At 33.4% G+C, this 57,671-nt stretch carries 43 protein-coding genes, 2 tRNA genes and 3 rRNA genes (1 of these 48 running past the window's edge); 15 read left to right on the plus strand and 33 right to left on the minus strand.

The annotated features are described in order from the left end of the window. Positions 1–146 precede the first annotated feature (146 nt). The gene (locus PMI10_RS19815) at positions 147–1,595 is read left to right on the plus strand and encodes a glyceraldehyde-3-phosphate dehydrogenase (protein ID WP_007811086.1); all 1,449 of its coding nucleotides are present in this window, start codon (positions 147–149) and stop codon (positions 1,593–1,595) included. A gap of 63 nt (positions 1,596–1,658) precedes the next feature. Here PMI10_RS19815 and PMI10_RS19820 read toward each other — a convergent pair whose 3' ends face one another. Next, the gene (locus tag PMI10_RS19820; protein ID WP_007811088.1) at positions 1,659–2,117 is read right to left on the minus strand and encodes an Lrp/AsnC family transcriptional regulator; all 459 of its coding nucleotides are present in this window, start codon (positions 2,115–2,117) and stop codon (positions 1,659–1,661) included. Positions 2,118–2,317: 200 nt separating this feature from the next. Here PMI10_RS19820 and ald point away from each other — a divergent pair, with 200 nt between their 5' ends. Further along, positions 2,318–3,436, plus strand: a complete 1,119-nt coding sequence (ald, locus tag PMI10_RS19825) for an alanine dehydrogenase (protein WP_007811091.1) — start codon at positions 2,318–2,320, stop codon at positions 3,434–3,436. Positions 3,437–3,572: 136 nt separating this feature from the next. On the opposite strand, the gene pafA is transcribed toward ald, so the two are convergent. From pafA to PMI10_RS19865, 8 genes are all read right to left on the minus strand, one after another. Beyond that, positions 3,573–5,189: an alkaline phosphatase PafA gene (pafA, locus tag PMI10_RS19830; RefSeq protein WP_007811093.1), complete on the minus strand. Its 1,617-nt coding sequence runs from the start codon at positions 5,187–5,189 to the stop codon at positions 3,573–3,575. Positions 5,190–5,634: 445 nt separating this feature from the next. Further along, positions 5,635–5,744 (minus strand): 5S ribosomal RNA (gene rrf, locus PMI10_RS19835). Positions 5,745–5,898: 154 nt separating this feature from the next. Beyond that, positions 5,899–8,782 (minus strand): 23S ribosomal RNA (locus PMI10_RS19840). Positions 8,783–8,985: 203 nt separating this feature from the next. Next, positions 8,986–9,059, minus strand: a tRNA-Ala gene (locus tag PMI10_RS19845). A gap of 158 nt (positions 9,060–9,217) precedes the next feature. Further along, positions 9,218–9,291 (minus strand) — tRNA-Ile (locus PMI10_RS19850). Between the two features lie 121 nt (positions 9,292–9,412). After that, positions 9,413–10,926 (minus strand): 16S ribosomal RNA (locus PMI10_RS19855). The 16S, 23S and 5S rRNA genes sit together here with 2 tRNA genes alongside, the layout of an rRNA operon. Positions 10,927–11,996: 1,070 nt before the next feature. Beyond that, the gene (locus tag PMI10_RS19860; protein WP_007811097.1) at positions 11,997–13,232 is read right to left on the minus strand and encodes an ABC transporter permease; all 1,236 of its coding nucleotides are present in this window, start codon (positions 13,230–13,232) and stop codon (positions 11,997–11,999) included. Positions 13,233–13,351: 119 nt separating this feature from the next. Then, positions 13,352–13,846, minus strand: coding sequence for a YkgJ family cysteine cluster protein (locus PMI10_RS19865; RefSeq protein WP_007811099.1), 495 nt, complete (start codon positions 13,844–13,846; stop codon positions 13,352–13,354). Between the two features lie 74 nt (positions 13,847–13,920). Here PMI10_RS19865 and PMI10_RS19870 point away from each other — a divergent pair, with 74 nt between their 5' ends. Next, positions 13,921–14,628, plus strand: coding sequence for a class I SAM-dependent methyltransferase (locus tag PMI10_RS19870; protein ID WP_007811100.1), 708 nt, complete (start codon positions 13,921–13,923; stop codon positions 14,626–14,628). 17 nt (positions 14,629–14,645) lie between these two features. Beyond that, positions 14,646–15,191, plus strand: coding sequence for a YfiT family bacillithiol transferase (locus PMI10_RS19875; protein ID WP_007811103.1), 546 nt, complete (start codon positions 14,646–14,648; stop codon positions 15,189–15,191). 86 nt (positions 15,192–15,277) lie between these two features. On the opposite strand, the gene PMI10_RS19880 is transcribed toward PMI10_RS19875, so the two are convergent. The 8 genes from PMI10_RS19880 to PMI10_RS19915 all read right to left on the minus strand — a co-directional run bounded on the left by PMI10_RS19880 (position 15,278) and on the right by PMI10_RS19915 (position 21,791). Further along, positions 15,278–15,910, minus strand: a complete 633-nt coding sequence (locus PMI10_RS19880; RefSeq protein ID WP_007811106.1) for a 7-carboxy-7-deazaguanine synthase QueE — start codon at positions 15,908–15,910, stop codon at positions 15,278–15,280. 104 nt (positions 15,911–16,014) lie between these two features. Then, positions 16,015–17,682 carry a tetratricopeptide repeat protein gene (locus tag PMI10_RS19885; RefSeq protein ID WP_007811107.1) on the minus strand — a complete coding sequence of 556 codons (1,668 nt, stop codon included), beginning with the start codon at positions 17,680–17,682 and terminating at the stop codon, positions 16,015–16,017. 16 nt (positions 17,683–17,698) lie between these two features. Then, positions 17,699–18,622 (minus strand): PstS family phosphate ABC transporter substrate-binding protein, encoded by a 924-nt coding sequence (locus PMI10_RS19890; RefSeq protein WP_007811110.1) that lies wholly within the window; start codon positions 18,620–18,622, stop codon positions 17,699–17,701. 3 nt (positions 18,623–18,625) lie between these two features. Continuing rightward, positions 18,626–18,856: a hypothetical protein gene (locus PMI10_RS19895; protein ID WP_007811111.1), complete on the minus strand. Its 231-nt coding sequence runs from the start codon at positions 18,854–18,856 to the stop codon at positions 18,626–18,628. Then, positions 18,856–19,659 carry an energy transducer TonB gene (locus tag PMI10_RS19900; protein ID WP_007811113.1) on the minus strand — a complete coding sequence of 268 codons (804 nt, stop codon included), beginning with the start codon at positions 19,657–19,659 and terminating at the stop codon, positions 18,856–18,858. The genes PMI10_RS19895 and PMI10_RS19900 overlap by 1 nt, the downstream gene beginning before the upstream one ends. A 31-nt stretch (positions 19,660–19,690) precedes the next feature. After that, on the minus strand, positions 19,691–20,260 hold the full coding sequence (locus PMI10_RS19905; protein WP_007811115.1) for an ExbD/TolR family protein: 570 nt from the start codon (positions 20,258–20,260) through the stop codon (positions 19,691–19,693). Positions 20,261–20,279: 19 nt separating this feature from the next. Then, positions 20,280–20,912 carry an ExbD/TolR family protein gene (locus PMI10_RS19910; RefSeq protein WP_007811117.1) on the minus strand — a complete coding sequence of 211 codons (633 nt, stop codon included), beginning with the start codon at positions 20,910–20,912 and terminating at the stop codon, positions 20,280–20,282. Between the two features lie 54 nt (positions 20,913–20,966). Beyond that, complete coding sequence (locus PMI10_RS19915; RefSeq protein WP_007811119.1) at positions 20,967–21,791, minus strand: MotA/TolQ/ExbB proton channel family protein; 825 nt, start codon at positions 21,789–21,791, stop codon at positions 20,967–20,969. A 378-nt stretch (positions 21,792–22,169) separates the two neighbouring features. On the opposite strand from PMI10_RS19915, the gene PMI10_RS19920 reads away from it, so the two are divergent. Beyond that, positions 22,170–23,690 (plus strand): helicase HerA-like domain-containing protein, encoded by a 1,521-nt coding sequence (locus tag PMI10_RS19920; RefSeq protein ID WP_007811121.1) that lies wholly within the window; start codon positions 22,170–22,172, stop codon positions 23,688–23,690. A 93-nt stretch (positions 23,691–23,783) separates the two neighbouring features. Here the strand turns inward: PMI10_RS19920 and PMI10_RS19925 are convergent, their stop codons facing one another. Then, positions 23,784–25,124 (minus strand): FAD-dependent oxidoreductase, encoded by a 1,341-nt coding sequence (locus PMI10_RS19925; protein ID WP_007811122.1) that lies wholly within the window; start codon positions 25,122–25,124, stop codon positions 23,784–23,786. A 304-nt stretch (positions 25,125–25,428) separates the two neighbouring features. On the opposite strand from PMI10_RS19925, the gene PMI10_RS19930 reads away from it, so the two are divergent. From PMI10_RS19930 to PMI10_RS19965, 8 genes are all read left to right on the plus strand, one after another. Continuing rightward, on the plus strand, positions 25,429–26,022 hold the full coding sequence (locus tag PMI10_RS19930; protein WP_007811124.1) for a GNAT family N-acetyltransferase: 594 nt from the start codon (positions 25,429–25,431) through the stop codon (positions 26,020–26,022). 98 nt (positions 26,023–26,120) lie between these two features. Then, positions 26,121–29,234, plus strand: a complete 3,114-nt coding sequence (locus tag PMI10_RS19935) for an NACHT domain-containing protein (protein WP_007811126.1) — start codon at positions 26,121–26,123, stop codon at positions 29,232–29,234. A gap of 106 nt (positions 29,235–29,340) precedes the next feature. After that, positions 29,341–30,147: a helix-turn-helix transcriptional regulator gene (locus tag PMI10_RS19940; protein ID WP_007811129.1), complete on the plus strand. Its 807-nt coding sequence runs from the start codon at positions 29,341–29,343 to the stop codon at positions 30,145–30,147. A gap of 77 nt (positions 30,148–30,224) precedes the next feature. Further along, positions 30,225–30,773: a nuclear transport factor 2 family protein gene (locus PMI10_RS19945; RefSeq protein ID WP_007811130.1), complete on the plus strand. Its 549-nt coding sequence runs from the start codon at positions 30,225–30,227 to the stop codon at positions 30,771–30,773. Continuing rightward, entirely contained in the window at positions 30,770–31,270 is a 501-nt protein-coding gene (locus tag PMI10_RS19950; protein ID WP_007811132.1) for a nuclear transport factor 2 family protein, read from the plus strand. The genes PMI10_RS19945 and PMI10_RS19950 overlap by 4 nt, the downstream gene beginning before the upstream one ends. Before the next feature lie 197 nt (positions 31,271–31,467). Further along, positions 31,468–32,919: a serine hydrolase gene (locus PMI10_RS19955; protein ID WP_007811134.1), complete on the plus strand. Its 1,452-nt coding sequence runs from the start codon at positions 31,468–31,470 to the stop codon at positions 32,917–32,919. A 304-nt stretch (positions 32,920–33,223) separates the two neighbouring features. Then, positions 33,224–33,640: a DUF6157 family protein gene (locus PMI10_RS19960; protein ID WP_007811136.1), complete on the plus strand. Its 417-nt coding sequence runs from the start codon at positions 33,224–33,226 to the stop codon at positions 33,638–33,640. Between the two features lie 225 nt (positions 33,641–33,865). Then, on the plus strand, positions 33,866–34,318 hold the full coding sequence (locus PMI10_RS19965) for a hypothetical protein (protein WP_007811138.1): 453 nt from the start codon (positions 33,866–33,868) through the stop codon (positions 34,316–34,318). A 93-nt stretch (positions 34,319–34,411) separates the two neighbouring features. On the opposite strand, the gene PMI10_RS19970 is transcribed toward PMI10_RS19965, so the two are convergent. Beyond that, positions 34,412–36,799, minus strand: a complete 2,388-nt coding sequence (locus PMI10_RS19970) for a penicillin acylase family protein (protein WP_035632448.1) — start codon at positions 36,797–36,799, stop codon at positions 34,412–34,414. Between the two features lie 117 nt (positions 36,800–36,916). Between PMI10_RS19970 and PMI10_RS19975 the strand changes: the two genes are divergently transcribed. Further along, the gene (locus PMI10_RS19975; protein ID WP_007811142.1) at positions 36,917–38,473 is read left to right on the plus strand and encodes a hypothetical protein; all 1,557 of its coding nucleotides are present in this window, start codon (positions 36,917–36,919) and stop codon (positions 38,471–38,473) included. A gap of 189 nt (positions 38,474–38,662) precedes the next feature. Then, on the plus strand, positions 38,663–40,468 hold the full coding sequence (locus PMI10_RS19980; protein WP_007811144.1) for a hypothetical protein: 1,806 nt from the start codon (positions 38,663–38,665) through the stop codon (positions 40,466–40,468). Between the two features lie 55 nt (positions 40,469–40,523). Here the strand turns inward: PMI10_RS19980 and PMI10_RS19985 are convergent, their stop codons facing one another. The 14 genes from PMI10_RS19985 to rsgA all read right to left on the minus strand — a co-directional run. Further along, positions 40,524–40,955, minus strand: coding sequence for a glycine zipper family protein (locus tag PMI10_RS19985; protein WP_007811146.1), 432 nt, complete (start codon positions 40,953–40,955; stop codon positions 40,524–40,526). 103 nt (positions 40,956–41,058) lie between these two features. Then, a complete protein-coding gene (kynU, locus tag PMI10_RS19990; protein ID WP_007811148.1) occupies positions 41,059–42,336 on the minus strand; it encodes a kynureninase in 1,278 nt (425 codons plus the stop codon). 383 nt (positions 42,337–42,719) lie between these two features. Beyond that, positions 42,720–43,769 carry a tRNA preQ1(34) S-adenosylmethionine ribosyltransferase-isomerase QueA gene (gene queA / locus PMI10_RS20000; protein ID WP_007811150.1) on the minus strand — a complete coding sequence of 350 codons (1,050 nt, stop codon included), beginning with the start codon at positions 43,767–43,769 and terminating at the stop codon, positions 42,720–42,722. A gap of 364 nt (positions 43,770–44,133) precedes the next feature. Further along, positions 44,134–45,363 (minus strand): 3-phosphoshikimate 1-carboxyvinyltransferase, encoded by a 1,230-nt coding sequence (locus tag PMI10_RS20010; protein WP_007811152.1) that lies wholly within the window; start codon positions 45,361–45,363, stop codon positions 44,134–44,136. Positions 45,364–45,461: 98 nt separating this feature from the next. Beyond that, positions 45,462–45,788, minus strand: coding sequence for a nucleotide pyrophosphohydrolase (locus tag PMI10_RS20015; protein ID WP_007811153.1), 327 nt, complete (start codon positions 45,786–45,788; stop codon positions 45,462–45,464). A 38-nt stretch (positions 45,789–45,826) separates the two neighbouring features. Continuing rightward, positions 45,827–47,329, minus strand: coding sequence for an ATP-binding protein (locus PMI10_RS20020; protein WP_007811156.1), 1,503 nt, complete (start codon positions 47,327–47,329; stop codon positions 45,827–45,829). A gap of 159 nt (positions 47,330–47,488) precedes the next feature. Beyond that, positions 47,489–47,878, minus strand: a complete 390-nt coding sequence (locus tag PMI10_RS20025) for a DUF7793 family protein (protein ID WP_007811157.1) — start codon at positions 47,876–47,878, stop codon at positions 47,489–47,491. 36 nt (positions 47,879–47,914) lie between these two features. Next, the gene (locus PMI10_RS20030; RefSeq protein ID WP_007811159.1) at positions 47,915–50,329 is read right to left on the minus strand and encodes an aminotransferase class I/II-fold pyridoxal phosphate-dependent enzyme; all 2,415 of its coding nucleotides are present in this window, start codon (positions 50,327–50,329) and stop codon (positions 47,915–47,917) included. Positions 50,330–50,520: 191 nt separating this feature from the next. Then, positions 50,521–52,512 (minus strand): DUF3857 domain-containing protein, encoded by a 1,992-nt coding sequence (locus PMI10_RS20035; protein ID WP_007811161.1) that lies wholly within the window; start codon positions 52,510–52,512, stop codon positions 50,521–50,523. Between the two features lies 1 nt (position 52,513). Then, positions 52,514–54,541 (minus strand): DUF3857 domain-containing protein, encoded by a 2,028-nt coding sequence (locus tag PMI10_RS20040; RefSeq protein ID WP_007811163.1) that lies wholly within the window; start codon positions 54,539–54,541, stop codon positions 52,514–52,516. Between the two features lie 4 nt (positions 54,542–54,545). After that, positions 54,546–56,453 carry a DUF3857 domain-containing protein gene (locus tag PMI10_RS20045; RefSeq protein WP_007811165.1) on the minus strand — a complete coding sequence of 636 codons (1,908 nt, stop codon included), beginning with the start codon at positions 56,451–56,453 and terminating at the stop codon, positions 54,546–54,548. 63 nt (positions 56,454–56,516) lie between these two features. Beyond that, positions 56,517–56,969, minus strand: coding sequence for a D-aminoacyl-tRNA deacylase (gene dtd, locus PMI10_RS20050; protein WP_007811168.1), 453 nt, complete (start codon positions 56,967–56,969; stop codon positions 56,517–56,519). Between the two features lie 34 nt (positions 56,970–57,003). Next, positions 57,004–57,366 carry a four helix bundle protein gene (locus tag PMI10_RS20055; RefSeq protein WP_007811170.1) on the minus strand — a complete coding sequence of 121 codons (363 nt, stop codon included), beginning with the start codon at positions 57,364–57,366 and terminating at the stop codon, positions 57,004–57,006. 30 nt (positions 57,367–57,396) lie between these two features. After that, positions 57,397–57,671, minus strand: partial view of a ribosome small subunit-dependent GTPase A gene (gene rsgA / locus PMI10_RS20060; protein ID WP_007811171.1) — the end only. 709 nt of this gene lie beyond the right edge of the window; the window shows 275 of its 984 coding nt (coding positions 710–984); the start codon falls outside the window, past its right edge — the gene reads right to left on this strand; its stop codon occupies positions 57,397–57,399.

The raw sequence follows: 57,671 nt of genomic DNA on the forward strand, positions 1-57,671 counted from the left end.
TAAACTTTTGGGTGCAGTCTATTCTAAGATGGCTTTTTTATTTTAAAAAATAAATTACAAAATAGCCTACGAAATCGATTGAAATATATACTTTTGCCAAAAATTTTAAAATAAGTGAGCGTTTTATTATTTCAATTTAATCAATTATGAGCAAAAAAACTTTGTACCAAAAAGAAGTATCAATTCAAGTCGACCGAAGAAGAGCCGGTGTCGAATTAATTAAAATTATAAGCGATTTATGGTATGACAAATCGATCGAAATGGTTTTATTTAGAAATCAATTGTTAGATAAAAATGTCAGCGATATTATCAATTTACATCAATATGCAGGTGAGTTTGTTGGTAAGCCTATCTCCATTTTTGATTCGGTCGAAATTGCAAAAGTCATTTTGTCTTTAGATCTTCCACCCGCAAAATTAGATCTCGGCAAACTAACGTATGAGTATGGTTTAGATGATGAAAAATATCCTGACGCCAGATATTTTGTAATCGAAAAGTTAAAAAAGGCTAAAGCCTCAGAAGAAATTCAGCCAAAAGATGTTGTTTTATATGGCTTTGGAAGAATTGGACGTTTATTAGCCAGAGAATTAATGTCTAAAACCGGAAAAGGAAACCAATTGCGTCTTAGAGCCATCGTTCTTCGGGATAAAAATGATATTTCCAGTTTAGAGAAAAGAGCTTCTTTATTACGTTATGATTCTATTCATGGAGATTTTCAAGGTTCTGTATCTGCAGATCCAAAAAATAGTGCCTTAATTATAAATGGAACTACAGTTCATATTATCACTGCAAATTCTCCCGAAGAAATAGACTATACAGAATTTGGAATCAGTGATTCACTCGTAATTGACAATACGGGGGCTTTTACAACTGAAGAAGCTTTAAAACGACATTTGAAGTCAAAAGGTGTGAGTAAAGTTTTATTGACAGCACCAGGAAAAGGTGTTCCTAATATTGTACATGGTGTAAATCATACTGAATTTAATCCTGACGAAATAAATATTTTTTCAGCTGCCTCTTGTACTACGAATGCGATAACACCAATTTTAAAAGTCATAGAAGACACTCTGGGAATTACAAAAGGTCATCTGGAAACTATTCATGCCTATACCAACGACCAGAATTTAGTTGACAATATGCACAAAAAATACCGTCGTGGCAGAGCAGCAGCGCTAAATATGGTTATTACAGAAACCGGTGCCGGAAATGCAGCAGCAAAAGCATTACCATCGTTAGAAGGAAAACTAACCTCGAATGCAATTCGGGTCCCTGTTCCAAATGGCTCGTTGGTTATTTTGAATCTGGAAATAAAAAAGACAACTTCTATTGCTGCCATCAATAAAATTATAAAAAAATATGCTCTTGAAGGCGAATTGGTAGAGCAAATAAAATATTCTTTGAATAATGAATTGGTTTCTTCAGATATTGTAGGGACTTCAGCTCCATCAATTTATGACAGTAATGCAACAATTGTTTCAAAAGACGGGAAAAATATTGTGCTTTATATTTGGTATGACAACGAATATGGCTATAGTCATCAAGTGATTCGTTTGGCCAAATACATTGCCAAAGTAAGACGTTTTACTTATTATTAATTTACAACCAAAAAACCAATTTTCTTTAAACCATCAAGTTCTCTTGGTGGTTTTTTGTTTTAATTAAATAGGTAAAACCGTTGTGCTTTTTACTTCAGAAATTACAAAAACAGTATTGATTAAAGAAACTTCAGGTAAGACCGATAATTTCTTTTGATGGAAATGATGATAGCTCTCCATGTCCGGAATGATGATTTTGAGCATGTAATCAAAATTACCAGATACGTAATTACATTCGACCACTTCAGGCAAATCCAAAATTGATTGATTAAATCCTTCAGAAGTATCATAAGTTTGTTTTGTCAAGGTTACCTGGCAATAGACAGTGAGATTATTTCCTAATTTTTTCTTGTTTAAAATCGAAACATATTTTTCAATAACACCCTCTTTTTCAAGTCGTTTAACGCGATCATGGACAGGTGTTAATGATAAATTTATTTTATTAGCAATATCTTTTAGGGTATAGTGAGCATTAACCTGTAAAAGACGTAGGATTTTTTTGTCAATTTCATCTAAAGCCATAATCGAAATGGATTAAATAATTATTAAAATTCAGTCATTTTTTCTTTTTAAAGAAATAAAAGCATTCCGAAAAAGAATATTTTTCTGTAAAAATACTAAATAAAATAATATTTTCTTATTTATCAATCAAATATCAATAATATATTCTCTATCTGTAGATTTGTAAAAGAATTGCAAGAAAAACAAAAAAATATAACAAAATGATAATAGGTGTTCCAAAAGAAATTAAGAATAACGAAAATCGTGTAGCTTTAACCCCTGCCGGTGTTTCTGAAATGAAAAAGCATGGACATGTAGTATATATACAAACAACTGCAGGTTTAGGTAGTGGTTTTAGTGATGACGAATATACACAAGCTGGTGCAACAGTTTTGGCAACTATCGAAGAAGTATATGCTATTGCTGAAATGATCATTAAAGTAAAAGAGCCAATCGCTTCTGAATATGGGTTAATCAAAAAAGATCAATTGCTTTTTACATATTTCCACTTTGCTTCATCAGAAGAATTAACACATGCTATGTTAGAAAGAGGAGCGATATGTTTGGCTTACGAAACAGTTGAAAAAGCTGATCGAAGCTTACCTTTATTAGTACCAATGTCTGAAGTTGCGGGTCGTATGGCTATTCAACAAGGAGCCAAGTATCTTGAAAAACCGCTAAAAGGAAGAGGTATTCTTTTAGGTGGTGTTCCTGGTGTCCCACCAGCAAAAGTTTTAGTTTTAGGTGGAGGAATTGTTGGTACTCAAGCAGCTAAAATGGCGGCAGGTTTAGGAGCTCAGGTAACCATTATGGATTTGAGTTTACCACGTTTACGTCAATTAGATGATATCATGCCTGCAAATGTAAATACAGAAATGTCAAATCATTATAATATCACAAGAGCAATTAAAGACGCCGACTTAATTGTTGGAGCAGTTTTAATTCCGGGAGCAAAAGCACCTCACTTAATTACACGTGATATGCTTAAATTAATGCGTCCGGGAACTGTTGTTGTTGACGTTGCAGTTGATCAGGGAGGTTGTATTGAAACTTGTACTCCTACAACCCATGAAAATCCAACTTTTATCATTGATGACATTGTTCACTACTGCGTGGCCAATATGCCGGGAGCTGTTCCTTATACATCTACTCTGGCTTTAACTAATGCAACTTTACCTTATGCTTTACAATTAGCAAACAAGGGATGGGAAAAAGCATGTGATGAAAATGATGAATTAAAAAAAGGATTGAACGTTGCTAACGGAAAAATCCTTTACAAAGGAGTTGCTGAAGCTTGGAATCTTCCTTTTAACGAAGAATTAGTGTTAGCAAACGCATAGTGCTGACATTAAAATAAGTGCTTACTAAATCACTAAATTTAAGAGGCTTTTCTTAATTGAAAAGTCTTTTTTTATGATATAAAAAAACCTGTCTATAATATTGGCAGGTTTTTATTTTTTTTAGTTCTACTGGAATTTATTTCTCATCCAAAACTTCTTGTAATACTTTGGCCTCTGTTCCATTTGGGAAAGCAACTTTAATTTTTTGAGCTATTGTGGGTGCTATTTCAGTAATAACTTTTTTATCATATGATTCACCCTTTTTTATATGCCATCCATAAAAAATAGCTGGGACATGTGTATCATAACTATATGGTGTTCCGTGTGACGTACCGGTAGTAGTATACTCAATATCTCCAGGTTTATCTATAATTACCATATCTCCGTTTTGAGTAACATCATATCCTTTTGCTACAAAGTTCAAATAGTAATCATTTCCTCCATTAGCTAAGATTTCTTCTTCTGTATAAACTTTCTTAATTTGTGGTTGAGTGATCAAAAATTCTTTAAATGATTGTTTTACCTTAACTAACTCTAAACCTTTATCTTTAATAATCTGTTTATTAAAATAAATATTAAAGTTTGAATAATTCGAAACTAAATCAACACCAAAAGTTTTTGTTGAGAAATCCTGTAAGCTTTGTCTAACGTCTTTTGAAGGATAATTATCTACATTATATTTATGATCTTTTAAATAAATTACATTTTCAGCACCAGCGTGATCTGCGGTTAAGAAAAGTAAGTAATTACTTTTACCAACTGTTTTGTCTAAATAATTTAAAAAATCAGCAATAGTTTGATCTAATCTTAAGTAAGTATCCTGAAGCTCTATAGAACGTGGTCCAAGAAGATGACCAACATAATCTGTAGAAGAAAAACTAACCGTTAAAAAATCAGTAATATTATCTTTACCTAGCTCCTCTTTTTCTATAGCTTTCATAGCAAATTCTGCCAATAAGTCATTCCCATAAGGAGTAGCCCTTAAAATACCAGCATCATTTTTCTCATACATTGTTTTTAAATCATAAGGAAAAACAGGTGCGGTACTCCCATACAACTTTCCCTCATAAAGATTATTATCCGGTAAACTTTCATTATATGTAGCTGCTGGTTTATATAAATCCCAACCTTTATTTATGTAAGCCATATAATGTTTCTCATTATTAAATTGAGAAACCCATTCTGGTAATTTTTCACCATAAAAAGTACTAGAAATAAAAGAACCGGTTTTACTGTACCAAAAAGCCCAATTAGCAAAATGACCTGCTGGCAGAATTGCACCACGATCTTTTAAGCTCATTCCAATTACCTTTCCTGCAAAATTTGTAGCCATTCGTACTTCATCAGTAATTGTAGTCGCTTGCAGATTTTTTGGAGACATCGCGCCTTCTTCAACAGTTCCATCACCAACAGTTTTTACAAAAGCATCATCTGTACAATATACATCTTTACCTAGTGTTCTACTAAACCATTCGTTCCCAACAATTCCATGGGTTGCAGGCGTAGTACCTGTATAAATTGATGCATGTCCTGGAGCTGTATAAGTTGGCATATAATTATAATGCATATTTTGAAAAGTATATCCATTATTCATTAACCTCTTAAAGCCATTTGGTGAAAAATCATCTGAAAATCGATACAAATACTCCATTTTCATTTGATCTATTACAATACCTACCACCAACTTAGGGCGCTGTTGAGCACTTAAATTTGAGATAACAAACAATGTCAACAATACAATATTTTTCTTCATGTTAAATTATATATTTGTTACAAAAATACTGAATCACTTTCAAAAAGGCTAATTCACTATAATTTAAAACCCAAAAACAACTTTAATTTAACAGAAGTATCTAAGTATAATGATAATTAAAGCGTTCTCTATGGGTCGGGCTGTCCACTAATTTTTTTGTTCCGGAATATTAATAGTTAAGTCAGGAGATGTTTCAGGAACTCACAAGAGGATACCGCTTCCATCTTAACATGCTTTTGCGATAAGTAGAAGTATTAGTTTTAGAAAATAACATTAATTGCAAGCTATAAATTCCAAACCATTTTAAACGAAAAAAAACTGTTTTTTTTAAAAGAAAGTCGACGCCCCAATGGAAGCAACCGGGACTTGGCAGGTTTTCGTAAACTGGAAGAAACCTTTTCAAAACGAAAAAACCCTTCATCTGTTGATGAAGGGTTTTTAAAAAGAAAGGCGACGACATACTCTCCCACATAACTGCAGTACCATCTGCGCAGGCGGGCTTAACTACTCTGTTCGGGATGGGAAGAGGTGAGCCCCGCCGCAATAACCACCTTAAGAAGGTATAATTGCTTTGGGCAATTTCTCTTTAATTAACAATTGATAATTATCAATTCATAATTAAAGGCAATATCTTAACATACTGAGATAAAGAAAGGTTTTTATTATTTAGAAAGTTCTCTCCCGATAGCCGAAGCTATCGGGAAAAAGTGTACATAAGCTTACGGATTATTAGTACTACTCGACTATGACATTACTGCCTTTACATCTATAGCCTATCAACGTGGTCATCTTCCACGATCCTTAAAAGAAATCTCATCTTGTGGTGGGTTTCGCGCTTATATGCTTTCAGCGCTTATCCCTTCCAAACGTAGCTACTCTGCGGTGCCCCTGGCGGGACAACAGATACACTAGAGGTTTGTCCAATTCGGTCCTCTCGTACTAGAATCAGATCCACTCAAATTTCTAACGCCCACAGTAGATAGAGACCGAACTGTCTCACGACGTTCTGAACCCAGCTCGCGTGCCACTTTAATGGGCGAACAGCCCAACCCTTGGGACCTTCTCCAGCCCCAGGATGTGACGAGCCGACATCGAGGTGCCAAACCCCCCCGTCGATATGAGCTCTTGGGGGAGATCAGCCTGTTATCCCCGGCGTACCTTTTATCCTTTGAGCGATGGCCCTTCCATGCGGAACCACCGGATCACTATGCTCTACTTTCGTACCTGATCGACCTGTATGTCTCTCAGTCAAGCTCCCTTATGCCATTGCACTCTACGCACGGTTACCAAGCGTACTGAGGGAACCTTTAGAAGCCTCCGTTACTCTTTTGGAGGCGACCACCCCAGTCAAACTACCCACCAAGCAATGTCCCCCACAATATGGGGTTAGGCCTCAGATAAACAAAGGGTTGTATTTCAACAATGACTCCACAACGCCTGGCGACGCCACTTCACAGTCTCCAACCTATCCTACACATCATTTATCCAAGGTCAATACTAAGCTATAGTAAAGGTGCACAGGGTCTTTTCGTCCCACTGCGGGTAAACGGCATCTTCACCGTTACTACAATTTCACCGAGCTCATGGCTGAGACAGTGTCCAGATCGTTACACCATTCGTGCAGGTCGGAACTTACCCGACAAGGAATTTCGCTACCTTAGGACCGTTATAGTTACGGCCGCCGTTTACTGGGGCTTCAATTCAATGCTTCTCCGAAGATAACATCTCCTCTTAACCTTCCAGCACCGGGCAGGTGTCAGGCCCTATACTTCATCTTACGATTTTGCAGAGCCCTGTGTTTTTGATAAACAGTCGCCTGGACCTCTTCACTGCGGCCCCCATTGCTGGGGGCGACCTTTCTCCCGAAGTTACAGGTCTATTTTGCCTAATTCCTTAGCCATGAATCTCTCGAGCACCTTAGGATTCTCTCCTCAACTACCTGTGTCGGTTTACGGTACTGGTACTAATTACCTGAAGTTTAGAGGTTTTTCTTGGAAGCCCTTAGGCGCACTATCTCTTTGTCCGAAGACTCCGAGTACTATCGTATTTCCCCAAGATCTGTGGATTTGCCTGCAGATCTTATAGGTAGGTACTTCAACGAACTATTCCGTCAGTTCGCGGCGCTTTCATCACTCCGTCACCCCATCACAGTAATTAGTAGTACGGGAATATTAACCCGTTAGCCATCGACTGTCCCTTTCGGGTTCGCCTTAGGACCAGACTAACCCACAGCTGATTAGCATAGCTGTGGAAACCTTAGTTTTTCGGTGTGCGGGTTTCTCGCCCGCATTATCGTTACTTATGCCTACATTTTCTTTTCCAGCCAGTCCAGCATACCTTACGATACACCTTCAACCCTGCTGGAATGCTCCCCTACCACTTAGAGTAAACTCTAAATCCATAGCTTCGGTAATACACTTATGCCCGATTATTATCCATGCTCGTCCGCTCGACTAGTGAGCTGTTACGCACTCTTTAAATGAATGGCTGCTTCCAAGCCAACATCCTAGCTGTCTGGGCAGACAAACCTCGTTCTTTCAACTTAGTGTATATTTGGGGACCTTAGCTGATGGTCTGGGTTCTTTCCCTCTCGGACTTGGACCTTAGCACCCAAGCCCTCACTGCTGTGAAACATTATATAGCATTCGGAGTTTGTCAGGAATTGGTAGGCGGTGAAGCCCCCGCATCCAATCAGTAGCTCTACCTCTATATAACTTTATGCACAGCGCTGCACCTAAATGCATTTCGGGGAGTACGAGCTATTTCCGAGTTTGATTGGCCTTTCACCCCTACCCACAGGTCATCCGAAGACTTTTCAACGTCAACCGGTTCGGACCTCCACTGTGTGTTACCACAGCTTCATCCTGCCCATGGGTAGATCACACGGTTTCGCGTCTAACACTACTGACTAAAGCGCCCTATTCAGACTCGCTTTCGCTACGGATCCGTGGCTTAACCACTTAACCTTGCCAGCAACGTTAACTCGTAGGCTCATTATGCAAAAGGCACGCCGTCACCCCACGAAAGGGCTCCGACCGCTTGTAAGCGTATGGTTTCAGGATCTATTTCACTCCGTTATTCACGGTTCTTTTCACCTTTCCCTCACGGTACTGGTTCACTATCGGTCTCTCAGGAGTATTTAGCCTTAGCGGATGGTCCCGCCAAATTCAGACAGGGTTTCACGTGCCCCGCCCTACTCAGGATACCACTATCTATTATACTCGTTACCCATACGGGACTATCACCCTCTATGGTGTCACTTTCCAGTAACTTCCGGTTCCTTGTACATAAAATGTCGTGGTCCTACAACCCCAACATTGCCGTAACAACATTGGTTTGGGCTAATCCGCGTTCGCTCGCCACTACTTACGGAATCACTTTTGTTTTCTTCTCCTCCGCCTACTTAGATGTTTCAGTTCAGCGGGTTTGCCCACCTATCGGTGTACTATGTCTTCAACATAGTGGGTTGCCCCATTCAGGTATTTACGGATCATATCGTGTGTGCCGATCCCCGTAACTTTTCGCAGCTTATCACGCCTTTCATCGCCTCTGAGAGCCAAGGCATCCCCCATACGCCCTTATTTTGCTTATTGTACCAATCTTAAAATCAATTAAGACCGTTTTTTTTGTTTTCTATTATTTGCATTGCTGCTTATAACAAAAAACGCTTTCTACTTTTTATTATTTTCTTATCTCAATATGTCAATGAACTTTTTCTTTAGAGCAAAGAGTAAAGAAAGCAGAGAATAAATCAAATCTATAGTCTTTCTTCTTTATTCTATCTTCTCAAAGATAGTGGAGAATAACGGAGTCGAACCGTTGACCTCCTGCGTGCAAGGCAGGCGCTCTAGCCAGCTGAGCTAATCCCCCTTTTTAATTAAAAATTAAAAATCGTGAATTAAAAATTATGAACTTTTTTGATTCTTAATCTTTCAACTTCTAAAATTTCCTTTTTTTTAAGCTTTTCAGTCTTTTTATTTTTTATTAAATCCATAATTTATAATTATCAATTTATTTTTTTTAAAAAGTAGTCCCGGGCAGACTCGAACTGCCGACCCCTACATTATCAGTGTAGTACTCTAACCAGCTGAGCTACGAGACTCTGTTTTACTTAAAATTTATTATTTGAACTAACAGCAAGAGTAAAATAGTCTTAAAATCAAAACCTTTAAAGCTTCTTCTTTTTTCCTCAGCGTGTGTTACCACTAACACTAAGGCTCTAGAAAGGAGGTGTTCCAGCCGCACCTTCCGGTACGGCTACCTTGTTACGACTTAGCCCTAGTTACCAGTTTTACCCTAGGCAGCTCCTTGCGGTCACCGACTTCAGGCACCCCCAGCTTCCATGGCTTGACGGGCGGTGTGTACAAGGCCCGGGAACGTATTCACCGGATCATGGCTGATATCCGATTACTAGCGATTCCAGCTTCACGGAGTCGAGTTGCAGACTCCGATCCGAACTGTGACCGGTTTTGTAGATTCGCTCCTGGTCGCCCAGTGGCTGCTCTCTGTACCGGCCATTGTAGCACGTGTGTAGCCCAAGGCGTAAGGGCCGTGATGATTTGACGTCATCCCCACCTTCCTCACAGTTTGCACTGGCAGTCTTGTTAGAGTTCCCGACTTGACTCGCTGGCAACTAACAACAGGGGTTGCGCTCGTTATAGGACTTAACCTGACACCTCACGGCACGAGCTGACGACAACCATGCAGCACCTTGTAAATTGTCTTGCGAAAAGTCTGTTTCCAAACCGGTCAATCTACATTTAAGCCTTGGTAAGGTTCCTCGCGTATCATCGAATTAAACCACATGCTCCACCGCTTGTGCGGGCCCCCGTCAATTCCTTTGAGTTTCATTCTTGCGAACGTACTCCCCAGGTGGGATACTTATCACTTTCGCTTAGCCACTGAACTTGCGCCCAACAGCTAGTATCCATCGTTTACGGCGTGGACTACCAGGGTATCTAATCCTGTTCGCTACCCACGCTTTCGTCCATCAGCGTCAATCAATTAGTAGTAACCTGCCTTCGCAATTGGTATTCCATGTAATCTCTAAGCATTTCACCGCTACACTACATATTCTAGTTACTTCCTAATAATTCAAGTCTAACAGTATCAATGGCCGTTCCACCGTTGAGCGATGGGCTTTCACCACTGACTTATTAAACCGCCTACGGACCCTTTAAACCCAATGATTCCGGATAACGCTTGGATCCTCCGTATTACCGCGGCTGCTGGCACGGAGTTAGCCGATCCTTATTCTTACGATACCGTCAAGCTCCGACACGTCGGAGTGTTTCTTCTCGTATAAAAGCAGTTTACAATCCATAGGACCGTCATCCTGCACGCGGCATGGCTGGATCAGGCTTGCGCCCATTGTCCAATATTCCTCACTGCTGCCTCCCGTAGGAGTCTGGTCCGTGTCTCAGTACCAGTGTGGGGGATCTCCCTCTCAGGACCCCTACCCATCGTAGCCTTGGTAAGCCGTTACCTTACCAACTAGCTAATGGGACGCATGCTCATCTTTTACCGTTGTGACTTTAATAGTTCAATCATGCGATTGTACTATACTATGAGGTATTAATCCAAATTTCTCTGGGCTATCCCTCTGTAAAAGGTAGATTGCATACGCGTTACGCACCCGTGCGCCGGTCTCTTAGTCCGAAAACTAATACCCCTCGACTTGCATGTGTTAAGCCTGCCGCTAGCGTTCATCCTGAGCCAGGATCAAACTCTTCATCGTATATTGTTGACCTAATTACTTAGATCGTTTTGTTATTCGAATCAGTCTCTATCGGTTCTTTTTCAATCTCTCGATTATCTTACTCTTTATTCTTTTGTTTTGAAATCTCTTTCAAAACGGCTGTCAATTCAATATGTCTACGAACGTGTATTTCTTTATTTTTGTTACTTTGATTTGTTTCTCAAAGCGGGTGCAAAAGTAGAAAACTTATTTCTAACCGGCAAATGTTTTTTGAAGTTTTTTTTAGAAAAATTTCTTTTCCTTTTCTTCTCCTTATTTACCAATCTATCAATGAACTTTCCAATGTTTTACCTCACTTAACTCTTATCTAAAAAAGTGTTCGGTGAACTTCGTTTGCGGGGTGCAAATGTAACATCCGTTTTCAAATCTCACAAGTTTTTTGAATTATTTCAAAACTTTCGTCTCTCTTAATTCGTGTGCCTGTCAGTATTTCGATGAACGCCTGTCGCTGTTGCGGGTGCAAAAGTAGCACCTTTATTTACATTTACAAGGCTTTTACAAATGTTTTTTTAACCTTTTTTAAAACTTTTTCTTAACACTCTGATAACAGCAAACTTAGCTTTTGATATTTTTTACCGTTTTTAGGAATTTTCTGTAGTGTTTGTGTTTGTCTTAATTCTGCCATGCTCCGAAAGGCCCTTTTTATGGACTTTACATGATAATGCATTCTTTTCTGAGAACTTTACAACAGCCCTCTTGAGCTCTTTTTTAGTAGTTTTTACGGTTTTTTCAGTTTTTTAGCCTCTTGTAATGAAACTTCCAGGGTACAAAACCGGCTTTATAGTGTTTTGTTTTCAAAGATGCAGGGCCGATAAGTTTCTTTGTATCTTTAAATCTTCTCTTGAAAACTACCGCCATAGCCCCGATGGGAGGGAAAATCCTTTTGTGGTGGGGTTCACCACAAAAGATTGGAAGGGACAGCGGGAATAAGCTCCTTTAAACTGATATTATCATTTCCTTTCTTATATATGTATAAACAAAAAACTGACAAATTTAAAAAACAGGTCTGATCAGGAATGGAATTGTAATCTTAATATCTTAAATGAGAATTAATCGAAACGAATGGCTTTAACCGGAGATATTTTGGTTATTATGTAAGAAGGGACCAACAACACGAGGAAACAGACCGTAATGGTTAATAAATTTAACAAAACTACATAAACCCAATTTATATATACCGGTGCCTGATTTACGTAGTAGTTTTCAGGATTGAGCTGAATGATTCCAAAATGTTGTTGAATTAAGAGCAATGATATTCCGATTAAGTTACCCCAAAAGAGTCCTCTTATAATGAGATAGAATGCATTGTAAAGAAATACCTTTCTAACCATCCAATTGTTAGCGCCTAATGCTTTAAGTATTCCTATCATTTGTGTACGCTCTAAAATCAGAACCAATAAGGCTACTATCATATTAATAGTAGCTACTAAAATCATAACTACAAGAATAACGATAATATTAAAATCAAAAAGTTGTAGCCAGTCAAAAATATAACTGTATTTTTCGATTATGGTTTTTGTATCTAAATTAGATGATGTTTGTTCATAGATTTGTTCTCCTGTTTTTTTGATATTATCAAAATCTTTTACAAAAACCTCAAAAGCTCCAACCTGATCGGGGCTCCATTTATTGATTCGTTGAATATGGCGAATATCACCTATTATATAAGTTGCATCAAAATCCTGAAAACCTGAGTTGAAAATCCCTGTTATTCTGAAACGACGACTGTTTGGCATTTTGCCTTTTTCTTCTTTTATAAAAAAGGTATTGAATTTATCTCCAACTTTTAAATTAAGTCGATCAGCAAGAAATCTTGAAATTAAAACTTCTTCATTTAGTCCTTTAGAAAAATCAGGCAATTTGCCTTCAACCAGATATTCCTTTATATTATTCCAATCATAATCCGCACCAACTCCTTTGAAAATAATTCCCTCGAAAGCATTTTCGGTTCTGATAATTCCGGCTTTGCTTGCAATTGCCTGAATGTGGCTTACCTCAGGAACAGATTTAAAATTAGGATAAAAATCCTGTCTTTTAGAAATTGGAACTAACGTTACTTCAGAATTATTGTTATCGTAATTCGAAATAATCACCTGACCATTGAAAGCAGAGACTTTTTCGCGTATTTTTTGCTGCAAACCGATTCCTGTTGCAACTGAAACCAACATCATAATAATACCAATGGCTATGGCCGAAATGGCAATTTTTATAATTGGGGCTGAAATACTGCTTTTAAAATCTTTGGCAGTAATAAGTCGTTTAGCTATAAAATATTCTAGATTCAATTTTCAGTTGTCTTGTTATTAGTAGATAGGCTTTCACCTGAGTCAAAAATACATTTAAAAAAGCAAAAATAATCGTTCCAAAAAACAATTATAATAATTTAAGTCAGCAGAAGTTATTATTATAGTGGAAGCCGCTTCTTCATCTCCTCGACAATATTATAGGCCGCAGGGCAAATTGCAACATTCTTGAGTGTAAGATCTGAAATTTGTTGAAATTTTTTACGATCCGTATGCGGAAATTCTCTGCAGGCTTTTGGACGAACATCATAAATCATACAATAATTCTCATTATCTAAAAAAGTACATGGGACACTTTTTAGCACATAATCTTTATCCTCGTCAATTCGAAGGTATTGCTCTATAAACTGTTGTGGTTTTTGTTTGAAAGATTTCGAAATCCTTTCGATATCAGCCAAAGTAAACAAAGGACCAGTAGTTTTACAGCAATTAGCGCACTCTAAACAATCTGTTTTCCTGAATTCTCTATCATGCAAATCCTGCATAACGTAATCTAAATTTTTAGGCAGTTTCTTTTTAAGCTTATCAAAATACTTTTTGTTTTCGATATGCTTATCTTTGGCTAACTTATTTAAGTTATTTAAAATTTGTTTCAAGTTTAAAATTTAAAGTTGATTTGCAAAATTAAACAACTTTAAACTTGAAACCTTAAACTTTGAACTAAAATACGATGAAAGATCTTTTTGGAAAAGCAATGTATGATTTTCAGACCAATAATTCGCCAGAAAATATTATTACCGAAACCTCTATTTCTGAAGAAGACGAAATGAGTGTTGATTATTTATTTCGTTCTTATAATGAAATGCCAAAAATCGAACAAAAAGCTTTGCAATTAGCTAATGGAAGTGTCCTTGATGTAGGCTGCGGAGCCGGAAGTCATAGTTTATCATTACAGAATGATCGCAATTTAAATGTTACCTCTATCGATATTTCTGAAAAAGCAATAGAAACCTGTAAACTTAGAGGACTGAAAAATGCAAAAGTTCAAAATATATTAGATTTTAAAGGAGAAAAATTCGATACTATTGTATTACTGATGAATGGCGTTGGTATTTTTGGAAAACTAGAAAACTGCAATCAATATCTATCTAAATTGAAATCATTGTTGAATCCTGGCGGGCAAATTTTATTAGATAGTTCTGATATTATTTATATGTTTGACGAAGATGAAGATGGTGGAAAATGGATCCCGTCTAATAATAATTACTACGGAGAACTTGTTTTTAATATTTCATATAAAGGAGAAAAAGAAGAACCTTTTAATTGGTTATATTTAGATTATAACACACTTCAAAACGCAGCTGTTGCTAATGGATTAAAGTGTGAACTTATTTTAGAAGGTGAACATTATGATTATTTAGCGAAACTTTCGATTTAACCTATAATTTTAAATTTATGAATAACTTAGATTTAGAGAAATTAAAATATCCTATTGGAAAATTTATTACTCCATCGGCATATTCTGCAGAATACCTTTCAAGTAAAATTGAAGAAATTACATTATTCCCTGAAAAATTAAAGCAAGAGACAATCTATTTATCAGATGAGCAACTTAACACGCCATATCGCCCAGACGGCTGGACTGTTCGACAAGTGATTCATCATTGTGCAGAAAGTCATATGAACTGTTTTATCAGGATAAAATGGGCATTAACAGAAAACAACCCTGTAATCAAAGCTTATGATGAAACCTTATGGTCTGAATTACCGGATAATCTACAAATGCCAATACAGCCTACTTTAACTTTATTAGAGGGTTTGCATTTTAGATTGGCATTTATAATGAAGAACTTATCCGAAGGTGAGCTTGAAAAAAGTTTCATTCATCCGGAAAATAATTCTGAATATAAAATAAAACAAATTATAGCGACTTATGCCTGGCACGGAAATCATCATTTGGCCCAAATTACAACTCTGAAAAAATATAAAAACTGGAAGTAAACAGAAATTGTATCTTTTTTACTCATTGTGTATTAATTTCATAAAACAAAAAACTCTTCGATTGAAGAGTTTTTTGTTTTATGAAATTAAGGAATATTTAAATATTTATGTGTCTGTAATGAAACACGCCATTTTGGATTATTCATTACGTAATCTACAATTAATGGTGTCATTTCTTCTTTTTTACTCCATTCCGGCTGAAGGAATAAAATTGCATTATTATTTACCAGTTCGGCTTGTTCTTCTGCAAAAATAAAATCATGTTTGTTATGAATAATTACTTTTAACTCATCTGCATTCTCATAAACAGTCTGAGTTGGCAATTTGTTTTTTTTAGGCGAAAGACAAATCCAGTCCCAGGTACCGGATAATGGATAAGCACCAGAAGTTTCAATATGAACTTTTAAATTTTTATCTTTTAGTTGTTGTGTCAACAAACCCATATCCCATGTTAAGGGCTCACCACCAGTGATTACAACAGTATCTGCATAACTTGAAGCATTTTTTACAATCAAGTCAACACTAGTTGGCGGATGTAATTCAGCATTCCAACTTTCCTTCACGTCACACCAGTGACACCCAACATCGCAACCGCCAATTCTTATGAAGTATGCTGCAGTGCCTGTGTGATAACCTTCTCCCTGGATAGTGTAAAATTCTTCCATTAAGGGTAACATTGCACCTTTATTGACTTCTAATTGTATTTCTTTTGATAACATTGTTTTATTTTAAAGTGCAAAGATAGTCATTTAAATACGGAACAAAAAAAACCGACAATTCAAAAGAATTATCGGTTTTTATATCTATATTAAAGACTTTAGAATTATTTTAATGCTTTTACAGATTGTGCTGCATAAGTATTAGCAGGATCTAAAGCTAAAGATTTATTGAAGTATTCAATTGCTTTTGCTTTATCAGTATTAGCATAACTAGCACCAATACTATTGTAAGCTTCAACTATTTTTTTAATCGTCGCAGGTTTTGCTAATTCTTCAGCACCTTTGGCTGTTGTTTTAGCAACATACTCTTCATAATTTTTTATAATCAAATCATCTTTTTCTAATAAATTATTGATTCTTCCTTTATATAAATAGGCTTCATCATAAGTTGGAGATGCAATCAAAACATTATCAAAAGCTGCTTCAGCTTTAGTCAGGGCATCAACATTAGCTACTCCATTAGTTTTATTGAGATTTCCGTAATAAAGAGAAATTCCGTAATAAACATTATCATTTAAATAATTTTTAGACTCTTTATTATTTGCTGCAAGTGCATAAATGGCAGCAGCCTGAGCATACTGTTTTTTACTAAACAATTCTTTTCCAAAATCACCAAGATCTTCAACTGCCAGAGGTTCCATTTCAACTGCTTTTTTAATATCAGCTAAACCACCTTCAAAAGCAGTAGCATCTACTACACCTTCAGCATTTGTTCCTTTTTTGATTTTGGCAAATCCTAAATATAAATAATCTTTGGCAATTACTTTGTTTGAAGGATTCTTGATAAAATCGTCTAGCGATTTAATAGCTACGTCAAAATTCCCGTTTTTATATGCAGAATATCCTAAATATCTGTAAATTCTAGGATTTACTTTATCTGACTCACTCATCTTATTAGCTTCTACTTCAAGGGCCTTATAATCTTCAACTAAAATTAAGAAATCAGCGTGACGCATTCTTGAATTAAGAGAGTAATCAGTTAAACTTAAATACTTCTCGTAATTTTGAATAGCTTTTTGATAATTTACTTGTCTCGTTGCAGGTTTATTTCTTGCCCATTTGTAATATGTTTCAGCAAGCTCTCTGTAAACCGGACCATAATTTGCATCTAAAGCAATAACTTCATTAAAAGATTTAATTGCTTCTTCATAAGATTTAGCTCCTTTTAATAAAACTCCTAATTGCATTTTTGCTCTCAAAAGTGTCGGATCTGCAGTAAAAGCATCGCGATACGCTTTGTAAGCATCATTTTGGTTATTTGCACCATAGTATGCATCCCCAATTGCTAATAAAGCAGTTGCATTTTGTGGCTCAAGGATCAAAGCGCGTTTCAGGCTGGTGATAGCACTATTATAATCAGGATTAACAGAATTCATGTACGCTCTCCCGATGTAAATAAACTCATCTACCTCTTTACGCTTCATGTCTTTAGTAGCTAAAGCAAAATTAGCTTGAGCAGAAGCTGTATTTTTACTATCTAAATCCAGTTGACCCAGACCAATATAGTTTAAGTTTTTATTATCAGATGCTTCTAATCCTTTTGAATAATAAATTTTAGCAGAATCAACAATCGCCTGATTTAAGTAAACGTTACCTAAAACAAAATTTGCTTCACCATCGGATGGTTTCGCTTTGATGATTGATTTTAGCAAAGATTTCGCTTTTTCAAATTGTTCAGCATCAATTGCTTTTTTGGCCTGGTTTAGATCTTGCGCTTTAGCAACAGAAGCTGAAGCAATTAAGGCAATACTAAAAATTTTAAATTTATTCATCTTTATTGTAATTAATTTATTCTTTATCTTTTATAATTTCATTTCTAATGTGAAGTTTCCTTCCAGGAGTTCTAACTGGCATTAATCCTGATTTTAAAACAATACGCTGACCGATGTCTCCAGAAATAAATGAAGCAAACCCCATTCCTAAACCAGTATATCCCTGACAATTTATGATAAACAAATCACGTGCCAAAGGATATTTCAATTCGGCAATATCATTTTGTGTTGGGCTATAATATTTATCGCTATTTAATCCTTTAACACTTAAAACATTTATACTATGAACAACATTTTGCATTTTAGCGGAGGGCTGAGATAGCCAATTCACACCAACTACACCAATCATTCCGTCATTTTCAGATACAAATTTTATAACTTCATCATTTGTTTTAAATGAAAAAACACCGTGAGCAGGAATATCATTAACCTTAGCTAAATTCTTCATGTAACGTACTGTACTTGAATTTGGATTATCAAATACTAATCCTTTTATTTTAGAATTTGGTATGCCCTTCATAAAATCAATTACAGTTTTCAACGCAATTAATGTGTCATTATTGCTTTTGTTGGAAATAAAAGCAATTGCATCTGTTGCAAAAGGTGTAACTCTGGGATTTATTTTCAATTTTACAAATTTATCCTTTTCTTCCTGAGTTAAATCTCTTGTAGTTATAACTACCTTAGTTTTCTGATTTAACAAATCATTTATAAGCTCAGCTTCCGATTTAGGTTTTATAGAAATTTTAGCATCATAATAAGTCCCTTCAAAAACAGCAATCTGATCTTCTACAATTGGCTTTACGGTTTCGTCAACTGTTATTTCTAAAGATCCTTTTAAGATTGTTTCCTTTTCAGAATCATTCTGGCTTTTTTGGTTACACATGATAAACAAAAGAACAAAAGTAACTAAACCAAAAACTTTACTATACTTAAACATAAATTATTCTGCATTTGAATTAATTAATCTCAAAAAGCGTATTCCTGAATACACTATCAACAAACCACCAAAAGCATATCTGTATTTAGGCTCCATATCTAATGGCAATTTTTTCCAAAACATAATCATTAAGCCCAGCACAAGATAAATTAAAAAAAACAATATTCCTAAAACAAGAAGAAATCGCTCTTTGAGCGATTTCTTCTGAATGTTATTGATTATATTTTTCAACATTATTCTGATGCAGATTGAATTGTAATAGGCAGAGAGTAAAGTACCCTAACTTTTTTACCATTTTGCTCTCCAGGCGTCCATTTAGGGCATTTTTTAAGAACACGAATTGCTTCTGCTCCTGTACCGTACCCGATATCCCTTAAAACTTTAATGTCGGTTAGTGAACCGTCTTTCTCAACTACAAAAGTAACATATACTTTACCTTTAAGACCTTCTTCTTCCGGAGTTTTGTAGTTATTCCCTACAAATTTGTAGAATTTATCCATACCTCCCGGAAAATCAGGTTTTACTTCAATACCTGCAACGTTATAAATTTCGTTGGTATTTTCTTCAACTACCGCAGCAGTACCTGTACCTACTGGTTCATCTACAGTTGGAATTGCATCCGGATCTCCTTTGATATTTTGGTCACCCACTTTTTTATCCTTAAGATCCACAATTTTAGGTGGATCTTCCGTTATCTCGTTAGCTTTAGCAACTACCGGTTTCACAAACTTCACCTGATCCACTTTAGGTGGCGGTGGTGGCGGTGGTGGTGTATTAGGTTTAACTACCTCTTTTTTTGGAGGTAATTTTACCGTTGCAATCTTAATATCGTTATTAACATCATCTGTATTAGAATCCGGTAATAAGCTCGCTATAAGAGGAGCTGCAACAGCCAGAGCAAAAATAACTGAACCTATGATAAGTGCTCTTACCGTAGTTTTAGTATTTGATTTTCTTAACTCATATGCACCATATATCTTATTACGACCTTCGAATACGATATCAAGCCACTGATTTTTAATTATATCTAATTTCATTTTTCTTGATTATTTATGGTATTCAACAAGATTACTTTGGTGTAGTAGGTGTTTTATCTACCAATTTTGTTTCTTCAGGTGAAAACTCAGGAACAATAGCATAAGTCTCAACTCCGGTAATAGCCATTTCATCCAAAATATCAATCAAATTACGATAATTTGATTTTTTAGTTGGCTTGATAATAACTATAATCCCGTTTTTAGGTTTTCCTAGAGCTGCAGAATATTCCAGAACTGATTTCTTTCTTTTAAGCAATTCTCTACGAATTCCATCTTTACCATATGTAATATCTTTTGGTCCAGCAATTGGAGAAGCCAATAATCCCATATAATAAATCATTTTATTATCAGCACCTAACATTACAGTCATCGTACGATTTTCGTCTACTTTAACTGGTACATCATCTTTTATTGGATCTTTATCTGGCAGCGACAAATCCATCGATTGAGGTTTTGACAACGTTGTGGTTAACATAAAGAATGTGATCAATAAGAAAGCCAAATCCACCATCGCAGTTAAATCTACTTTTGAGTTTTGCTTTTTACTTCTTACCTTACCACCTTTTCCGCCACCACCGTCGCCGGTATTTAATTCAGCCATTTTAGTGTATCTTTTTTAATTAAAAGTCTTTTCCTCTCATACCTGTAACTAAGTTAAAGGAGTTGATTTTTTGATCTTGTAAAATATCCATTATCTTTCTAATCGCCGGATATTGTTCTTTAGCATCTCCCTTGATAGCAATTTTCAATTCATTCTTTCCATCACTAAGGTCAATTGTAGCTCTTCTTGCAACCAAAAGCCATTCTTTCAATTGATTATCCAAAGAATCTATTGGAATTCCAGGTTGATTTGCTTTGCTTCTATCAGCCGCTTTCATATCAATAATTGACTTTAAACTTGCAAGCGGCACACCGAAATCATCCATTAATGCAAAGTTGTCTTTATCTTTTTCTGAAAACTGTACCCCTAATTTTGCTCCCATACCTTCAAGAGTCTTTTTACGAAGATCTCTTCCCTTCATATCAAAAAACACTTTGCTTTTTCCATCTTTTCCTTTACCAATTGTAATAATAGCCAAATCCGTATCAGGTAATTTACTTTGTACAGTTGATGCAGGCGTATCTACAGGAAGAGCCTCCGGCACTTTAGCAGTAGCGGTCAAAATAAAGAACGTAAGCAAAAGGAACGCAACATCACACATGGCAGTCATATCTGTAGATGTTGACTTTTTTTTCATTTTTATTTTAGCCATTCTCTTTTATTTTATTTTGATAAATTAATAATATTTATTAATATCAAAAATTAATTATTGTTTCAAACTTCCTCTGAATCTTCTGTAAGTATTTACAATTGTAGTACCAGCCTCATCAATAGAGTAAGTTAAATCATCAATTTTAGCAGTAAAGAAGTTATAAGAAACAATTGCCAAGATTGAAGTAGAGATACCTGTTGCAGTGTTGATAAGTGCTTCAGAGATACCTGTTGCAAGAGCAGCCTGATCCGGAGTTCCAGCAGATGCTAACGCACCAAACGCTTTAATCATACCTGATACTGTTCCTAATAATCCTCCTAAAGTTCCTAATGATACTAAAGTAGAGATAATGGTCATATTTTTTTCTAACATTGGCATTTCTAATGAAGTTGCCTCTTCGATTTCTTTGTGGATTACTTCTGAAGCTTCTTCACTGTTGAATCCTTCTTTTTTAACATCCTGGTATTTAATCAAAGCAGATTTAATTGCATTTGCAACAGAACCTTGTTGTTTGTCACAAGAAGCGATTGCAGCTTCGATGTTCCCTTCTTTAATACTTCCTTGAACGCTTTTCATAAATTTATCCAAATTAGCTTTCCCGGCTGCCTTTGATATAACGATAAATCTTTCAATAGAAAACACAACAACCATTAAAAACATACCTAATAATACTGGTACGATGAAACCTCCTTTATATACCTGTCCTAGTGTATTGATTGGATGACCTGTTTCCGGATTACCTCCTTCGAAGTTAGAAGCATCTCCCATGATTACTTTCCAAATAAACACCCCAACTAAAATACACGCTACAATAATGATTCCAGTAATTATTCCTCCTCCATTCGAAGTGCTTTCTTTTTTAACTTTAACGTTTGCCATTTTTTTTAATTTTAATAGTTTTAAATAATTTTTATTTTTAGTTATATTTAACTTGTAGAGGAGCAAATTTATACGTTTAGTTTAAATAAAAAAACTTTTTTTAATTTAATTGAATGAAATTTAACTTGAATTTAAAAAAGATCTCGTTAAATTGCCAGCAACATTTTTGTGATAAAACAAAAAAAAGGTTAATTTATGCAAAAATTACAACGTTTTAGTAAATATTCAAATATTCCTTTGTTATCTTCTTAAAAAGTTGTGAATTTTTTTTTTATATTATTCTTAACCAAAAAGGCATTTTTCCTATTAAAAAAAACAAACTAAATACGTTAAAAAACACAGCAAATCTCTTATAATCATCTAAATTACAAAATAAAAATGAGTAAAAAAGACAATTTCGTTCAGGATATAAATAATGGTTATCTTTCAAAAGGTGACAGCATAATTTTAGGAAGTGCAATTCTTGACGGAGAAGCAATAGCAGAAGCACACGTAAAAATCCCCCTGAAAACTTTAAACCGCCACGGTTTAATTGCCGGTGCAACCGGAACAGGAAAAACAAAAACTATTCAGGTTTTTTCAGAACAATTGTCGAATGCAGGGATTCCTGTTTTGATGATGGATATAAAAGGAGATTTTAGCGGTATTGCAAAAGAAGGAAAAGAAGAAGATTTTATTACCGAACGCCACACAAAAATAAACATACCTTATAATATAGCTGCTTTTCCTGTTGAGCTGATGACATTATCAAAACAAAACGGAGTTCGTTTACGTGCTACAGTTTCTGAATTTGGACCTGCATTGTTTTCCAGAATATTAGATTTGAATGATACACAGGCAGGTGTTATTTCAGTAATTTTCAAATATTGTGATGATACTAAAATGCCTTTATTGGATTTAAAGGACATAAAAAAAGTCATTAATTATATTACTGAGGAAGGCAAAGACGAAATCGAAGAAAGCTACGGCAAAATATCAACTTCTACGACAGGAACAATCCTAAGAAAAATTATTGAGTTAGAACAACAAGGTGGAGATTTGTTTTTTGGGGAATTATCTTTCGAAATTGATGATTTGATGCGTATTGATGAGAATGGAAAAGGGTATGTAAATATTATCCGCCTAACGGATATTCAGGACAAACCAAAATTATTTTCGACTTTTATGCTGAGTTTATTAGCCGAAATTTATCAGCAAATGCCTGAAAAAGGAGATGCAGGCCAACCGGAATTAGTCATTTTTATTGATGAGGCACATTTAATTTTTAATGAAGCCAGTAAAGCGCTTTTAGAACAAATTGAAACTATCGTAAAATTGATTCGCTCAAAAGGTGTTGGTGTATATTTTGTAACTCAAAACCCAATGGATGTTCCGAGTGGTGTTTTGGCACAGTTAGGGCTAAAAATTCAACACGCACTTAGAGCTTTTACCGCTAATGACCGACAAGCTATTAAAAAAACTGCAGATAACTATCCGACTTCTGCTTATTACAAAACCGATGAATTATTAACAAGTTTAGGAATAGGTGAAGCTTTAGTAACAGCACTTAACGAAAAAGGAGTTCCAACACCTCTTGTAGCAACAATGATGCGTGCTCCAATGAGCCGAATGGATATTTTGACAACTGACGAAATTGAGGCTATTAACAGTAAATCGAAACTAGTTAAAAAATATGCTGAAGAAATTGACCGCGATAGTGCTTACGAAATTTTAAATAAAAAAATTGAAGAAGCAAATCAGGTCAATGCAGAACAAGAAGAAGAACAGGCTTCAGAAAGACAATCAAAATCAGAACCTAGTACTGCCAGTGTTGTGGGGAAATCAGTTTTGAAAGTTGTAACGAGCGCTACTTTTATCAGAGGTGTTTTTGGCGTTTTGACAAAAATATTCAAGAAATAGAAAACAATTACAATATCAACATCAATGTCAAAGATCAATTACAATTTTAAATTGCAGTTATTGAATTTTGACATTGATATTGATTTTTGATATTTATTTATTGAGCAACTCCAAAATCTTATTTTCGATTTGGGGAGTATTCCAAATATTTTCAATATTATCGAGTCTTAAAATCTGCTCCATAATTCCGTTTTGAAAATCTCCAATTGCCAAAGCTTCAGCATATGGGCGGTCACTAAAAGTTACACGACTGTATAGCGGAATCCATTTATCAGGGTATTTGTCTGAAAATGCTTTTTCGATTTTCTTTTGTAACAAGAATTTCTCATCGGCAGTTTTCGTACTCATTTCCATGAAATTACGATACGAAAGTTCTGCAATTGCGTCAGCATTTGGTTTACGTGAAATTTCATATTCCGAGAAAATCTTCTTCCAGTCATCTCCGTATTTTTCAATCATCTCATTCAAAACCGTAATATCTTCAAAACCTGCGTTCATTCCCTGCCCGTAAAACGGAACAATAGCATGACAGGCATCTCCGATTAAGGCAATTTTATTTTCGTATGTCCACGGGAAGCACTTCATCGTAACCAAAGTACTGGTTGGATTTTTAAAGAAATCTTCCGCCAGTTTTGGAATCACTTCTATCGAATCCGGGAAATTTTTCTCAAAGAAATCTTCTACCATTTTACGATCTGTAAGCGACGCAAATGAATTTTCCCCTTCAAAAGGCATAAATAATGTACAGGTAAAACTTCCATCCAAATTAGGAAGCGCGATCAACATGTACTCTCCACGGGGCCAAATATGAAAAGAGTTTTTGTCTAATTTATGTGATGCGTCTGAATTTGCCGGAATATTCAATTCTTTATACCCCATATTCAAAAATTCCTGCGAATAATTAAACATACTCTGACGCTGCATTCTGTGCCTTATTCTCGAAAAAGCGCCATCGGCACCAAAAACCATATCAAATTTTTTCTCTTCCCACTCGCCTCTTTCAGTTTCGCCAATATGCAAAGTCGCATCACTCAGTGTTACATCCCAGATTTTTTGTTCGAAGAAAAATTCAGCTCCGGCTTCTTCAGCAAGATCAATCATCTTCCTGTTCAAAGTTCCTCTCGAAATCGAATAAATCGACTCGCCTTCCTGTCCATAGTTCTGAAAATTGAGTTTATCGACCAAATGAATGGCGCGTTTATCCATCGGAATCGCTATTTCACGAACCGAATCGCCAACACCAACACCATCAAGTGCTTTCCAGCCTCTGTTGGACATCGCCAGATTAATTGAACGTCCCGAAAAATTTATTTTGCGAATATCAGGGCTTCGATCATAAACATGAACGGTGTGACCTGCTTTTTTAAGATAAATTGCCAACAGCGATCCTACCAATCCGGAACCTACAACGGCAATTTTTAGTGAAGTTTGCATCAAGAAAAATCTAAATATAAGATCGTAAAAATAAGTAATAAATACACAAAACCTTAAAAATAAAAGAAATATTTACCTCTTCCTATCTTTATTCATTTAGGCATGACCCTCCGAAAAAACGGGTCGGGCTATTCGCTATATCTTTTATGGCGAACCCCGCCACAAAAGGATGCCGCTTCTATCCCTCATGCAACTCCGGTTTTCATAACAAATTCAATTTTTAAATGATTTATTAGAAATCCGAAAAAGACTACTTTCGCCTGACGAAAAAACATTTTGTGCCTCCAAATTAAAAACAATACCAATGAAAAGCGAACTCTTACAATCTGATATCATTTTAGAAAACGAAAAAGTTTTACTAATTCCTTTTGAAAGTGAAAGAAACATCAAACTCAAAGAAATAATTTTTGATGATGAAATCTGGAAATACATGGGCATGTATGTCCGAAACAACATCGACTTTGAAAATTATATTAAAAACACCATAAAACAAAAAGCCGACGGAATTTGTTATCCATTTTTAATTATTGATAAAGCTACAAACAAAGTTGCCGGAAGCACCAGATACGGATATCTAAACCATGCAAGCCAAAAATGCGAAATTGGCTGGACCTGGTACGGAAAAGATTTTCAGGGAACAGGTTTAAACAAAGCCTGTAAATTTGAATTATTAAATTTTGGCTTTGAAAGCATTCAATTCAGGAGAATACAATTCAGTGCAGATCTTGAAAACAAAAAATCGCAAAGAGCTATCGAAAAACTGGGCGCTGTAAAAGAAGGAATATTTAGAAATAACTATGTTGATTCTGAAGGAAAGAGTAAAGATGATGTTTATTATAGTATTATTTTGGAGGAGTGGCAGAATACTAAGCGAGATTATTTTGGAGAGTTTATGTAAATAAATTATTGCAAGAAAGGAACTATTATTTTATATTAGATCAAATTATAAAGTATCCAATTTCCGAAAAAACATATGAAAATGAAATAAAAAATAATATGAAAAAAAAACAAATTGAATCGATAGTAAAAATAATTCCTGATTTTTTTAAAAATGCTACGGATTATTTAAAGAACAATTTCACTGAAAATGCCCAAGAATTAATAAATAACTCAAATGGAACCATATCTTTAATTGTCAAATTATTTGCTCAACCATTAATTGACAAATACTTTCAAAATATTGATGAAAAAAAACTGGAAAACTTTGGTTATGAAACTTATTTAAAATCTGCTATTCTACAAGCTTCATCATCTATTGAAAGCATAAAAGAGTCAATTCCTTCTAATCTTTCTCCTAATATTATCTTCAGTATTATAGAGAACTCTATTAAAGAAGAAACCATTGGTTATTTTCAAGAAAATATTATACATATTTTTCAACCAAAATATCATCCTGCTATAATATTTGTCAAAGGTCATTACTTAAGAATTCTTAAAGAAATTAAAGTCGAATCAGAATATTGTGAACTATTTATAAAACATTTCAATGACAATATAGAGAAAAAGGTCATTCAAGAATTTGGCGATGCATACAATGAACACATACAAAGAACTGAAGAATATCGTCTCAAGGAGAATGAAGTTCAATTTTTATTAAAAACAATTAAAGCATCTAAAATAGGACTAAAAGAATCTGAAAATTTAAAATATGAAGATACTTATGCTGAATGGAAAAAAGTAAGTGAAATAAGAGATATCGAAGAAGAATTATTTTTTGAAACTGATGATGAATATGATGAATATGAAAGTCAATTAAAACCGATTGAAGATTTAATTGAAAATTATTTTGGCAAAAATCCAGAAAGTCACTTAGATAAAATCTTATTTCTAATAGCTGATTTTGGAAAAGGAAAATCAGTTTTCATGAGACATTATGCGTCTCAAATGGCTACTAATTATTTAAAAACTTCTGAAGGGCCTTTCCCTATCTATTTTAATTTGCGTAATTATTCAAAATATTCAAACGAAACCAATTTGGGAATAATTAGCGATTACTTAGAAAGTGATTTTAGTATTAAAATAGATGATGATTATTTTCAAAGAAAAAAATATGTTTTTCTAATTGATTCACTAGATGAAAGTGGCGACCTTAACAAAAAGTCCATTGATAAGGTAATTAACTCGATTAAAAGAATTCAACGTTTAGATAAAATTAAATACCGTACAAACAGAATTATAATAACTTCTCGCCCGTTTGATGAAGGTCTTACTCATCATTTAACTGAGCATACGCCATTTATACGAAAAAACAGTGAACAGAGAGATGTTCCATGTTTTCTAAGCATCTACGGTTTTACTAAAATACAATTTAATGATTGGTTATTTAATACTTTATCATCTTTAACTAATATTGACGAAAATACGACAACAGGCTTTGCTAAGGAGATAATTGATTCAATTAAACAACAACAAAAAAAAGATATTTATAGTGAACTACTAAAAAACAAAACATTATCTAAAAGCGAACTTAGGAGACCAATTTTCGCATATATGATACATCAACTTATTATAAACAATGTAGACTTTCTTGCAATTGGAAAATTAGGGGTCTATTTATCTTTCTTAAATCTTCTAACTAAAGAAGCAAAACATATTCACGATTCAAATTACACAGTGAATCTGACCGAGGAATTAGAGTTTAGAAATATTTTACATGCTACTTCCTCCTTATGGATGTATGAAAGAATGAAAGGAAAACAAGGGATGCTTAAAAAAGCAGATATATGCCGAGTCCTAGAAGGAAAGTTTATTAGTACAAATGACAATGATGTACTTGAATCTTTTAAAAACAATGGATTTACTGAAATACAATTTCTATCACATTCATATTTTGGTGAAGATAATAATGTCTTGCATTTTCAACATCAATCATTCGCCGAAATACTTTTAGCAGAATATTATTTGAAAATTTTCTTAAAATACTCTTTAGATGAGGATGCTGATATTGAAGAGGCAAGAACAAAACTTGCTATTGGAGAGCCTACTGAACAAACAATACTTTTTTTTAAAGAATTGCTTGAATTACTAAGAGAAGCATCAACAAATAAAACCAACAGTCAGGTTTTAGAAAAAAGAAAACTTCTCTTTCCTTTGATGGCATCACTTTCTATTCGAAAACATAATCGTGTTTTTAGTAATACATTGCATTACTCATGGTTTCAAAAATATAAAATAGATGAAAATCAGACAGAATATCCTGCAGGACTTTTAAATGAGTGGTGTATTAACGAAGAAAAAGTAACCCGAATAATCAGTTTCGCAGCAAATATTATTAATTCAAAAACTTATTATCTCCCAATTCAAGGTAAGCCTAAAACAGCATTGTTTGATTTAGAAATTTTAGAAGTACAAAATCAAAATGTTCCAACATCTATTCAGAATATTGACAAGTGGTTAGCATTAATTGTTGGCAATTATTTATATAATGATCTAAATTCTAAAAAAAAGAAAATTTTTAATTTTGATAATAAAATTAATTTTAATCATTTATTTGAACTTATCAGAAGTTGGAATTATGCCTACAATCATTCAAGTCCATTTTGGGGCAAAGAATTATTTATTGGAATTAATATGAACGACAATTTATCACAACTGGAACTCTCACATTATGATTTTGATGGAATAGATTTTTCACATTCTTACTTAAAAAACATAAGATCATGGGCTGCCAATTGGAGTAGAACAAAATTAAACTCATGCTCCTTCCAAAATGTGGATTTTATTACCTCGCTTTTTTTAGTTTCTTCAATTAGGGACATCAGAATGATAGATAATCTTACCATTATGAATTGCCAAGCCTCTACTACAGGTTTATCAATACTAGAATGTTTTCAAACGAGGGATTTAATAAGTAAAAAATCAAATTTCAGACCACATAACATGAGTGCTTTTATTCCTAATCAGACTAGTATTCATTCACTTAATGATATTTGGAATACAATTGAAGGATTTATGATATATGGTTTACAAAATTCTTTTTTTACTATTATAGGTTTAAAGAAACTTTTTATCATTGAAAATCCAGAATTCGAAAAAGAGTTCATAAAGAAAATCGATGAATTAAAAAATCATCAGATTAAAAAACTAAATCCTCATCAAAAGAAAATTTAGCTACAGAACCAAGTTAACAATTAAGATACAATAGTACAAATAGACAGCTTCTCATTATAGAATAAGCCCTCACTAGCCCAATAACAAACAAACATAATAGCTCCAAATGAACCTATATTCAGAATATTATGTAAGTGAAAAATGCGAGCGATTCGTAAATAAAATTTGGTGTCTTGATAACAGCATCGGCGAAACTACAATCGAAAACAAACTCCTATTGCCAAATGGCTGTTTTAATCTCGCAATCGTAAGCGGAAATTGTATAGAAGTTCATACGAGTAAAAAGAAGTATGAAATGAACGAAGGATTTTACTTTTGTTCACAAATGACTAATAAAGTTTTAGTTAATATTCAGCCTAAGACTAAAGTTACCATCATTCAATTGCAGGCCTGGACACTTTCGATGTTTCCGAATTATGATTTAAGTGATTTTTCTGATTCCATAATTAAAATAAATCAGACAGATCTTCCTTTTAAAGGCGAAATTGAACTTGAATTAAACAGTTCCATTTCAAAATTATTGAATTCTATTAATGCTTATTTTGAAGAATTAGATACTGCATATCCGTCAAAAAATATAATCGAAAAAATCTGTGAGATCATAAAACTTTCCAATGAAGAAATTACGGTTTCAGAAATTGGAAAAAAATTAGATGTATCACAACGATTGCTGCAAATTAAGTTTAAAACTGCAACCGGACTTACGATTAAAAAATACATTCAAATTCTAAGATTTAGAAAATCAGTTGATCAAATGGTAAATCCTGATTTAGAGAAACTCAGCCTGACCGATGTTGCACTTTACAACAAATATTTTGACCAGTCGCATTTTATAAAAAAATTTAAAGATGTGACGAAAATTACTCCAAAAATGTTCAATTCGGATTTGTATTTTCTTTCCGAAAAAAGATAGTATTTCGCATTTTTACAATTTTAGGAGTATTGATTGGATTAATATTGCAAGTTCAAATAACATCAATCAATCAAAAAATGAATTTCAAAAAACACATCGTATTCCAGTTAAGAATAATTTTAATTGGTCTTTTATTCTTCCAAATCCAAACAGGATTTTCTCAGGAAGAAAAAAACTCAGAACTATATAAAACTATTATTTCAAAAGACAGTTTGCTTTTTAATGTTGGTTTTAATACTTGCGACATATCTCAATTTGAGAATCTGTTAAGCGACAAATTTGAGTTTTATCACGATCTGGACAGCATTTCTGACAAGGCTCTCTTTTTGCATAACTTAAAAAAAGGTATTTGTCTTCCGGGTAAAAATTATAAAGTCAGAAGAGACTTAGCGCCAGGCAGTACTGAAATTTATCCGTTAACTAAAAATGGTGCTTTGTATGGTGCTTTACAAACCGGAATTCATCAATTTTTTGAAACTTCGCCGGGTCAAAAAGACAAACCTGGCAGTGTAGCAAAATTTACTCATGTTTGGCTATTGCAAAATGGAGTCTGGAAATTGGCGAGATCGTTTAGTTATGATCATCAGCTAAAGAAAAACAAGAACATTAAAACGAAAACAAAATGAATTCTAACAAAACCGTAACTATGATACCTATGGTAAATATATTAGTTCTTTTTATGCTGTTTTTAAGCAGGGCAGCAACAGCCCAAACAAACAGTGAGGTTATAAAAATGGATCTTTTGAAAACTGAAATCATTAAAATGGACAGTTTACTTTTTGATGTTGCATTTAATCAATGTGATGCAGCACTTTTTAAAAAAATAATTGCTGACGATATTGAGTTTTACGATGATCGCAACGGATTAAACATCTCAAAGGGAAATGAAATAAAAACTTTAGCTGAAAAATGTGCCAGACCTGATAAACTTACCCGAAAATTAAACTCCTGCAATATTGACAAATTGGGAGATTTTGGTGCTGTACAATTGGGCGAACACACTTTTCTTGTAAATGATGTTCCGGTTGGAACCGGGAAGTTTATTCACATTTGGGAGCGAAAAGATAATAACTGGAAACTAAAACGAATTGTGAGTTACGAACATAGAGCTATCAAAAAATAGTTCTTTTTTTTGCTTAACTCTTTGCCTTTTAGAAAAAAGAGAAAAAACTGATTAATATTGAAACAAAATGAAATTTCAGTCGTCTAACAAGATTAGAATACGGAAATAATCAGACATTTAATTTTGTAAATTCGTTTAACAAATTAGATTACAGTTTTTTATGAAGTTTCAATCATCAAATCAAAAAGCAAATACCCATGAAAAAATCAATCAAACTAATCGCAGTGTGTTTTATAGTTCACCTGTTTACCTTTACAGTTACTGCACAAGACAAAGCAGCCCAAATTGACCAGCTCTTAAGCAAATATAATGAATATGGGCAATTCAACGGATCTGCACTTGTTGCAGAACACGGAAAAATCATTTTCAAAAAAGGATATGGTCAGGCTAATATGGAATGGGATATCCAGAACCAGCCTGATACCAAATTTAGATTAGGTTCTATCAGCAAACAATTTACGGCATTCTTAATTGTTAAACTGGCCGAAGAAGGCAAACTAAAATTAGATGTCCCTATTACAACTTATTTACCGAATTACCCAAAAGCAACGGGAGACAAAATAACAGTTCAGCACTTGCTTACACATACATCCGGAATTCCAAATTATACTTCAGCTCCCAATTTCCTGAAAGAAAAAAGCCGGGATCCTTATACTCCGGAAGAATTTGTAAAAACATTCGAAAATTTACCACTTGACTTTACGCCGGGTGAAAAATTCAGCTACAGCAATTCAGGTTATTTTTTATTAGGATATATTATTGAAAAAGTTTCTGGTAAATCATACGAGCAATATTTACAGGAAACTATTTTAACACCTTTAAAAATGTCAAATACAGGTTATGATCATGGCGAGGTTATCTTAAAAAAGAGAGCAGCAGGTTATGAAAAACAAGGCAAAAAAATCATTAACGCTCCTTATCTTGACATGAGTATTCCATATGCAGCCGGATCTTTATATTCTACTGTAGAAGATTTATACCTTTGGGATCAGGCACTTTATACCAATCAGTTACTTTCGGAAAAAAGTATGGAATCTTTATTCAAACCTTATATAAAAGCATGGGATAATTATTATGGGTACGGATGGTTTATAAATGAGGTTAATAATGGAGATAAAGGCAAATTAAAAATTATTGAACATGGCGGCGGCATTAATGGCTTTAACACTATTATTTCTCGCGTTCCTGCTGATAAAAATCTCGTTGTTCTATTAAACAATACAGGAGGAACCGTTCTAGGCGAAATGAACGATGCTATTCGTGCTATTCTATATAATCAGCCTTTTAATCAGCCTAAAAAATCATTGGCTTTCGAATTGTTAGATGTATTTACAGAGCAAGGAACTGCAAATGGTGTGAATACCTATAACAAGCTAAAAAAAGATCCTGCTTACGGCATTAAAGAAGACGACATGAATAGTGTGGGATATCAGTTATTGCAAACCGGAAAAACGAAAGAATCTATAGAAGTTTTCAAAATAAATGTAGAGACTTTCCCTAAATCAGGAAATGTTTATGATAGTTTGGGTGAAGCTTATTTGAAAGACGGAAATACAAAATTGGCGATTGTGAATTACAAAAAATCCATAGAACTTGATCCGAAAAATGAAAGCGGAAAAAAAATATTAGCAGAAATTTCCAAAAAATAATAAAACAATAATTGTTATTGAGTTAACTCCGATAGTACAGATTTGAATCTATTCTATTGGAGTTTTTATTTGGAAATCATTATTTTAGTATAAATAATCCGTTGAAGTGTAATTGATGAAAACAAATAGATCAAAGTATAAATTTGAGTAAAACATCTTCATATTTCCAGAAATCATTGTCAAGCTGAGACGGAGTCAAAGCCCTTTCATCTAAAAAGCCTTCGACTCCGCTCAGGATGACACCTGTTTTGAATTACACCCAACGGGTTAAAATAATATTTTATCAATTTATAACTAAATTCAGATGAAAGTTCACACTACAAACTACGAAAACACTTTTATAGAAGTTGCAGAAGATAGTCCTGCTACGAGTGGCGAAATTCCAAAACAAAAAGGCAATGCAAAAACTATTGCCAATATTGAGTTTGAAATGATAAGCAGTAATCCTTATAAATATTCTTCAGATGATGTTTTGTTTCAGGTTTTTGCAGACAGGAATGATTTAACTAAATCAGAATATAACGAAGCCCGTGAAAAATTCTTTTCAAAAGGGCAAGCCTGTTTGCGTGCTTCACCTTTAACCAAGCGATATGGCTGGGGTATTCATAATAATGAAAACGGAAAAATTGCCCTTTTCGGAATGGAAACTGAAGAATATCAAAAATTATCTAAAGATAAAAACCTGAAAATCGTAAAAGCAATGCGAAGCTCAAGAAAATAAAACAAAAGCTGACGAATCCTCTTATGATAATCGTTATCCTGTGAACTCCGATGATACAAATGAAAAACTGTAATTATCGAAGTTTTTTTTTATTTGAAAGTCATTTTACAATTGAGCATTTTCAACAAAAAATACTATTTTAGCGCTGCCCAAAAAACTGATTTTATAATCCCGGATCAACCCAATTTATAGCATTAAAGCTATAAGCAATTTTGAAAATAATCTATGAAGAATTTAAAAAAGCATTCCTTTTTAGCTTTACTACTAATTATGTTTATTTCATGTCCTGGTATTTCTCAAACATATTCGAAAGTAATACCTATGCCAACCCAACAAAATACAATTATAATCAACAAAATCATTGAAGCTGCCAATTACAAAACGTATTTTATTGATTATTGTTTAAGTAAAATAAACGAAACGGCTTCGAAAGAGAAATGGAATGATCAAAAAACCATGGAAATAACAGAAACTATCAATTTTAAAAACTTCAGAGATGCCGTTTATAATATGTTTGCGTTTCATGACGAAGTAGAATTAGAAACACTGTTAAAAGCATATCAAAAAGACAGCATTTACCAAACTACAAATATCATGACTACCAATAAGGCACTTAGTACCAATCTGGAAATATATGCTAAAGATATTGTTATGGGCAAATACATAATGGCTAAATAAAAAAGCGAGATAAAAGTTTAAAACTTTTATCTCGCTTTTTTAAGGTTCAGAGATGCAAAGGTTAAGAGGTTTTTAATTTGAAACCTGTAATTTTTATTTTTTCGGCTTCAAAACCAGTTTGGTTGAAGTCTTTATAATTTCTTCTTTGTTAAGTTTCATTTTTCTGAACTTGCCTGCATTGTACATTTTTGCCTGATCGTTGTAATGTTTACTAAATTGATTTCCGGATTGTCCGGTTGGTAAAATGCTCCAACTGTTTTCTATATCCGAAAAATCGACAATCCTTCTTGTTGATGGTCCGCCTTTTACATAATACTTCCCATCATCATTATACCCAAAAAACTGATTGTTAATCACCTCATTTGACCCCGGATCAGCAAAAGGCCCAACATTAAATAATTTTCGCAGTGCAGCTACTTTTCCTAACGGATGTTCGTGTTCAACGGTATGCACTTTCCCCCAGGTCCAATCAGGAACAGAGTTTCCTAATTGTTTTTGAAGTGCTGTAATCGCCTGATGAAATGATGCCGAAATAATTTCACTTCTCGTCTCTTTTATGTTTTTAGTTTTGATATTATCCCACCAAACCGAATTTTCATTTGTGACTTGTCTGGCGATTACTTGTTTACCGATACTGGTTCCTAAAAACAAATTAAAATTATCTTCCCCCATTTCATCTTCAAACGTGTTTTTCAAATACAGATAAATCCATTTAGTGTAGATTGTTGGAGCCACATCTTCGATATTATGAGTTCCGTTCCATGATTTCAAAACTGTGATTGCTTGTTTTTCTTCCGCAGAAAGCGAACTATTATTTACGTTTGAAATCAAACTTTTAACAGTGCCGGCTACAACAGGTGAAACATTATCATAAATCATTTTACTAATTGCTTCTTTATCCCAATCAGATTTCGGTTCTAATATTGCTGAGATTCTTTTAGCACGATCTTCAGGTAAATAATATCCCGGATATAGATAGCCGTCAATCGCTTCCGGTTGATTATTTGCCGAATACACATATCCCCATTTTGGATTTTCAGCAGATGGGTTTTTACAAAAATCCAAATATTCCACAATATCATCTTTACCGCTCGCACCATCTAAAATAAAAAAAGAATTTACGCCTTTATTATGTTTGTAAAGCTTTCCAGTTGCCCACCATGCTACATTTCCTTTGGCATCGCCGTACATTACATTCAATCCCGGAGCTGCAACTAATTGAACTGCTTTTCTGAAATCATCCTTGCTTTTAGCGTGTGAAAGCCCATAAACAGCATCCAAAATCTGAATAGGTTCCCGTGTATACGTCCATGACATCGCGATTGGTTTTTTACTTTTTAAACGTTCCAGTAAACCATTCATAATTGGTCCGTGGCGACTCGATTTAATAGTCAAAACCACATCTGAAGTATCTTTTACCTTGATTGTTTTTTTTCTGATTTCATACGCACTAAAACCAGTTGGCGTCTGATACAAATTTGAATCTCCCGTTTTATTCACTTCCTGATAAAAATCAATATCATCATTTTCGAACATTGTCAAACCATAAGCATAATCGCGATTGTGTGCCAATAACGGAAACGGGGTTCCAGCAAGATAACAACCATACAATTCATAATTGGGCGTTACCAAATGTGCTTCGTACCAGGTTCCGGGCTGCGAAAATCCAATATGCGGATCATTGGCAAAAATCACTTTTCCGCTTTTTGTTTTATTTGGTCCGAGCACCCAGCTGTTACTGCCAACAAATGGCGGAATCGGGGATTTATCCAACAAAGCCGCTACCGATTTTGCGATCGTTGTATACTCTTCTAAATTTTCTTTTGAGCTTTTAAGCTGTGTTGTATTGAACTCTCCTTCAATTCCTAAATCTTTCAAATATTCAGCACCATATTTGTTGCGGATATCTGTGAGTAACGGATCTGTTTTTTGAGCCATTGCAAAACTAAAAGACATATATCCGAAAATATTATAAACATCTTTTATCGTAAATTTTTCTTTTTTCACGCCCACTAAAGTAAACTCGAGCGGCGTAACACCTTCTTCTAGATATTGATTAATTCCATCTAAATATGCCATAGTCAATTGATAACTCAGGGTGTTTTTGTCTAATTTGGATATGGCTTTCACCGAAGCTTCTTCAATACCAATTCCGGAGAAAAATTTATCATTTTTAAGCGCTACCGATCCAAAAATCTCAGACAATCTTCCAGGCGCAATACGTCGTAATAATTCCATTTGCCATAATCTTTCCTGCGCATGAACATATCCTAAAGCAGTCATCGCATCTTTTTCAGAATCAGCATAAATATGAGGAACCCCAAAATCATCAAAATAAACAGTCGTTTCTTTCTGTAGATTTTTTAGCTGTAATTCCCCTTCATATTTAGGTTTCAGATGAAATATATAACCGCACAAACCTATTCCGAGGATAATGATTAATAGTAATAAAACCAATAGGATCTTTTTAATTTTTCTCATATTCAAAAAGTATAAAACAATAACCGAATTAACTAATGATGTAACTTAAAGATATAATCATATAAGAAACAGCGTTTTTAAAAGTCTAAATTTATGTATTTAAAACCAATACGATAAATGTCAATCTATAAAAAAATAGCAATCGGTGTAATTTCAGTCTTTCTTTTTGTGATTTTAGTCAATATTGGTCTCAATTATTGGATAAAAAAACAATTACCAATTATCATTCACGAAAAAAATAAAACAGCATATCACATCAATTACGAAAAAATTGAAGTGGATTTATGGTCCAGAAATATCCATGCAACGACATTGTTGGTTCATCCAAAAAACGAGCCTAAAGATAGTAAAAACGGACTCTACTCTAAAATTGAATCTGTTACTGTCAAACATTTTAATATTTGGGATTTAGCCTTTCATGATATTATCCAGGCCGAAAGCATAATCATAAATAAACCACGGATCATTTTATATAAAAAAAATGAAAAACTTCTGAATAACAGCAAAAGTATTCAGACCCAAATTATTGAACCGTTCCGAAAAATAATAGCCGTTTCAAACATTTATCTTAATGATGGAGCTGTGGATGTTGTTTCATTAAAAACAAACAAACCGATTCTAAATGTCAAAAAAATCATTTTGAAGCTTGAAGGGATTTTAATTACAGATGAAACGCTGAAAGAAAAAATCCCGCTTCACTATGAAAAATACACTTTGATTTGTGATAGTCTTTATTACAAGCCAAGTTCATTTTATCATATCAATATTGGCAAAATCATTACCGAAAACAACTTTCTAAAAATCAATAAATTATCGGTTTTACCAGCTTACTCCCGAAAAGTTTTTATTGGAAAACTTGAAAAAGAAAAAGACATTTATACTTTGAAATTAAATTCTGCCAATATCAATAATCTGAAATGGGGTTTCAAAAATGATCGTTTTTTCCTTAACGCTTCCTCAGTAGTTATGGATCATTTTGATGCTAATATTTACCGCAGCAAAATGCCAAAAGACGATTTAAGCAAAAAATATCTCTACAATGCTTTATTGCGAAGAATCAAATTTCCGATGAAAATTGATTCTTTGCAAATCCGAAAATCAAAATTGGTTTATGAGGAGGAAATTGATTTTTCTAAAGGTCCCGGGATTTTAACTTTTGATCATTTTAATCTTCAGGCCAATAATATTCAAAGTGGTTTTGGATTAAAAAAAGCTAACGATGTAAAAATCAATATTGATTGTCAGTTCATGAAAAATTCGCCTTTGCATGTTAATTGGAATTTTAATGTTTTAGATTTAAAAGATAGCTTTCACATTCAGGGAAGAGTTTCTAATTTTGATGTTGCAGCCCTTGCAAAATTCACAAGACCTTACATAAACACCTCTTTTACAGGAACTTTTAAAACATACAATTTTAATTTTTATGGAAATGATAATAGCGCCACAGGAAATGCGTTTTTGGTTTATGATGATTTAAAGGTGAAACTTTACAAAAAGAAAAATCCGGAAAAAGAAGCAAAATTAAAAACTGCTGTTGCCAATTTAATCCTGAAAAATGACTCGGACGATAAAGCAAAAAAGGCATCGGTTGAATTAGACCGGATTCAGGAGAAATCATTTTATAATTTTTTATGGCGTAGTATAGCCGAATCTTTGAAGAAAATTTTGATATAGTTTTTCGTCACAAATTACACGAGTTTTTACGAATTATTTTTAAGTCACTACAAATAGAAATTAGTGGCAATTCGTGTAATTCGCGGCAAGCTTTTTTCGACAGGCATTTTCAACTATTTTAAAACCTGACATATATCATATTTTGATATATATATTTTTACAACATTTGTTTTTTCAATTTAAAAACAAATGACAAAATTATCTTTACACACTTTTCATATTCCGGTAATGGGGCTTGCTTATACTATTGACAGTCCGATTCGAGTTGCACAATATGGCATTTCATCAGTAATCTCAATCGCTGATGATGATTTAATTGAAAAAATGAGGCTTTTTTACAGTACTAAATTCAATCAGCCCTATCAGGAAATCAGTCAAAAAATACAAGATTATCGAGCTGAACGAATTACTTCTTATTTAAACTTAGTTGACAAAATTGTAAAACAGAAATTCGAAAGCTTTAAAACAGAATTAGCGGAAAGCAAAGCTGCTTTAGAAAATTTTATGGCGATGCTGCCTAATACTTCTGACATTAAAAAAGGTTTTCAGAATTTATTGGATGATGGAATTTCTTTCAGGGAAAACATTCAGCATTTTATCGAATCACATCTTTCTCCAGGTTCTATTGATGTAAATATTATGACTAAACTTGACAAAGATAATTTCGATAAAAAAACACAGCTTCCAATTGAGTTTAATGATGCCCATGCAGCCCTAAGAGGTTTTGCAAATAGTAACCTTGATTCTTCTGTTGTTCTTTCTGCAGGAATGAATCCGAGACTTTACAGTTATTTTGAAAATTTTACTGATTTTTATCCAAATCAAAACAATCAACTAAAAAAGAAAATCATTCTTAAAGTCAGCGATTTTAGATCTGCGATGATTCAGGGAAATTTTTTAGCTAAAAAAGGGCTTTGGGTTTCAGAATATCGTATCGAATCCGGATTAAATTGCGGCGGACATGCATTTGCTACCGAAGGATTATTATTAGGAACTATTTTAGAAGAATTCAAGCAAAAAAAAGAACAGCTGATACACTCATCCCACGAATTGATGATTAAGGCGCTACAGCAAAAAAACATATTTTTTCCTGAACAGCCTTTGGCAACAAAAATCACTGTTCAGGGCGGTGTAGGAACTTCAGAAGAACATGAATTTCTATTAGACACATATCAGGTTGATTCTGTCGGATGGGGAACTCCGTTTTTATTAGTTCCGGAGGCAACTTCCGTAGATCGGGAAACAAGAAAATTATTGATAAATGCTAAAGAAGAAGATTTATATTTAAGTCATATTTCGCCGTTAGGTGTTCCTTTCAACACTTTAAGAGGAACAACAAATGAGGTTTTAAAGCAAAAACGGATTCAGGAAAATAAAGCCGGAAGTTCTTGCCCGAAACGTTTTTTGGCTTTAAGCAAAGAATATGATCCGACGGGAATTTGTACTGCTTCAAAAAAATATCAGGATATAAAACTGAACGAATTAGAAAATTCAAAACATACTATTTCAGTTTCAGCTTATCAAAGAACGAAAACTCAAATTACAGAGAAATCCTGTTTGTGTGTAGGTTTGGCCAATGCTTCTTACTTAGAAAATGATATTAAAATAAAAGGTCAGGCACAAGGTGTTGTGATTTGCCCTGGACCAAATATGGCTTATTTTGATCAGGAAGTTTCATTAAAAGAAATGCTGCAACATATCTATGGAAACAAATCTGTTTTGAGAACTTTAAATCGTCCAAATGTATTGGTAAAAGAATTAAAAATGTATTTGGATTATTTCAGGAATGAAATCGAAAATATCTCAGAAGAAGTTACTTCTAATCAGTTAAAAAAATGGAATACTTTTAAATCTAATCTTTTTGAAGGTATTGAATATTATCAAAATTTATTTGAATCAACTATATATTTTAAGACTGACCTCAAACAGATTAAGGAACAATTTAATTCTTATAAACTTGAACTAACAGGAATTAAAGTTCCCGAACATCTCTAAAACTGAAAACCCCGAATTAAATTTAATCCGGGGTTTTTATATTTAACTATTGAGTCTATTCTTTTTTCTTGCTGCCATCAATAATGGCACCTGTTCCGGCACCAACTCCGGCTCCGGCCAAACCGCCAATTATAGCTCCTTCACCTTTTTTCTTGCTAATGGCAGCTCCGGTAATAGCACCAACTCCGGCACCAATTACAGCTCCCTTAGCAGTAGAACTCCAGCCTTTCTTTTTGGTTGTTGTCGTTGCTGTCCCATCAGCCTGATGATTTACTATAACCACTTTTCGAGCTTCAGCTTTAGCATCCTCTTTTTCTTTCTCCAATTTAGCCATCTCTACTTTCATAGAATCAATAACTTTTTGTTTATTAATTTCAACTTTCATCGAATCAATACTAGCTTGTTTCGCTTTATTAATATCCATTTTATCCTGATTCTGGCAAGACACGATACTCAAGGCCGCTAATAATACATATAATACTTTCATGATTGCTGGCTTTTAAATTATAACCTATACAAAGTAAACCAGAAGATATTGCAGATGTGTTATATGATTTAGTTAAAAGATTACAGAATTAGATGATTGACAATTATTTTCCGAGAATTCCTTTTTTAAGAATTTGACCAAAATCATACATATCTTCATAAGAACAATACAACGGAACCGGAGCTAAACGAATTACGTTAGGTTCTCGCCAATCTGTAATAACTCCGTTTTTCATTAAATAATCGAACAAACTTCTTCCTTCCCCATGCAAAAAAACAGATAATTGAGAAGCTCTTTCATTCGGATCGGAAGGTGTGATAATTTCGAAACTACTATTTACTTCTTTATCGATTTCGTGTAAAATAAATTCAAGATAAGAAGTAATTTTATCTCTTTTTGCAATCAACACGTCCATTCCAACTTCAGCAAACATTTCAACCGAAGCTAAATATGGTGCTAATGAAAGTACCGGCAAATTACTAATTTGCCAGCCTCCTGCTCCATTAACCGGATCAAAAACTGGTTCCATTTTAAAACGGCGTTCTTTATTATGTCCCCACCAACCTGCAAAACGAGGTAAATCGGGATTATTATGATGTTTTTCATGCACAAAACAGCCGGAAGCATTTCCTGGTCCTGAATTCATATATTTATAACTGCACCAAGCGGCAAAATCTACATTCCAATCATGAAGTTCTAATTTAATATTTCCTGCGGCATGCGCTAAATCCCAGCCTACTTTTGCGCCTGCTTTCTGGCCGGCAGCGGTAATGGTTTTTATATCAAAAACCTGTCCTGTATAATAATTTACTCCTCCAATTAAAACCAGGGCCAATTCATCACCAACCTCTTCAATTTTTGCCAAAACATCTTCCAGACGAATATTATGTTCGCCTTCACGACGTTTAATTTCTACAATTGCATCTTCTGGTTTGTAACCATGAAAATGAACCTGACTTTGAAACATATACTGATCTGAAGGAAATGCTTTTTCTTCGCAGATAATTTTATAACGTGTTGCTGTTGGCTGATAAAATGAAACCATCAGCAAATGAAGATTTACTGTTAAAGTATTCATCACCGTAACTTCTGAAGGTAAGGCACCAACAATTTTACTCAATGGTCCTGCAAATCTTTCCTGATAATCCCACCAGGGCTTTTCAGCATAAAAATGACCTTCAACGGCAAGATTTCCCCAGTCATCCATTATTTCATCTACATAAGCTTTGGTTCGTTTTGGCTGTAAACCCAAAGAGTTCCCTGTAAAATAAATAACGCGTTTGTCGTTTACTTTAGGAAAAATAAATTGGTCCTGATAGTGATTTAAAATGTCTTCTGAATCGAGTTGTTGTGCAAACTCACGTGTATTTTGAAAAATCATTGTTTTTGTTTTGTGCGGTAAAAATAACAAAAAATGCTCTAAAAGTTTGTTTTTGTTTCAGGTTTCAAGTTTCAGGTTCGGGCGTTGTTAAAATAAAAATTGATACGCGGATGAAACAGATTCGCTATTGCGAAAACGCGGATGAAAACGGATTTTACTCTTTTCCTTTGCTCTTTGGAATTTATATTTTGCGTTAGGGATAGAAATGGAAAGCTTTTGCGATGATACTGCAACGAGGAAGCGACCAATGGAAGCTTCCTAAGTGCTTGTATTACTTGGTTTTTATTGCAAAACTTGTAATGAATAGCCCGTAATACGCCCTAATTTTAAAACAAAAAACCCGTCATCACTGACAGGTTTTTTAAATCTATATGTTTTTTAGCTTAGATGATTAACATTGCATCTCCGTAAGAATAAAATTTATATTCTTCTTTAATCGCTTCATCGTATGCTCTTTTCATTAAATCGTGACCACAAAATGCTGAAATCATCATTAACAATGTTGATTTTGGTGTGTGGAAATTTGTAATCATACAATTTGCAATACTAAAATCATGAGGAGGGAAAATAAATTTATTTGTCCAGCCTTCATAAGGATTTAAAGTACTTTGAGAGGATACAGAACTTTCAATGGCACGCATCGAAGTAGTTCCTACTGCACAAATACGCTTTTTATTTGCTTTGGCTGCATTTACTATATCACAAGCTTCCTGTTTAATAATTAGCTCCTCAGAATCCATTTTGTGTTTAGATAAATCTTCAACTTCAACCGGATTAAAAGTCCCAAGACCAACGTGTAATGTTACCTCAGCAAAATTTACTCCTTTGATTTCTAATTTTTTCAAAAGATGTTTAGAGAAGTGCAACCCTGCAGTTGGTGCGGCAACAGCTCCTTCTTCTTTAGCATAAATAGTTTGATATCTTTCGGCATCTTCCGGAGTTACTTCACGGTTGATGTATTTTGGAATTGGAGTTTCTCCAAGTTCTGTCAGTTTATTTCTGAATTCTTCGTAAGATCCATCGTATAAGAAACGTAAAGTTCTGCCACGAGAAGTTGTATTATCAATTACCTCAGCAACTAACGAATCGTCATCACCAAAATAAAGTTTATTACCAATTCTGATTTTACGGGCCGGATCAACCAAAACGTCCCAAAGACGTTGCTCTGAATTCAATTCTCTTAATAAGAAAACCTCAATTCTTGCTCCTGTTTTTTCTTTGTTTCCATACAAACGTGCAGGGAAAACTTTAGTGTTGTTAAGAATTAAAACGTCTCCATCATCAAAATAATTGATAACATCTTTAAACATTTTGTGCTCTATGGTTTGTTTTTTACGGTCAATAACCATTAAACGTGATTCGTCTCTGTTTTCTGCTGGAAATTCGGCTAAAAGTTCTTTCGGTAAATTAAACTGAAAATGTGATAATTTCATATTTGAATTGTTGATTTTAGAATGTAGAATTTAGATTTTTATATCTAAAATTATAAATCGTGTGCAAATATACGATTGTGAGACAGGCGTTGTCAAGTGTTTTGTTGTTTATTTTCAAAAGTCGTTGATTTACTGATGGTTTGGGTTGATTAAAAATGAAGTTTATTGTCTTTTTTCAGCATATAAGAAATATAAGTTCATTTAATTTGGATTCTTTAAGAATTGAAAACGTAATTATTTGGCTAAAGCCGAAAAAAAAGATCACAAAAAAACCTCCAGTTAAAACTGGAGGCTATACAACTCTAAGCTCTTTTTTAGACATTCAGTTTAAATGAACTTATATTTCTTATATGGTTTAAACAAATTACAATTCTGAAATTTCGAAGTTTAATTCTTTTAAATCATCCCAAAAATCAGGATATGATTTTGAAACTACCTCAGCATTTTCGATAATAATAGGCACTTTGGTCGCTAAAGGAGCAAACGCCATTGCCATACGATGATCATTATAGGTAGCAATTTTTACATTAGGATTAATCGTATCAGAAAGTCCCAAAGTTAAGCTGTCATTAGTAACCGAAATATTTGCACCTAATTTTGTCAGTTCGATTCTAAGCGCTTCAAGTCTGTCTGTTTCTTTAATTTTAAGTGTATGAAGGCCTGTTAAATGACATCCAATCCCTAAACCTAAACAAGTAACTACAATTGTTTGTGCAATATCCGGCGTATTGTTCAAATCAAAATTAACTGCTTCAAATTTAAAATCCTTTTGTTTTACCAAAGTCATTTTATTATTTTGAAAGGTAGTCTGAACACCCATTTTCTCATAAATAGAAACTAAAGCAGAATCCCCTTGTAAACTATTTTCTTTATAACTGCTCAATGTAATCGAAGCTGCATCAGATAAAGCCACTAAGCTAAAAAAGTATGATGCCGAACTCCAATCTGATTCTACGGTCATTTCTTTTGAAGGAACATCAGCTTTTGGATAAACTTTAATTACATTTCCTTCAAAACTGGTTTTGATCTCTAAATCATTTAGCAAAGCCAAAGTCATTTTGATATATGGAATTGAGGTAATTTCGCCTTCTAAAGTAAGCTCTAAACCATTCTTCAATTTTGAAGCCACTAATAAAAGAGCTGAAATATACTGACTGCTTACATTTGCTGCTAAACTTACTTTTGAAGCTGTAACTTTTTTTCCTTTGATTCGAATTGGCGGATAACCAACTTCTTTTTCATACGATATATCAACTCCTAATTGTGCCAAAGCTTCAACCAGAATTTTTATCGGACGCTCCTGCATTCTGCTGGAACCTGTCATTACTACTTCTCTGCCTTCATTTACAGCAAAATAGGCTGTTAAAAAACGCATCGCAGTTCCTGCATGATGTATATCTACAATTTCGTCATGGCCAATCAAAGCTTTTTGCATGACTTCACTATCATCCGAATTAGAAGTATTTGCTAAAGTGATATTTGGAAATAAAGCTTTCAGTAACAATAACCGATTGGTTTCGCTTTTTGATCCTGTAATATTTAATTGTGAGTTGTCAATTGTGAATTGTGAATTCGTGCTTAATTTTAAATTCATGATTTTAGTTATGAGTTGCGAATATGGGTAACATAATTCGAGCGCGCAATTTACCACTCCTCATTCATAATTCAAAATTCACCATTAATATTTCACAATTATTTTAATTTATCGTTGTTTTTGTGACGGTCTTTATCTCTAACGGACTTTAAATCCATTTTTTTATCAAAAGCAGCCTGCAAATCGATTCCGGTTTGATTCGCTAAACATAAAACCACAAAAACCACATCGGCTAATTCTTCTCCTAGATCTTTATTTTTATCACTTTCTTTTTCTGATTGTTCTCCGTAGCGACGCGCAATAATTCGGGCAACTTCACCTACTTCTTCGGTAAGCTGGGCCATATTTGTGAGTTCGTTGAAGTAGCGAACGCCGTGTTCTTTGATCCAGGTATCGACGTCTAATTGTGCATTTTTTAAATTCATTACTATTATATTACTATTTATTTACTTTAAATATTATCTTATTTATGAACTAATTCGGTTATAATATTATACAACTCTTCTGACTCGAAAGGTTTGGACAAATATTTCTCTATTCCTACAGAAGAACAAGCTTCAATAACAGAGCCTGTCACAACTGCTGTTAATGCTACAATTGGGATATTTTTTTTTGTCTTGTCTTTCAAATTACGGATGATCGAAGCAGCTTTATATCCATTCATTATCGGCATCATTATATCCATCAAAATAACATCAAAATTTTCATGAATAACTGCCTCAACCGCTAAACTACCATTCTCTACAGTAACACATTCAAAATTAAATTTTGAAAGCAGTTTTTGTACCAAAATTTGATTAATATGGTTATCTTCTGCTAAAAGGACTTTTATTCTTTCGCTGGTATTGACAAAAATGGCCGATTTATCTTTATCTATAATTAAATTTAAATCTACTGAATTAGTATTTTCTTTCGCAAAAGGTAAGTTTACTGTAAATTTCGTACCAACATCAACTTTACTTTTCACATGGATTTCGCCATTCATAATAGTAATAATTTTCTTGATAATGGTCAATCCTAATCCTGTGCCTCCATATTTTCTTGCCGTATCATTGGTTAATTGAATAAATGGATCAAAAATAACACCTATCTTATCCGAAGGAATTCCTATTCCGGAATCTTTTACAGTCACTTTTATATAATGAAACTCTTCGTCTTCATTATCAAATTTAATTTTTAACCTGATTTTCCCTTTTACAGGGGTAAATTTTACGGCATTACTAATCAAATTAAATAATATCTGGGAAACCCGAATAGAATCACCATTAAGTATTACAGGAACTTTTTCATCAATTTCAATTTTAAAATCTATCGCTTTACCCTCTATTTTAGTAGAAAAAGTATCGTAAATCAGCTGAATCAGTTTTGATAAATCGAAGGGTTTTTCATAGAGTGTAATTTGTCCCGATTCAATTTTTGCTAAATCCAAAATATCATTGATAATCACAAGAAGAACATCTCCTGACATTTTTATATAGTCTAATTGCTTTTTACTGTCAGCATCTAAAGAAGGGTTTTTTAACAATAAATCCGTAAATCCCAAAATACCGTTAAGTGGTGTACGAATTTCATGACTCATACTTGACAGGAATTCATCTCTTGCCATGGCTAATTGTTCAGAACGTTTCTTTTCTTCGACTAGTTTTTTATTAGTAGTTTTTAATAAATTCCTAGAAACCATCACTGATTTTAGTTCTTCAATGTAGGTATTAAATCCCATGCAGAAAACATCTAATTCATCCTGATTTTCTGAGATAGGTAAATAATTAAAAAAATCTCCGGCATAACAATTTGAGATATGTTCAATGATAACATCGGTTCTTTTCTTTTTAGATTCAATTTTTTCAGCCAAAAAAAGTAACTCTTTATGAACATCATCTAAACTATTTCCCGTTGTAACCTGTTCTTGAAACTCATCTGCATTGATTGAACGAACTAAAGCTAATATTTCTTCTAGTCTAGTCATTTAATTTATAGTTTCATTTTATCTAACTAATTTACATATTTTTTTAGGAAAAAGTTGTCAAAAAGCAACAATTTTAAAAACTTACTTTTTGTTTGTTTTTGCTTTTATTTCCAAAGCCATTCAATCGCTTTCTTTTTCATGGTAACTAATTCCGATTGATTAAATCTGTTCGTTTTTTTTCTTTAATTCGTTTAGCCAATTAACTGCCTCGTTTTTTTTGGTAAAACCTTTTAAAGGAACTATGGGTTTTTTCAATGTCATAAATGCATTAAGGATAAATTTTGAAATATGAGAATTTAATACTGCCGCGCATGCAGCTAAGTGTTCCTGCCCATTTTTTTCAGCATAATCACGTGCATCTTTATCATATGATTTAATTCCATTAAAATCATAACACCAATATTGCTTTTTATTATCTGATATTTTAGTGCGTAAATCAATTATAGCTTTTATGTTTTCAATAGTACCATCAGTTGGTTTTTTAAATTGAGAATATAGAATATTATCTTCTATCCAAAATTTAATAAAATCATTTTCTACTTCTTTCATATCAAGATTTGTTTTTGGTATCTTACTATTATTCAATTATACGTTCGAATACGACTCAATTAATTCCAGGTTATATGTTTCATCTACTTTTAGATAAGCCCATGTAGGAACAGTCAAAGCTAAATATTTTTGCTTTTCAAAATCAGCAGTCAACCCCAAATAAGTAATTTTTTTATTTAGGTCGTTTCCTCTTTTCACCATTTGAAACATGGCTTGCTTATATATATGATGGGTGTTAATATAATCATAATCTAATCCAACGATCAAAGGACAATAGTGATCATCACCAATATGCCCAAAGATGACAGCCACTACCTGATTATTTTCTTTTAGGCTAATTTCAATAAATTCCCATTCTTCATATTTAGAAAGAACTTTAGCCATTTTTTTAGGATATTGAAAAAAGTTAAATGAGTAATTGGCATTTTTGACGTTTTCAAATAAATCAAAATATTGAACTGCCTCCTCATCTGTTATTTGATTTTTGATTTTAACATCAAATTTATCAAGATGTCTGATAGCATATTGTTTAATGTTATCTCGTTTTTTACTGGATTTTATTAATGTCATTAAATCATTGGTGGTTTCCCACTTAGGATTCTTAATGACATTAGTATTTGGCATTCGCATTTTAGCATAGCCTTCATCTTCTATTATTTGGTTTAAAACATTCCCTTCTTCAAAATCTCTAAAAATAACTGCCGTTGCATCAATGTCTTTTTTTACTTTTGAAACAAAATCAAATAAATGGTTAACTGAATTTCTCCATTCAGGATGTTTAATATCTACATAAATAAAATCACCTTCACAAAATAGAGAGCCCATGGCTAATGTTTTTGAGCATAGATAATATGGATCACCCATACGTACATCTTCTATTTGTTTTGACACATTTTCTTGTGCTACCATATCATCTTTATAAATAGCCCCTGTAAAAAATGTAGACAATACTATTTTACCTTCCTTGTCTCTAACTATAATATAATGAAAACTCCAATTCTCTTCCGGTTTCTCATTATTGGAAAAAATTTCTTCCATAGCCTGCATTCCTGAATGGGTAATGTTTCCTCTATCTTTAAACATCAAATTCCAATCCGCTGCATTTATATCATGTATTGTTGTATATTCTTCAACAACTAAGTTCGAATTATTTGTTGATTCAACTAATGAATTATTTTCATTTTTCTGCAAACGATATCCAAACTCTTTATATACCCTTTCAATACTATCCCCTTCTTCTTCAATAGCCTTGGGTAAATGATACTCCATTGCATCTGTAAGCAAGTCAATATCAGCTTTTGTGTTGTGACGGGTCAGTGTAAATCTCAAACCTGATTTATCATTAGGAACCACGGGAAACATAGCCGTGTTTACATAGATTCCTTCTTGTAAAATGCGATGAACAAAATTACGTGTTACTTTATTTAACCCACTTCCAATAAAATAAATAGGAGAATCGGGAGAAGAAATATTTGTGAGATTTTTTTCTTTCAATCTCATATTCATGTAATTCATCAATTCTTTTAATTCTGATTGATACGTATAAATATCATTGGATAGATGAATTTTTGCAGAAGCTATTGCTGCACCTACATTTGCAGGAGATAATGGGTGAGAATAACTTAATGGCCCCCCAAAAACATCCGTTCTTCGATACATTTCAGGATCCGCAAAAATGGCCGTTCCTCCAACACAGCCAAAGCCTTTGGCAAGTGTTGATATTAAAACAATACGTTCACTAATTCCCAGTTGATCGTAAATATACCCTGCTCCATTTTTTCCATTCCAGCCCATCCCATGTGCATCATCAAAATACAAATGCAGTTTCGGGTATTTATCAAGTAAATTTTTTAAAATAGCTGTATCCGGTAAATCGCCATGCATCGAATAAACGCCATCCGCCATATACCAAATTCGGTTGTATTTATTGTAGTTTTCACGAATCATTTCCTCTAACATTTCATAATCAGAATGTCTGACCATTTTTACTTCTGTACCTTGTAATTTGGTGTTTTTACAAGGAAATTGTACGCTAAAATGAACTTGTTGATCGAGTATTATTAAATCATCCGATTTGATAATTGTAGCGATAACAGAAATATGGGCATTTGAAGTTGAGGTATAGCAGATAACTTTATTACCATCAAATATTTGAGACATTAACTCCTCTAACTCCTGAATGTATGTGGGACGGATGTATGCCCTGGACATGGATAATTGCGTACCAAATTTCTTTGTCAATTCGATTGAATTGGCTATTAAGTCAGGATGCATTTCTAAACCCAAATAACCACATGTTCCAAAATTTATTAAATCTCTTCCTTTAATAGTAAATTTTTCACCATTAAAACTTTGTTCTTCAGAATTAATATGCATGATTCCTTTTTCCTTCGCAGAGGTCCAAACATTATCAACAACATCTAAGTAATTATTATGGTTTATCTTTGCCAAAATTTGAGGATGTTAAATTAACTGATTAGGGATTTTTACTTAAAAGTAAAAAATAAAAATTTAACAGCATTTTTAAAGCAGAAATAACTGACAAACAAAACGAAAAGAGTTTGAAAAACAAAATATACGAAGAATAGTCTTATAATTCAGAAAGAAAAACTCAGATTAGTTCTTGATTTTTCAATCCATAATTATATTTTTTTGAGTACAATTTTCTCATTTTGGCTAATAATCGCTTTCTGAAAAAGATCTTTTAAGACATCGTACTCATCTGCTGGAAAAATACTCTTGTTAATTTCTTTTGTACTTGCAATTTGAATTTTATTTCCCAGATTGGAAATATTTAACATGAAAACTATTTTTTTATCTTCAGACGAGATTCGAATGGGCTTTGGCATTGATTCTACCATATAGCCTTCCGGAATATCTAAACTCAAATTGAATTTTTCCTGTGTCTGATATCCAAAATAAATCGCCATTTGCCTTTTTTCCTGAGTAAAAGGGTTTTTAGTTCTTGTAAAAAACAACAAAGGATTGATGAATATTTTACCTCCAATAATTTCGGATTGATTCTCAGATACAAAATTAAAAGTTTCTAAAACCGGATCTGATAAATTCGTCTTTTTATTTTCAATTGAATAATTTGAAATTTTCAATCCACCCAAATCTTCTTCTAATTTTTCGAGATAATTTTCTGTGGATTTATTGGCATTTTTAATCCTGAAATTATATGCCTCATAATTTGTTTTCCGAATCCTGATTATGCCTTCCATTTTTCCGGAATTTTCAATTTTTACTATCAAATTTGATGATTCATTCGATACAACATTAGGATATAAATCTACTTCCTGAGAAGTTCCGTCCTTTTTAATAAGTCTTCCTTTCCAGTTTAAAACATTTAACGGCAAAATATCCTGTGATGTAAATTTATGTGAAGCATCTAATAAAACTTCTTTACCATCAACTTCGGCAGCTGCGATAACATAATTAAAACCCGTTCTTGTTGGATAAACCGGTATACCGTGTTCGACAGTACTTACCAAAACAGGATTTGTTTCTATACCTGCCAATTTGAGCATATTGATTAAAATAAAATTGATTTCAGCCACATTTCCGGTTTGGTCTGCGTAGGCTTTTACAACTCCTTTATCTGTGTAACAACCATTTTCTTCATTCCAGTTCATTCTGTTCTGAACGAATTTAAAAATAACATTTAATCTTTCATTTTGTGATTCAACGTTGATCAGTAATCGTTTTACCTCATCAATCAAAAAGTTTTTTTCATTAAGTTGTTCTCCGAAATCTTTATCTTTAAAAATTGTAGTAGCTACACCTTCCCATGTAATGGAATAATCTTTAACAGGCTGCTCCGGCATGCGAACCCTTTCCAGCTCGTGGCTAATACTGCCCTTATAATTATCAATATTATTAACATATGGCTCATCAACCAAAGCCCGGATATCTTTTCCCGAGTAAAAAGAATTAATTTGCCTGTACGTCAATATATTGGTTTGATTATGTTCGTTTTCATAATTTTGGCTTCCATTGGCAAATTTAGAATCTGATTCTATAGGCAGACCTCCAATTAAAATTGGTTTATAAATATAAAATTCAGGAATCTCCGTTTTGTATTCAAAATAATTTACAGGAATTCTATATTGAAAATCAAAATCCGGAAGTTTAGTAATGTTTTCTGATTTCAAAATGTATTTGTACTCAATAATTGAACCCACTTTTACATTAGGCAGTGTTATGATTCTTTCGTTCCAATATTTATTTATATTTTTCTTAAAACTCCCCTGATTATTGAGTTTTGTCCTAACGATGGATCCGTTTTCAAGATTATAGGTTATTGCATTAGAAAACTCAACCCAATCTTCATTAAGCTTTTCATAACCTATATAAAATCGTACTTTTTGATCAGCCCAACTAAGTCCTTCTTTTTTGTAAATTTTAATTTTAAATTCATATACATGGTTTGCCGAAAAACCATTTTTTTGATTGTATGTAAAAAAAGTTCTTCCTTTTTTAAATAAAATTGCGGCAGGTGCTGTAGTATCTTTTGGATTTGATTTTTCCTTGAGTTCTGCAACAGTAACTTTTCCTAGTTCATAATTTTGAGCTTTGATATTTGAACACGCAAAAAATAAAAAAACAATTATTACTATATTCGCAAATTTCATCTTATATCTTTTTTAAAACAATCTTTTCAGTTTCTTTAGCAATCATTCCTTTATAATATTCTTTTAGCATTTCATATTTTTCAGTTGAAACAATTGCTTCATTAATTTGGTGTACAATAGACAATTGAAGTGTATTTTCGTTTACAGCAATATTAAATTTAAAAGTTCCCAGATTATCTTCCATTGTTAATACAGTCGGAGTTGGTAATGTTTCTACTGTAAATCCTTCAGGAATTTGAATTGTAATATTATATCTGTCTGAATATGGAAAACCAAAATCTACAGGATACTCTCTTACTTCCTGAGTAAACGGATTTTTGTCATTTGTAAAAAACAACATAGGACTAACGTAAATTTTACCTCCAATTAGTTCACATAAATTATTACCTGTAAAAGAATATGTTTCTATGATTGGTAATAAAATATCTTTTTCATTTGTTCTGCTATATTCGCTGATTTCAATTTTATTATTGTCATTTTCGAGTTTTTCTAAATATTCCTCCTCCTTAAGTGAGCTAACATTCTTTCTTGTTATCATCGCATTATAATCACTGCATTGTCTTTTGGTTTTACCTGTTACCTTTCCTTCGGAATCAATACTGTAATTTATAAAAACAATATCGTTCGAAAGTTTTTTAGGCATCAAATCAACTTCTTCAGAGGTACCGTCTTTTCTAATTAATCTTCCAAACCAGTTTAGAGTTCTAAAAGGCAGAACATTTGGAGTTGAAAACTTCTCAGTTGCATCCAATAGTATATTGCCTTTTGGTGTTTCAACTGCAGCAATTACATAATTAAAAGCAGTTCTGTTAGGGAATAAAGCAATTCCGTTTGACCTTGTACTTACTAAAACCGGGTTTGCTGTCAAACCTGCATAACGCAGCATGGCGGTAAGCATTAAATTGATATCTGCAATATTTCCTGTTTTTTCTTTATAAGCTTTTTTGACCCCGTTTTCACAGCTATATCCTGTGTAATCATTCCATTTTACACTATTTTTAACATGATTTAAAATCGCTAGTATTTTCTCGTCGTCAGTATTCTTACCTTCTAAGATTATTTTTAAATCATTTTCAAAATAACCTGTTTTATTTAATTCAGGACCAAAATCGTCATACTCATAAATTGTTTTTACGACAGAATTCCAATCTGAAGAAAAAGATTTGATGGGGCTGTTAGGGTACTTGATCATAGAAAGTTCCTGTTCTAAACTAGAAATATAATTATCTATATTATTAACATATGCCTCCTCTTTCATAGCAGGTAAATCCTGAGCGATATAAGTTGTTTGTGTTTCAAGATAATCAATCTTATCCTGAGAAAATTCTGTCTTCGTCGCTCCCCCACCAAATCCTCCGGTTGAATATCTTTCTTTAGAATTTATAATAAGTGATTTATTCCTCTTTTCTGTAGTAGCTTTAGGAAAAATATATCCTTTTTGCCTAACATTAAAAGTATAATACTCGGGAATATAAGTTTTAAATTCAGAATAATTTACAGGAATACCGGTTTGAAAAGTCCAGTCCCGCATCATCCCTATACTAGATGTTCTTACAGTATAGCTGTATTCCAATACAGAACCTTCTTTTACATTAGGCATTGTAATCTTTTTTCTGGATCTGTATTTATTAACTTCCTCGTTAAAAATACCATCACTTTTTAGTTTTGTTTTTTCAATCTTGCCATTCACTAAATTAAAAGTATTAACATCAGAAAACTCTACTTTTTCTCTTGAGTTGTTATCTCCAATATAATATACTACACTTTGATTTGCCCAATCATAACCTTCTTTTTTATATATTTTAATGCGTGCCTCTACTTGTGTAATCAAAACAAATCCATCATTATCATTATACTCAATACTGGATTTTCCTTTTTTATACAATATTGCAGCTACTGCCGAAGTATCTTTTGGATGTACTTTCTGTTCTAATTCGGCAACTGATACTTTTCCTAACTTAAATTCTTGCGCTGTTAAAAAAAATGAAAAGAAGAGGAATAAAATAATTGGTAGTTGATTAATTTTCATCTGGTTAGTTCTTTGTTAATATAATTTTGGCGTTATCGTTTCTTGAAATCTGTTCTATAAAAGCACGGTATTCATCATATTCTTTATTCGAATATTTACCTTTATTTACAAACATGGAGCGTTTGTAAGTCAGTTTATTATTTTCTTTTTTGATGATTTCGGTTTTGTATTCTCCAAATTTTCCTTTCAACTCAAAATTTGAAGGCAAAAATTCAATAGAGAAACCTGATGGTAAATTAATCTCAATTTCATCTGTATCTAAGTAGCCGCGTTGAATCTGAAACGGATTTTTTCGGTTTCTGATACGTTTGACATTTCCATCATTTTTATTAAATGCATCAACAGCAAAAATCATCTTATTTGCAGAAATAGCTGCATAATTTAATGCGCTGACCTGAATATCTTCAGTAAAACGGACATTCTCTTTGTCATTCGTAAAAGTTATTTTGGCAAGCTTCAGATTATTGATATTATCCCAATATTCTTTATAATGTGTTTCTTTTTCTGTAGGCTGTAAAGTTTCTATTCTGGATTTCGAACTATATTGTGAGCCTTCTGAAATTATTTTAACTGAACCTGATAAATTACCATTCTCATCAATACTGTAAGTACCTTTATCCGTTTGGGTATTTCCTTTGTCCTCATATATTTTAGTTCTGACAATTACTCCACCTTCAGGTTTAACCACTAAAACATCTCTGTCATCTGTAAAAGTCCCCTGATAACCAAAAGGATCATCCTGACTTGTACATTCCAGCCAGGTATAATTATCTCCGTTTGGAATTGCCAATATCATATGGTTCCCTTGCATAGAAACAAAATCAGACTGAATATCAGACTTATTGCGATCGCCATATAAAATAGTATTGTATGAAGGAACATCAACTGCCTGCAAAAGTGCTTTAGTATAATTTGATAATGCCTTACAATCTCCATAACCTAAACGATCTACATCTGAAGCAAGCATAGGTTTCCATCCGCCAATACCAATAGCAATATTTACGTATCTTGATTTCTTCTGCATATAATCATAAATGATTTTTGCCTTCTTTATAGGATCTTTTTCGTCGCCGACAAGAGCTTTTATCTTAGCTTTAGTTTCTTCTGACAAAACAGTGGTTCCTGTTAGAATTTTATCTCCGTACCATTTACCAAATGCTTCCCAGGTTGTAGCTGTTCCGTCAACACCTTCTAAATGAAAATTCTCTAACCCCATCATCACTCTTGGGAAAAGATCTCTGGAAGACGGACTAAAATCTTCTGATTTTTGAGCTAAAATATTAACAGCTTCATAACTTAGTTTTGTGTCAGTATCAACCGTTTTTTTAATTTTAAAATCAGAAAACTGAAACTCTTTCTTTTTAAACCCGAGATTATTAGGAAAAGTAACATTTAGAATACATTTTTCAACACTTACATAATACCCTCCCAAAAAATACCATTGCGGTATAAAAGCTGTATTTGATGTTTCAGTTTCACTAGTATAAATAACCGTGAAAGGATATGAAACTGGTGTATAATCTAAATAAAGCACACGATTATCTGAAAAAAGAGTACTGCCGCTTACAGCGCTCTGATCTCTAAAATCTTTTCGTTTAATTTTCTTGATTTCATTACCAAATGCATCGTAAACAATTGCTTCAACACTTTTTACTGAAGTTGTTTTATCATAATGCTGATAAGCGTCAATTTCACCTAAACCTTTTTCGTTTAATACCGTTACAACTCTTTGCGTTTTGATATCCATACTACGTTGCGAAGCAATTGTAATATCCATTTGGTCCAGACGAACAACAGCATTCGCATTTTCCTTAAGGCTATCAGCAATTTTGGTTATAGCATATTCGCTTTTTTGGGCGAAAGAAATAAGCGTAAACAAGAAAAAAAGTAATGCGTAACAAGGGTTTTTCATTAGTAAGTATTTTCGCCAAATATATATTTTTTTTAGCAATCCTTTAACAAATATTTAAGATTTTTATTCCCTGTTTTTGCTGTCAATCAAAATTGTCACGGGACCATCATTTAAAAGACTGACTTTCATGTCTGCACCAAAAATTCCGGTCTGCACTTTTTTATTGAATTCTTTTTCTAAAGATTTTACGAAATTTTCATACATAGGAATTGCGAATTCCGGCTTTGAAGCTTTTATGTACGAGGGACGGTTTCCTTTTTTAGTTGAAGCATGAAGAGTAAACTGACTTACTACTATAATATCGCCATCTATATCCTGAACAGAACAGTTCATAACATCATTCTCATCTCCAAAAATTCTCATTTTAATGATTTTCCCTACCAGCCAGTCAATGTCTTCCTGAGTATCCGCATCTTCAATTCCCACTAAAACTAATAGCCCTTTTTGAATATCGGCAGTTTTATTTCCATCAACAGTAACTGAGGCCGAAGAGACCCTTTGAAGAACAACTTTCAAAATAATGGTGAATTATGAATGGTTAATTGTGAATTCATTCTGTGGCTAATTTTTGTTTTGTTGTGATTATAATAGAAGCCAAAATTTTATTTATCTCGATAATATCCGATTTTATAGATTGAAACTGTGTTTGATTAAGATAATCTGATTGAAACAATAATTCTAACCAATAATCTGTTTCATTAGCTTCTTTTTGAGCAATAGCTAATTTGTGAATAAAATCTTTTTTGCTTTCTGCCTGTTCGGACTCTCTAACCATTGCTCCTATTGAAGTTCCACTCCGAAGTAATTGTTTGCTTAAAACAAACTCTTTCTTTTCTTGATTCAAAAACTGAAACAATTTAATAATCCTCAAAGCAAAATTAAAAGATTTTGTTTTTATAACGTTTTCAGACATAATTCACAATTAACCATTTACAATTCACAATTACTTTTGGTTTCTGGTTTCATCGCTAATTTTTCGGTCTTCATCATAAGAATCCGTGCGATAATTTTCCTCATCACCTTCCAGTATTTTAAGATAACTGTTGTAGCGCGACCAAGCGATTTCATCTTTTTCCAAAGCTGCTTTTATAGCACAGTGCGGCTCTTCTTTATGCAGGCAATTGTTAAACTTGCACTGATCTTTCAACTTGAAGAATTCAGGAAAATATCCGCTGATTTCTTCTTTTTCCATATCAACAATTCCGAATCCTTTGATTC

Source organism: Flavobacterium sp. CF136 (assembly GCF_000282055.1).
GTDB lineage: Bacteria > Bacteroidota > Bacteroidia > Flavobacteriales > Flavobacteriaceae > Flavobacterium.

Bases quoted from the DNA above. Each gene is read 5' to 3' on its own strand.
- PMI10_RS19815 (WP_007811086.1), top strand. From the start codon at position 147: ATGAGCAAAAAAACTTTGTACCAAAAAGAAGTATCAATTCAAGTCGAC.
- PMI10_RS19820 (WP_007811088.1), bottom strand. From the start codon at position 2,117: ATGGCTTTAGATGAAATTGACAAAAAAATCCTACGTCTTTTACAGGTT.
- ald (WP_007811091.1), top strand. From the start codon at position 2,318: ATGATAATAGGTGTTCCAAAAGAAATTAAGAATAACGAAAATCGTGTA.
- pafA (WP_007811093.1), bottom strand. From the start codon at position 5,189: ATGAAGAAAAATATTGTATTGTTGACATTGTTTGTTATCTCAAATTTA.
- PMI10_RS19870 (WP_007811100.1), top strand. From the start codon at position 13,921: ATGAAAGATCTTTTTGGAAAAGCAATGTATGATTTTCAGACCAATAAT.
- PMI10_RS19875 (WP_007811103.1), top strand. From the start codon at position 14,646: ATGAATAACTTAGATTTAGAGAAATTAAAATATCCTATTGGAAAATTT.
- PMI10_RS19880 (WP_007811106.1), bottom strand. From the start codon at position 15,910: ATGTTATCAAAAGAAATACAATTAGAAGTCAATAAAGGTGCAATGTTA.
- PMI10_RS19885 (WP_007811107.1), bottom strand. From the start codon at position 17,682: ATGAATAAATTTAAAATTTTTAGTATTGCCTTAATTGCTTCAGCTTCT.
- PMI10_RS19890 (WP_007811110.1), bottom strand. From the start codon at position 18,622: ATGTTTAAGTATAGTAAAGTTTTTGGTTTAGTTACTTTTGTTCTTTTG.
- PMI10_RS19895 (WP_007811111.1), bottom strand. From the start codon at position 18,856: ATGTTGAAAAATATAATCAATAACATTCAGAAGAAATCGCTCAAAGAG.
- PMI10_RS19900 (WP_007811113.1), bottom strand. From the start codon at position 19,659: ATGAAATTAGATATAATTAAAAATCAGTGGCTTGATATCGTATTCGAA.
- PMI10_RS19905 (WP_007811115.1), bottom strand. From the start codon at position 20,260: ATGGCTGAATTAAATACCGGCGACGGTGGTGGCGGAAAAGGTGGTAAG.
- PMI10_RS19910 (WP_007811117.1), bottom strand. From the start codon at position 20,912: ATGGCTAAAATAAAAATGAAAAAAAAGTCAACATCTACAGATATGACT.
- PMI10_RS19915 (WP_007811119.1), bottom strand. From the start codon at position 21,791: ATGGCAAACGTTAAAGTTAAAAAAGAAAGCACTTCGAATGGAGGAGGA.
- PMI10_RS19920 (WP_007811121.1), top strand. From the start codon at position 22,170: ATGAGTAAAAAAGACAATTTCGTTCAGGATATAAATAATGGTTATCTT.
- PMI10_RS19925 (WP_007811122.1), bottom strand. From the start codon at position 25,124: ATGCAAACTTCACTAAAAATTGCCGTTGTAGGTTCCGGATTGGTAGGA.
- PMI10_RS19930 (WP_007811124.1), top strand. From the start codon at position 25,429: ATGAAAAGCGAACTCTTACAATCTGATATCATTTTAGAAAACGAAAAA.
- PMI10_RS19935 (WP_007811126.1), top strand. From the start codon at position 26,121: ATGAAAAAAAAACAAATTGAATCGATAGTAAAAATAATTCCTGATTTT.
- PMI10_RS19940 (WP_007811129.1), top strand. From the start codon at position 29,341: ATGAACCTATATTCAGAATATTATGTAAGTGAAAAATGCGAGCGATTC.
- PMI10_RS19945 (WP_007811130.1), top strand. From the start codon at position 30,225: ATGAATTTCAAAAAACACATCGTATTCCAGTTAAGAATAATTTTAATT.
- PMI10_RS19950 (WP_007811132.1), top strand. From the start codon at position 30,770: ATGAATTCTAACAAAACCGTAACTATGATACCTATGGTAAATATATTA.
- PMI10_RS19955 (WP_007811134.1), top strand. From the start codon at position 31,468: ATGAAAAAATCAATCAAACTAATCGCAGTGTGTTTTATAGTTCACCTG.
- PMI10_RS19960 (WP_007811136.1), top strand. From the start codon at position 33,224: ATGAAAGTTCACACTACAAACTACGAAAACACTTTTATAGAAGTTGCA.
- PMI10_RS19965 (WP_007811138.1), top strand. From the start codon at position 33,866: ATGAAGAATTTAAAAAAGCATTCCTTTTTAGCTTTACTACTAATTATG.
- PMI10_RS19970 (WP_035632448.1), bottom strand. From the start codon at position 36,799: ATGAGAAAAATTAAAAAGATCCTATTGGTTTTATTACTATTAATCATT.
- PMI10_RS19975 (WP_007811142.1), top strand. From the start codon at position 36,917: ATGTCAATCTATAAAAAAATAGCAATCGGTGTAATTTCAGTCTTTCTT.
- PMI10_RS19980 (WP_007811144.1), top strand. From the start codon at position 38,663: ATGACAAAATTATCTTTACACACTTTTCATATTCCGGTAATGGGGCTT.
- PMI10_RS19985 (WP_007811146.1), bottom strand. From the start codon at position 40,955: ATGAAAGTATTATATGTATTATTAGCGGCCTTGAGTATCGTGTCTTGC.
- kynU (WP_007811148.1), bottom strand. From the start codon at position 42,336: ATGATTTTTCAAAATACACGTGAGTTTGCACAACAACTCGATTCAGAA.
- queA (WP_007811150.1), bottom strand. From the start codon at position 43,769: ATGAAATTATCACATTTTCAGTTTAATTTACCGAAAGAACTTTTAGCC.
- PMI10_RS20010 (WP_007811152.1), bottom strand. From the start codon at position 45,363: ATGAATTTAAAATTAAGCACGAATTCACAATTCACAATTGACAACTCA.
- PMI10_RS20015 (WP_007811153.1), bottom strand. From the start codon at position 45,788: ATGAATTTAAAAAATGCACAATTAGACGTCGATACCTGGATCAAAGAA.
- PMI10_RS20020 (WP_007811156.1), bottom strand. From the start codon at position 47,329: ATGACTAGACTAGAAGAAATATTAGCTTTAGTTCGTTCAATCAATGCA.
- PMI10_RS20025 (WP_007811157.1), bottom strand. From the start codon at position 47,878: ATGAAAGAAGTAGAAAATGATTTTATTAAATTTTGGATAGAAGATAAT.
- PMI10_RS20035 (WP_007811161.1), bottom strand. From the start codon at position 52,512: ATGAAATTTGCGAATATAGTAATAATTGTTTTTTTATTTTTTGCGTGT.
- PMI10_RS20040 (WP_007811163.1), bottom strand. From the start codon at position 54,541: ATGAAAATTAATCAACTACCAATTATTTTATTCCTCTTCTTTTCATTT.
- PMI10_RS20045 (WP_007811165.1), bottom strand. From the start codon at position 56,453: ATGAAAAACCCTTGTTACGCATTACTTTTTTTCTTGTTTACGCTTATT.
- PMI10_RS20055 (WP_007811170.1), bottom strand. From the start codon at position 57,366: ATGTCTGAAAACGTTATAAAAACAAAATCTTTTAATTTTGCTTTGAGG.